The organism is Myxococcus sp. AS-1-15, from assembly GCF_020037055.1.
In the GTDB taxonomy this organism is placed as follows: Bacteria; Myxococcota; Myxococcia; order Myxococcales; family Myxococcaceae; genus Myxococcus; species Myxococcus fulvus.
Genome location: NZ_JAIQDF010000001.1, coordinates 230,686 through 286,482, shown reverse-complemented (window position 1 = coordinate 286,482; position 55,797 = coordinate 230,686). Strand labels below are relative to the sequence as shown.

Below are 55,797 nucleotides of genomic sequence, written 5' to 3'. Positions count from 1 at the left end.
ATCTGCACCCCACCGTGCGGCTGTCGGCTGGCCGGGACAGGCTCCGTCTCCCATGCTTCCACCTGGGTCGGGATGTGGGAGTCCTCCCGGCCTTCAGCGCCTTCACCGGCGGCTTCGACATGACCCGCCGCCCCGGCGAGCGCGTCTTCGCCCTCGCCGGCCCTTCCGTGGTCGAGGTGTAGGATGAGCACCGCCAAGCGCCGCAGGATCCTGGGCATCATCGCCACGGACCTCACCTTCGAGCGCACCGAACATCGAGGACGCGAGGCCTGGCTGGGCAAGTGCCTGCACTGCAACGCCCACCTGTTGGTGGGCCTGGATGGGGAGCCCATCAGCCGGGCCACCATCGAGCACATCGTCCCGCGGACCGCCGGCGGCACCGACACCCTGGAGAACCTGGCCCTGGCGTGCGCCCGCTGCAACCAGGGCAAGGGCACCCGCCACGACCCCCACTACCACCGCGATGCCCGCGCCCGGGAGCTGGTCGAGAAGCTGCTCGCCCGCCGCCGCGAACGCTGGCGCGCACCAGATGGGGGCGACGAGGACTCCGACCCGGAGTGAGTCAGCCCACGCACCCGCGCGACACGACCTGTCTGTGAGGGCCGACACGCGCATCCGGGGGCGGCTGAAACAGGGGCGTTGATCCGTCTCAGACGGAAACGACTCAACGTCGCTTCCGCCCGCCAGAAGAGAGATTCATCGCTTCCGGACCGCGATTTCCCGCCTCCGCGCGAGGAAATGGTATCCCACGGCCACAACATCAGAATGGTTGACACTGCGGTGTCGATGGTCAATGGTCCCGCGCCGCGCTGGGTTGGACAGGAGGAGGGACCCGCCCGCGGCAACATCCATAGAGGTTTCGTTGGACGTGACTGCTTCGTCTTCCGCGCGCCAGGAGCCGCCCCCCCGCCCCCACGGGGCCGGGATCGTTCCGCCGCTGTTCGCGTCGAGTCACGCGTTGGCCTCTTCCTCCTCCTCGTTCACCGTAGTCGTTGAAGCCCCCTTGCCCATGGTCCTGGTATGAGCGGCCCTCTGTTTCCACGCTGGACGAACACGGTGTCTCGGCTCTCCGCCGCGGCGCTTCTTGCCGTGCCCGCCATCGGCATCGGCGGCCTCATGGCGTACGTACGGTCTCCGTACGTCACGAACCAGCAGATGCCCGTCGAACAGCCGATCGAATTCGACCACCGCCACCACGCGGGTGACGAGAAGATCGACTGTCAGTACTGCCACTGGTCCGTGGACAAGGCGCCCTCCGCGGGCATCCCGTCCACCACCGTGTGCATGTCCTGCCACGCACAGGTCTGGAACAAGAGCCCGTACCTGACCGAGGTGCGCAAGGCCTTCTTCGCGGACATGCCCATCCAGTGGGTGCGCGTCCACAACCTGCCCGACTTCGTCTACTTCAACCACGCCATCCACGTGAACAAGGGCGTCGGTTGCGCCACGTGCCACGGCCGCGTGGACCAGATGGGCGCCATCGAGCAGGCCGCGCCGCTGACCATGGCCTGGTGCCTCGAGTGTCACCGCAACCCCGAGCCGAACCTGCGGCCCGCGGAGTTCATCACGTCGATGACGTGGACCCCGCCCAAGGACAAGGCCGAGGCCGCCGCGCTCGGCAAGAAGCTGAAGGAAGAGTACGACGTCCACTCGCGCGAGAGCTGCTCCACATGCCACCGATGAACACGAAGCGCGACGGCGCCCCGTCGCAGGAGTCCTCTTCCTTCGCGCTCCCGGTCGTCTCGGACCGGCCTGCCCCGGCGCCCGACGCCGTGGGTGAGGCGCTGGACCACGCCGCCCGGCACGCGAACGCCTCCGAGCACGGCTACGGCCAGACGTACTGGCGCAGCCTCGAGGAGAAGCTGGGCACCTCCGAGTACATGGAGGAGACCCGCCCCGAGTTCCCCGCGGGCGCGGACCTGCCCCCCTCCGGCTTCGTCCGCCGCGAGTTCATGCAGCTGCTCGGCGCGTCGCTCGCGCTGGCCGGCGCCACGGCCTGCAGCACCCGTCCCCAGGACGAGAAGCTGCTGCCGTACACGAAGACGCCGCCGGAGGTCACCCCCGGCAACCCGCTGCACTACGCGTCCGCGATGACGCTGTCGGGCCACACCTCCGGCCTGCTCATCACCGCCCGCGAGGGTCGCCCCGTGAAGATCGAGGGCAACCCGGACCACCCCATCAACCAGGGCGCCGCCTGCACCTTCGAGCAGGCATGGCTGTTGTCCCTGTACGACCCCAGCCGCGCCCGCGTGCTGCGCCAGGGCAAGAGCCCCCGCGCCCTGCGCGTGCTCAACGAGACCCTGGCCGGGCTCTCGACCAAGGCGGCCAACGGCGGCTCGCGCGTGCGCTTCCTCACGGAGGCCGTGGGCTCCCCGCTGACGGGTGACCTGCGCAACCGCATCCTGAAGAAGCTGCCCAACGCGCGCTTCTTCAGCGCGTCCTCCAACCAGGACAACAGCGCGGACGCCCTGCGCACGCTGTTCGGCGGCCAGCACGTCACCGCGATGTACGACTTCGCCAACGCGGACGTCGTGCTGTCGCTGGACGCGGACTTCCTGGAGAGCTGCCCGGGCAACCTGCGCCACATCCGCGAGTTCGCGGACCGCCGCGACCCGCGCAAGGGCAAGCTCAACCGCCTCTACATGGCGGAGGCCCGCTTCTCCATCACCGGCGGCATGGCCGACCACCGCAAGCGCCTGAAGTCCCGCGAGATCCTGGGACTGGCCGCCGCCGTGGCCCAGGCCGTGGGTGGCAGCGCCGCGTCGCTCGCCGGTCCCGCCGCCGCCAAGTCGGAGCTGCGCGGGGACATGGGCAACTGGGTGCAGGCGGTCGCCGCCGACCTGCGCGCCGCCGGTCCGGGCCGCTCGCTCGTCATCGCGGGTGAGCGTCAGCCGGCCGCCGTGCACGCGCTGGCCCACGCCATCAACGACGCGCTCGGCAACGCCAACAAGACCGTCCGCTACGTCCAGGCGTCCATCGCGGAGGCCACCGGCCTGTCGCAGGCGCGCGCCCTGGTCGAGGACATCGAGGCGGGCCGCGTCGACACGCTGGTCATCACCGCCTACAACCCCGTCTACACGCTCCCCGCGGACGTGGGCCTGGCCAAGGTGCTCAGCAAGGACCACCCCAACCGCGCCAAGCTGAACGTCATCTACACGGGCCTCTACGAGGACGAGACCAGCGCTCACGCCGACTGGTTCATCCCCGCGGCGCACCCGCTGGAGACGTGGAGCGACGGCCGCTCGGTGGACGGCACCGTCTCCATCGCGCAGCCGCTCATCCAGCCGCTCTTCGCGGGCGTGCCGGAGGCGGAGCTGCTCGCCATGTTCCTGGACGAGCCCTTCCGCCCCGCCTACCAGCTCTTGCGCGACTACTGGCGCGGCCAGTCCGCCAACGCGGCGGACTTCGAGGCGCGCTGGGAGACGTGGGTGTCCCAGGGCTTCATCGAGAACACCGCGTCCGCCGCCGTGGCCACCGCCCCGGACTTCGGCGCCGCGGCCTCGCTGGTCGCGGGCTACACGCCCCCGGCCACCGGTGACCTCGAGCTGAACTTCATCACGGACTACAAGGTCTACGATGGCCGCTTCGGCAACAACTCCTGGCTGCAGGAGCTGCCCGAGCCCATCACCAAGATGACCTGGGACAACGCCGCGCTCGTCGGCCCCGACACGGCCAAGAAGCTGAGCCTGTCCCCTGGCGACCTGGCGGAGCTGTCCTACGCCGGCCAGAAGCTGACGGTCCCGGTGTGGGTGGTCCCCGGTCACGAGGACGACACCGTCACGGTGGCGCTGGGCTACGGCCGCGACGGCCTGCACGAGCAGGTCGCCAAGGGCGTGGGCTTCAACGCCAACCTGATTCGCACCAGCAAGAACCCCTGGTTCGACGGCGGCGCCACGCTCACCAAGGTGCGAGGCACCCACAAGTTCAGCCTGACCCAGACGCACTGGCGCATGGAGAACCGCCCCATCGCGCTGGACATGCCGCTGTCCGAGCTGGAGAACCCCTCGGTCGCCACCCAGCACACCCTGCACCGCGTGAAGGGTGAGCTGAAGCTGGGCATCCAGGACAACCTCGAGCCCTTCGAGTACAACGGCTACAAGTGGGCGATGGCCATCGACCTGTCGCGCTGCACGGGCTGCAGCGCCTGTGTCATCGCCTGCCAGGCCGAGAACAACATCCCCGTGGTGGGCAAGGCCCAGGTGGCCGTCAGCCGCGAGATGAACTGGCTGCGCATCGACCGGTACTTCGAGGGTCCGGAGAACGACCCGAAGATGGTCATGCAGCCCGTCGCGTGCGTGCACTGCGAGAAGGCGCCTTGCGAGTACGTGTGCCCGGTGAACGCCACGGTGCACTCGGACGAGGGCCTGAACGACATGGTGTACAACCGCTGCGTCGGCACGCGGTACTGCTCCAACAACTGCCCCTACAAGGTCCGCCGCTTCAACTACCTGCACTACACCGCGGACAAGACGGCCACCGAGAAGATGCTGATGAACCCGGACGTCACGGTGCGCAACCGCGGCGTCATGGAGAAGTGCACGTACTGCGTCCAGCGCATCGAGCGCGTTCGCATCGACGCGCGCGTCAAGAAGGAGCTCATCAAGGAGGCCGACCTCAAGACGGCCTGCCAGCAGACGTGCGCCGCCCAGGCCATCGTCTTCGGCTCCCTCCACGACGAGAAGCAGCTCGTCTCGCAGCTCCATGAGGACGTGCGCGCCTACAAGCTCCTCCACGAGCTGGGCACCCGTCCGCGCACCGCGCACCTCATCCGCGTGCGCAACCCGAATACCGCCCTCGAGCCGGCCAAGGCCGCGCCGCAGGAAGGGAGCCACTAAGCCATGGCCGAGACCGCTGCCCACCACCCGCTCGACCCGCTCGAGCCACGGGACCTCGTCGCGCCGCACCACGACGACAAGTCACTCAACGAGACGCTGCTGGACCATGTCTGGCGCAAGCCGGGCAAGGGCTGGTTCATGCTCTTCGGCCTGTCGCTCAGCGCGCTGGGTCTGCTCGTCATCGGTGTCACCTACACGCTGGCCCGCGGTATCGGCGTGTGGGGCAACAACCAGCCGGTCGGCTGGGCGTTCGACATCATCAACTTCGTCTGGTGGGTCGGTATCGGCCACGCCGGTACGCTCATCTCCGCCATCCTCCTGCTCTTCCAGCAGAAGTGGCGCACGAGCATCAACCGCTTCGCCGAAGCCATGACGCTGTTCGCCGTCATGTGCGCGGGTCTGTTCCCGCTGCTCCACACGGGCCGTCCCTGGTTCGCCTTCTGGCTGTTCCCCTACCCCAGCACCCTGGGCGCGTGGCCGCAGTTCCGCTCGCCGCTGGTGTGGGACGTGTTCGCCATCTCCACGTACCTCACGGTGTCCGCGCTGTTCTGGTTCGTGGGCCTCATCCCGGACCTGGCCGCGCTGCGTGACTCGTCCAAGACGAAGCTGCAGCGGACCATCTACGGCCTGTTCGCGCTCGGCTGGCGCGGCTCCGGTCGTCACTGGCACAACTACAAGATTGCGTACCTGCTCTTGGCCGGCCTCTCCACGCCGCTGGTCGTGTCGGTGCACACCATCGTTTCGTTCGACTTCGCCGTCTCCCTGCTGCCCGGCTGGCACGCGACCATCTTCCCGCCCTACTTCGTGGCCGGCGCCGTGTTCAGCGGCTTCGCGATGGTCATCACGCTCATCGTCCCGGCGCGCAAGTACCTGGGCCTGCGGGACGTGATCACGGACCGGCACCTGGAGAACATGAACAAGGTCATCCTGGCGACGGGCCTGCTCGTCTCCTACGGGTACCTGATGGAGCACTTCATCGCGTGGTACTCGCAGAACCAGTACGAGTTCTGGACGTTCTACGTGAACCGCGCGACGGGCCCCTACGCCGGCGTGTACTGGCTGATGATCGCCTGCAACGTCATCACGCCGAACATCTTCTGGTTCAAGAAGTGCCGGACCAGCATCCCCATCATGTGGGTCGCCTCCATCGCCGTGAACATCGGCATGTGGTGCGAGCGCTTCATCATCATCGTCACGTCGCTGAGCCAGGACTTCCTGCCGTCGTCCTGGGGCATCTACTCGCCGACGTGGGTGGACTGGAGCATCTACGTGGGAACGCTGGGCCTGTTCGGCACCCTGTTCCTGCTGTTCCTGAAGTTCGTGCCCGCGGTGGCCATCAGCGAGGTGAAGGAGCTCCAGCTCGAGCTCAAGCACGCCGCCCACCACAACAGCCACGGAGCGCACTAGAGTCATGGAAGCCAAGGTCCTCGATTCCTGGGTGCTGGCCGAGTTCGCGACGCCAGACATCCTCGTGGATGCCACCCGCCAGATGCGGGAGAAGGGCTTCCAGGGGATGGATACGTACTCCCCCTATCCGTTGCACGGCGGCTCGGAGGCCCTGGGCCTCCCGCCGTCCCGCGTGCCCTTCATCGCCCTGTGCGGCGGCCTGACGGGCCTGGTGACGGCGCTCTCCATGCAGACGTGGATGAACACCATCGACTACAAGCTGAACATCGGCGGTCGCCCGCTGCTGTCGCTGCCGGCGTGGGTGCCCATCACCTTCGAGCTGTCGGTGCTGTTCGCGGCGTTCGGCATCTTCTTCGGCCTGTTGGGGCTGAGCCGGCTGCCGCAGCCGTACCACCCCGTCTTCGAGTCCGAGGAGTTCCGCACGGCGTCCACGCACGGCTACTGGCTGAGCGTGCCGCACGCGACGGGCCAGGACTCCACCGCCGTCATCGACCAGCTCAAGGCCCTGGGTGCCACCCAGGTGACCGTCGTCACGGGAGAGAAGGAATGAGGTGGCTCATCCCCGCCGCCGGACTCGTCGCGCTGTCGGGCTGCGACGTCCCCTCGGAGTTCCTGCAGCGCATGGAGCACCAGGCCAAGTACGAGTACTACGAGGCCTCGGACTTCTGGGCGGATGGCCGCGCCATGCGCCAGCCCCCGGCGAACACCATTCCGCGTGAGCGCTTCGCGAGCGTGTCCGAAATCAAGGACCCCATCGCCCGCCAGACGGCCGTCACCGGCCGCGCCAACGGCCAGCCCACGGCCACCATCCCCGTGACGGTGGACCAGGCGCTGCTGACGCTGGGCCAGCGCAAGTACAACATCGTCTGCTCGCAGTGCCACGGCGTGCTCGGCGACGGCAACAGCGTGGTGGCGGAGAACATGGCCCTGCGCCTGCCTCCGTCGCTGCTGGAGCTGGAGACCAAGCCGGCGGGTCACTTCTACACGGCCATCAACGAGGGCTACGGTGTGATGCCGTCCTTCTCCGGCGAGCTCGACGTGCGCGAGCGCTGGGCCGTGGTCGCCTACGTGCGAGCCCTCCAGGAAGCCCGAAACATCCGGACGGCCGGTCAGCAGCCCGTCCCGCAGGAGAACCGATGAGCCCCGCAGCCGAAGCCTCCGTTCCCCTCGAGCGTTACACCGGCACGCCGAAGTACATGGTGCCGGCGTTCGGCGTGGGCGTCCTGGGCATCCTGGCCACCCTGGCCATCTTCTTCGCCACCGACGCGAAGGGCATCGCCGCCCACAGCTACCTGCTCGCGTTCACCTACTGGGTGGGCATCAGCGTGGCGTTCATCATCATGATCGCCATCTTCCACACGGCCAAGGCCAAGTGGCTCATCCTGCTGCGCCGCACGATGGAGACGGGTGCGTCCACCATCCCCGTCTTCGTGGCGCTCATCATCCCGCTGGTCTTCATGGCGGGCTACCTGTACCCCTGGTGGCCGGGCTCGCCGCTGGCCGCGAGCATCACCGGCCTGGAAGCCGAGCACCTGTCGCACAAGATCCACTGGTACCTGCGCCCGGACTTCATGGGCATCCGTCACGTCATCTACTTCGCGGTGTGGATCTTCGCCGCGTGGAAGCTGCGCAAGCTGAGCGTGCAGCAGGACACCGAGGGCGGCCTGGACTTCACCCGGCGGCTGCGCCGCTTCTCCCCGGGCATGCTCCCTCCCCTGGCGCTGACCATCACCTTCGCGTCCTTCGACTGGCTGATGAGCCTGACGCCGCTGTGGCAGTCCACCATCTTCGGCGTGTACTACTTCGCGGGCAGCTTCCTGTCGGCGTTCTGCATCCTGACCATCGTCGCGACGTACGCCCGGGGCCAGGGCCTGTTCGGCAACCTGGTGACGACGGCCCACTTCCACAACCTGGGCAAGCTGATGCTGGCCTTCACGGCGTTCTGGGCCTACATCGCCTTCTCCCAGTTCATGCTGGTGTGGATCGCCAACATCCCGGAAGAGGCGCCCTGGTACGGCCTGCGCATCTTCGGAGCGTGGAAGCCGGCCTCCATCGCCCTGTTCTTCCTGCACTTCGTGCTGCCGTTCTTCACGCTGCTGTCGCGAAATCTGAAGCTGCAGCCCCGCAAGCTGTCGCTGGTGGCCTTCTACCTGCTGGCGGTCCACGCGTTCGACCTGTACTGGCTCATCTGGCCGGCGCTGACGGGCAATGCCGGGCCTCAGCTGCTGGCCAACCCGATCAGCATCATCACGCTCGTCACCTCGTTCGTGGGCGTGGGTGGCATCGCGGTGGGGTTCGCGCTGAAGAACGCGAGCAACAGCTACACGATGCCGGTGAAGGACCCCTACATCGCGGAGTCCCTGAGGTACGTGCAGCCATGAAGAAGACCCAGGTTGAGCTCGAGTCGCGTGTCATCGTCGGCGCCCACGGTGTGGCCGCCGAGGAAGACCACATCGTCATGAGCAAGGTGGTGGGCATCGGTGTCGGCTCGCTCGTCATCTTCGCGGTGGGCATCGTCTGGGCCTACGCCATCCAGGTGCGCACCATGAAGGAGGCCCAGCCGGACGGTCCTCCTCCGATTCCCGCGGCCATGGGGCAGTACGAGGTGGGCATCGTCAACCAGCGCCTGTTCGAGCAGGACTGGCACGCCGAGGAGAAGATCGGCGGCCAGCAGCAGGCGCTCAAGGCCGGCTGGGGTGACCAGCCGGGTGTCAAGGCCCATCCGTCCCTGGACGAGGCCATGAAGACGGTCATCACGAAGCAGAACGCCCCGCCTCCGCCCGCCCCGGCGCCGGCCCCCGAGCAGCCCCAGGAGCCGACCCCGGCTCCTCGGCAGTAGCTTCCGCCGCCAGCATCACGTAAGAGCCGCTCGCGATGATGTCCCTCTTCTCCCACATCCCCCAGTGCGCCCCCCGCCTGGGGATGCTCGTCGCGGTGGCCCTGGTGCTGGGCACGGCGACCCCGGCCCCGGCGATGCCCGGCGGTGGCAAGACGCCCCGCTCCATCGTCGAGGCCCAGCAGGACGCCCCGCCCCAGTTGAAGGGCGTGGACGTGGAGGAGCACCTGGGTGACCCGGTTCCTCCCCTCACCCGCTTCCTGGACTCCAATGGCCAGGAGGTGACGCTGGGGACGGTGCTGCCCAAGACGCTGCCCACGCTGCTGACGCTCGTCTATTACAACTGCCCCATGCTCTGTAACCTGGTGCTCAACGCCCAGGTGAAGACGATGCGGGAGCTGGGTCTGGAGCTGGGCCGCGACTACGAGGCGGTCACCATCAGCGTGGACCCCGAGGACACCCCGGCGATGAGCAGCGAGCGCCGGCGCAAGCACCTTCAGTCCATGGGCAAGCCCGAGAGCGCGCCCTGGCACTTCCTCACCGGGACGGACGCGGAGATCCGCCGCCTCGCGGACGCGGTGGGCTTCAAGTACACGTACGACGAGAGCACCAGGCAGTACGCCCACCCCGCGGTGGTGATGGTGCTCACGCCGGAAGGGACGCTGTCGCGGTACCTGTACGGGACGGACTTCCCTCCCAAGGACATGAAGCTGGCGTTGCTGGAGGCGGCCGGCGGCCGCGTGGGTACCAGCTTCGACCGCGTGGTGATGTCCTGCTTCAAGTATGACACCGCCACCCGGCGGTATGGCTTCTACATCTTCGGGTTCATCCGCCTGGGCGCACTGGCCGTCTTCTTCGCCCTGGCGACGATGCTGATCTATTTCTGGAGGCGCGAGCTGAAGAAAGGCGCGGCGGCATGAGCGAGCTTCTCAACAACCTTCTGTTCCTCCCGGAGAGCGCGTCCACGTTCGCGGAACGGGTCGACCTGCTGCACCACTTCGTCGTGGGAACGACGATGGTGATGTCCACGGGTGTCGGCCTCGCGGCGCTGTTCATGTTCTTCCGGTACCGCCGGCGGCTCCCCGCCCAGGCGACGGAGTACGTCGTCCCCACGCTGAAGACGGAGTTCCTCTTCGTCTCCGTGCCGCTGGTGTTCTTCCTGGCCTGGTTCGGTATCGGCTTCCGGGACTTCACCTGGGTCACCACGCCGCCCAAGGACGCGATGGACGTCTACGTCATGGGCAAGCAGTGGATGTGGAAGTTCTCCTACCCGGAGGGCCCCAACGGCGTGAACGTGATGCACGTCCCCGCCAACCGTCCCGTGCGCCTGCTCATCACGTCCCGTGACGTGCTGCACTCGTTCTACGTGCCGGCGTTCCGCATCAAGATGGACGCGCTGCCGGGTCGCTACACGCAGATCTGGTTCGAGGCGACCAAGCCCGGCACGTACCAGGTGCTCTGCACCGAGTACTGCGGCCTGTCGCACTCGAAGATGCTGGCCGAGGTCGTCGTGCTCCCCGAGGAGGAGTACGAGGACTGGATCAAGGAGCAGCGCCGCGGCCGGCTGCAGGACCGTCAGGACGCGCTCGCGGACACCTCGCTGGTGCCGCCGGTCGCCCGGATGGTCGAGCAGGGGCAGATCCTGGCCGGTACGCAGGGCTGCCTCAAGTGCCACTCGGTGGACGGCTCGGCGCACATCGGCCCCACCTTCCTCGGCATGTATGACCGCGTGGAGAAGCTCGACGACGGTCAGGACATCCGGGTGGACGAGGCCTACATCACCCAGTCGATGATGGACCCGGGAGCCCACCTGGTGGCGGGCTACCAGAACGTGATGCCGACGTACCAGGGCAAGCTGCAGGGCCCCGAGACGGCCGCCATCGTCGAATACATCAAGTCGCTTCGCACTCCGAACGTCCGCGAGGGCGCCTCCGAGGGACCCGCCTATGACCCCATCCAGTAGCATCGACACGGCGGGGGCCGCCCCGCACGACGAGCACCACGACCACCACCCGAGCTATCTGGTGGACGGCACCACCATCAAGAGCTGGCTCTTGACGGTGGACCACAAGCGCATCGGCCTGATGTTCCTGTTCTGGGTCCTGCTCTTCTTCCTCGTGGGCGGCATCTTCGCGCTGCTCATCCGGGTGGAGCTGCTCACCCCGGGCCCGACCATCATGGACGCGATGACGTACAACCGTACGTTCACGCTCCACGGCCTGGTCATGATCTTCCTGTTCATGATTCCGGCGATTCCGGCCGTCTTCGGCAACTTCATGCTGCCGCTGATGCTGGGCGCCAAGGACGTGGCCTTCCCGCGACTGAACCTGGCCTCGCTCTACATCTACCTGGCGGGCGCGGTGCTGGCGCTGTGGGGCATGCTCAACGGCGGCCTGGACACGGGCTGGACGTTCTACACGCCGTACAGCACGCACACGACGACGACGGTGGCGCCCGTGCTGTTCGGCGCGTTCATCATCGGCTTCAGCTCCATCGCCACGGGCATCAACTTCATCGTCACCTGCCACACCATGCGGGCGCCGGGCATCACCTGGTTCAAGATGCCGCTGTTCGTGTGGGCCATCTACGCGACGAGCTGCATCCAGGTGCTCGCGACGCCGGTCATCGGCCTGTTGCTGGTCCTGGTGACGGTGGAGAACCTGTTCAGCTTCGGCATGTTCGACCCGGCGCGCGGCGGCGACCCGGTGCTCTTCCAGCACCTGTTCTGGTTCTACAGCCACCCGGCCGTGTACATCATGGTGCTGCCGGCCTTCGGCGTGATGAGCGAGATCGTCAGCACGTACAGCCGCAAGAACATCTTCGGCTACCGCGCGGTGGCGTACTCGTCCCTGGGCATCGCCTTCGTGGGCTTCTTCGCCTGGGGCCACCACATGTTCGTGTCCGGCCAGTCCACCTTCGACGCCGGCGTGTTCGGCGTGCTGACCATGCTGGTGGGTGTGTTCACCGCCATCAAGGTCTTCAACTGGGTGGGCACCGTCTACAAGGGCGCGGTCGACTTCAAGACGCCCTTCGCCTACTTCTGCGGCTTCCTGTTCTTCACCGTGTTCGGTGGCATGACGGGCATCGCGCTGGGCACGGTGTCGCTGGACGTGGCGTGGCACGACACGTACTTCGTCGTGGCGCACTTCCACTTCATCATGGTGGGCGCGACCATCATGGCCTTCCTGGCCGCCCTGCACTACTGGTTCCCGAAGATGTTCGGGCGCACGTACCACGAGGGATGGGGCCTGGTGTCCGCGGCGCTCATCATCCTGGGGTTCAACGCCACGTTCATCCCCCAGTTCCTCTTGGGCAACAACGGCATGCCGCGCCGGTACTATGACTACCCGGAGCGCTTCCAGGCGCTGAACGTCGCCTCCACCGCGGGCGCGACGCTCTTGGCCTTCGGGTTCATCATCATCGCCATGTACCTGGCGTACGCGCTGGTCTACGGCAAGGCCGCTGGCAAGAACCCGTGGCGCAGCAAGGGCTACGAGTGGCTGAGCGAGTCTCCTCCGCCGACGCACAACTTCGTGGGGCCTCAGCCGACGTTCCCCGAGGAGCCCCACTTCTACGTCGACCCGAAGAAGGCCGAGGTTCCCGATGCAGTCTAGCGCTCACACCGCCGACGGCGCGGCCAACACGCCGCGCCTGGCGATGCACTTCGCGTCGCTCGAGGTGCAGAACCACGCCGCCCGTCTGGGGATGTGGCTGTTCCTGGCGACGGAAATCCTGCTCTTCGCCGGCCTCTTCGTCTGCTACGGCTGCTACCGCTTCCTCTTCCCGGAGGCGTGGGCGGCGGGCAGCCGCAGCCTGGACCTGACGATGGGCACGGTGAACACCGTGGTCCTCATCACGTCCTCGCTGACGGCGGCGCTCGCGGTGCACCACGCGAAGCACGGCGAGAACAAGAAGGTGGGCGTGATGCTGGCGCTCACCCTCCTGATGGCCGTCGCCTTCCTCGTCATCAAGTACTTCGAGTACAGCCACAAGTTCCACGTCGGGACGCTGCCGGGCCGCTACTACAGCTACCCGGACATCCAGCTGCCGGGCATCTCGCTGTACTTCACGGTCTACTTCTGCTCGACGGCGCTGCACGGCCTGCACGTCCTCATCGGGATGGGCGTGCTGACGGTGGCGATGATTCGCGCCTTCAAGGGCGACTTCGGTCCGAAGAACTACACGATGGTCGAGCTGGGCAGCATGTACTGGCACCTCGTCGACCTGGTGTGGATCTTCCTGTTCCCCATGCTGTACCTGGTCTGAGGGCGACACCACCATGGCCATCGCCAACGAATCCCATCAGGAAGAGAAGAACATGACGGAGCACCACGGAGCGGGCCGCTACTGGCTCATCTGGGGTGTCCTCCTGGTGCTGACGGTCGTCACCGTCGTCACCGGCCGGATGCACCTGCCGTCGTTCGGCCTGCTGCTCGCCATCGTCATCGCGACGGTGAAGGGCACGCTGGTGACGCTGTACTTCATGCACCTCGCGGAGCACCAGGGCGTCAACCGGCTCATCTTCGCCGTGTCCATCGTCTTCGTGATTCTCGCGCTCGTCATCCCCATGGCGGACCTGGGCACGCGCTTCCGCGGCGCCAACCCGCCGGGCTCGCAGTACAGCGACCTGCAGCCGCCGGACATCGGCACGGGTGCGCAGCGCGGCCGCTTCGGCGGCGGCGTGCAGCCCCCGGAGCTCAAGGACACGCCTCCCGCGCCGAGCCACTGACGTCCCTCGAGGGGCACTCACCCGCCCCTTCGAATCAAGCCGCGGCGCCGAGGACCTTCCTTCGGCGCCGCGTTGCTTTTGCGGGCTAGAGCGCGACCTGGAAGTTGAAGGCCAGCGCGGTGTCCGTGGGCACCTTGCCCTCGGGCGGCTTGCTGTCGTGCTTCACCAGGAAGCTGACGCCCAGGGAGAGCGCCTCCGTCAGGTTCACCGCCAGCTGCGTCTGGCTGTTCACCAGCACGCGCGAGTCGCCGATGACGCTCAGGAGCACCTCGGCGTCCTCCTTGAAGAGCACGTCCTTGGTGATGCCGTAGCGGAAGGCGACACCGAAGCGGGGGCCGCCGATGTCCACGTCCGGCAGGTCCAGGCGCGAGGGGTAGTACTGGAAGCGCGTCTCGCGCGCATAGCGGAAGGCCAGGTCCGTGCGCAGGTAGGACTCGCGCTCGTCCTTCTTCTTCTCGTCCCACCACAGCACGCCCAGACCGCCTTCGCCGATGGTCCGCGACTCCACGCTCTTGACGTGGTCCGTCTCGGCGCCCGTCAGCAGGTAGCCGCTGAGCATCTGCGTGAAGCGGCGGTCTCCGCGCAGCTCCAGGCCCGCGTTGAGGGCGACGAGCTGCGACTCCTGCTCCTCCCCGGCCACCTCGGGCGGGCGGCTGCGGCCGTAGTTGCCGTAGCCCCGGATGCCGACAATCCAGTGCTCCGTCGTGCGCTGCGCGCTGGCCAGGCCGCTGAAGGTGAGCGTGGAGGCGTTGCCCGTCAGCGAGATGAGGCCCAGGCCCAGGGTGATGTCCCACTCCTCCTTCTTCTTCTTCTCATCCGCGGGGGCGGCGGCGCCCGGGGCGGCCGGGGTGCCGGCGATGACCCCCGCGGCGCGCTCGGCGGCCTCGGCGGCGCGGACGCTGGCCTCCGCGGCGCGCTCGGCGGCGGCGGCGGCGCGCTCGGCGGCGACGGCGGCGCGCTCCTCGGGCGTGGTGGCCTGCGCGGCCGCGACGGGGGCGGCGGGCTCCTGCGCGGCGGGCGTGGGCGCAGGCGTCTGGGCCTGCAGGGAGGTGGCAATCAGAAGGGCGGCGGAAAGCATCGGTTCTCCAGTCGTCTCGGTGCCGCCGGACCTGGATTCGGGGCGACGCGAGACGTCCTCGGCTCCCCCCGGGCCGGCGCGCCTCCTTCCTGCTCCAAACACGCTCGGTGCGGCAATGGTTGATTCGCGGGTTGTGCTTAATTCCGGGGCGGGGCTGGCTTCACCCAGGAGGATTCCCACCATGCACCTCGCCCGCATCGCGTCGCTGTGCCTGCTCTTGTCCCCCGTGGTGGCCGCCGCGCGGAACGTCACGGTGCCCGTGGACGTGGGCGTGGGGCCCGCCGCGTTCCTGTTCTTCGGGCCCGTCTTCGACGACCAGCCCATCCACACCGGGCTGAAGCTCTCCGTCGAGGCGGTGCTGGACAAGGACTGGCTGAAGAAGAACCAGCGCGCCATCCCGTCCCGCTACCGCAAGTACGCCAAGAGCGTGGACGAGGTGCGCATCTCCCCGTCCATCTTCATCCCCGACGCCCTCATCATCTCCCCCAAGGTGCGCGACACCGGCATGTATGGCGTCACCTGGAAGCCCCTGGGGCTGGGGCTGCCGTTGACGTCCGGCCCGGTGCGGCTGGCGGTGGGTGGTGGGGTGCTCTTGACGTATGCGTACCTGCACTCGGACACGCTGGCGGACACGCACTTCGTGAGGCCGGGCGCGGAGCTGGGCGTGGACCTGGAGCTGCAGCTCTCCAAGAGCTTCCTCATCAGCCTGGGCTGGGAGTCCGCGCTCTACGTGCCGCAGGAGCTGGGCGGGCTGGGGCTGCCGGACCGGGTGCGCGACGGCATCTTCCACGTGGGCCAGGCCTACCTCCAGTTCCACGTGCGCTTCCCGTACAGCACGCGCCTGTGAGGCGGACGGACGGCTTCGCGGGAACCGGGTGATGCACGGGATGGCCGGGTGGCGATACCCTGGCGTGACATGCCCTTGGTCCTCGCCACCGACGCCCAGAAAGCCGAGCGCGACCGCGTCACCCATGCCGCCTGGGGCTCGCCCCTCACCGTGGAGCAGTTCCACCAGCGCGAGGTGCGGCTGCGCGCGCATCCCTGGTGCCGCGAGGGCATGCGCACCTGGCTGCTCGTCGACGACGGCGGACAGGTGCTGGCCTCGTGCGAGACGTTCCGCACCGACAGCCACCTGCGCGGCCCGGACGGCGTGGCCACGCCCGGCGTCAGCGAGGCCATCGCCAGCGTCTTCACGGTGCCCGAGCTGCGCGGCCACGGACACGCCACGCGGCTGATGGACCAGGTCGCCGAGCACGTCGCCCAGGAGGGCCAGGACCGGCACGCGGCCCTGCTCTTCTCGGACGTGGGCGCGCCGCTCTACCGGCGCTCGGGCTATCGCGAGGCGCCCGCGTGGGACTGGAACCTGCCCGCCATGGGTGGACTGTCCACGCACGCGGTGGACGCGCTCCTGTGCGACGGGGACGTGCCGGAGGTGATGGGGCGCCTGCAGCGTCCGGACGTGCCCTTCCTGCTGTGGCCGAGCCCGGCGCAGGTGGACTGGCACCTGGAGCGGGAGCGGGTCTACGCGGAGCTCTTGCGTCGCCCCCGGCCGGAGGCCTGCGGCGCGGTGGTGGGCCGCTCGTTCGCGCTGTGGGCGATGATGGCCCGCTACGGCGAGCTGGTGGTGCTGCTGTTCGACGCGGAGTCGCTCGAGGACTCCATGGCCCTGATGGAGGCCGCGCGGGGCGTGGCGCACCGGGCGGGCCTGTCCCGCGTGGTCGTCTGGGAGGAGCCGGGCACCCTGCCCTGGCTGGCGCGGATTCCGGGCGCCACGCGCGTGGCCCGGGAGGGCTCGCTGCCCATGCTGCGTCCGCTGAGGGACGGGCTGCCGCCCGCCGAGCGGGTGACCTTCTCGCGCGCCCTCTGGGTGTGACGCGCGGCTAGGATGTCCCGACATGGCCAAGCGCACGCGCATCATCGAAGGCACCTGGAACTGCACCTCGTGCGACGCCAAGGACATCCTCGCGCGGCACAAGCGCTGCCCCACCTGCAACAACCCGCGGGAGCTGTCGGGCGACGAGTCGGACTTCGACTTCGGCGACGTGGACGCGGCGAGCGGCAGGTCCCTGCGCGAGGGCGTGACGGACGAGAAGGCCGTGGAGATGGCGAACGCGGGCGAGGACTGGTTCTGCGCCTTCTGCGGCGCCGCCAACCGGGGTGACCATCCCCGCTGCAAGCACTGCAACGCCGAGCGCGAGTCGGACTCGAAGGTGGGGCCCCGGAAGGATTTGTCCGGTCCCGCGCCCGCTCCCGCCCCTCCCCCGAAGAAGAAGCCCCGGCTGGGGATGTGGCTGTTGCTGGGTGCGCTGCTGTCGTGCTGCTTCGGAACCTGTGTGTACTCGGGCTGGTCGAACCAGACGCACGACTACCCGGGTGAAGTGACGGGCACGTCGTGGAAGATGGCGGTGGTGCAGGAGCGCTTCACCCGCGTGGAGAAGGAGGGCTGGGCGGACGAGCTGCGCCAGGCGAGCGCGCGCATGCCCGTCAACGGCGCGGGAGAAATCGCCGGCGTGGAGAACGTGCGCGGCTGCGTGGAGCGCCAGCGCGGCACGCGCAAGGTGGCGGACGGCACCGAGCGCGTGTGCCGCTCCAAGACGCGCAGGGTGGCGTGTGGCACCGAGGAGAAGTGCCGCCGACGCGACAAGGGCAACGGCTTCGCGGAGGAGGTCTGCGAGGACGTGACGAAGTACTGCAACGAGTCCTATGAGGACTGTCAGAACCAGACGCGCTACCGCAACGAGCCCGTCTACGCGCGGCGGTGCACCTATGACACGCACGAGTGGCGCAAGGTGGACCGGCGCGAGGCCTCCGGCCAGGACGGCGCCCCGCGCTGGCCCACGCTCCAGGTGGGACCGCAGGACCGTCAGCGGCGCGAGGAGGCGTACGTGGTGAACGTGCGCTACGAGGACGACGGGGTGAAGGAGCAGGTGCTGGAGCCGAAGACGGAGGCCGAGTTCCTGTCGTGGAAGAAGGGCCAGGGCGTGGTCCTCACGGTGACGAACGGCGGGGAAGTGAAGAAGGCCGTCCCACGTTGAGCCCACGAGGCTGAGGCCCCCATGGAATGCACCCTCTGTGGCGCCTGCTGCGTGGCGCCGGACATCGCGGCGCTCGACAAGCCGCTCGGGCTCAGGTGCCCGCACCTGCTGCCCGACAACCTCTGCGCCATCTACGAGCAGCGGCCGAACATCTGCCGCGACTACCAGGCCGACGAGGTGTGCCGCCTCATCGAGGCGCCCACCCTGGACGAGCGCGTGCACAAGTACCTGGCCCTCTTCGATTTGACGGAGGAGGCCCGCGCCGTGAAGGAGCAGGGCTGCCCCTCCATGAAGCGCGCCCGGCAGGCCGCCGCCAGGCTTCAGGCCGGAGCGCCCGGTGGAGAACGCCCGGACGAGCCGGCCTGACACGGCCCCTTGTCCCCCGCGAGCCGGGGCGCTATCCCCCGGCCGTGAGCTTCCAGCCGACCGAGCCATTCGTCGCCGCGCCGGGCCTGACGAACGAACACGCGCAGACCATCTACGCGAACTTCGTGCGTCCCCGTCACGCCCCTCCGCTGAAGCGCCAGCGGCGCGAGCTGCCCGACGGCGACTTCGTCGATCTGGACACCTTCGACGGCCCCAGCGGCGCGCCGCACGTGGTGGCCCTGCATGGGCTGGAGAGCTCCTCCCAGGCGGGCTACATCACCGCCATCCTCCGGGGCGCGGCCCAGCGCGGCTGGGGCGCCACCGCGCTCAACTTCCGCTCCTGCAGCGGCGAGCCCAACCGGCTGGCGCGCACGTACCACTCGGGCCACATCGACGACGCGCTCGGGCTGCTCCGGGACTTGCGCGCCCGCGTCACCGGGCCACTCTTCGCCGTGGGCTTCTCCCTGGGCGCCAACGTGCTCTGCCGACTGCTCGAGGACCAGGGCGAGGAGGCCCCCGTCCGCGCCGCCGCGTCCATCAGCGCGCCGTACGACCTGGACGCGTGCTGCGCCAAGCTGGATGGTCCCGGCCCGTTCCACCGCATCTACCGCGAGCGCTTCCTGCGCACGCTCAAGAGCAAGGCGCGAGCGAAGCTCAAGCGCTTCCCCAACGCCTTCGACGGCCGGGCCATGGAGGCTGCGCGCACGGTGCGCCAGTTCGACCACGCCGTCACCGCGCCCCTGCACGGCTTCAACAGCGCGGAGCATTACTACGCCGAGTCCTCGTCGGGCCCCAGGCTGCACGCCATCCGCAAGCCCACGCTGCTCATCAGCGCCGAGGATGACCCGATGCTGCAGGCGCCCGTCATCCCGCCGGAAGCGAAGGACAACCCGCACCTGAGCGTGGTGTTGACCCCGCACGGCGGACACGTGGGCTTCGTCGCCGGCAAGCTGCACCGTCCCCGCTTCTGGGCGGAAGACCAGGCGCTGGCCTTCTTCGACACCTTCCGCTAGCCGAAGTTCAGGATGAAGCCGAGCTTCGCCGTGGGGCGCACGGTGCGCAGCATCCACGACCGGTCCTCCGCGGGCCCGACGGTGCCCCGGAGCGGCTCGTCCAGGTCCTTCAAGCTGGGGCCATACAGCTCCATGAAGCTCACCCCGCCGCGCACGAAGAAGGTGATGCTCCGGGGCATGCTGACCTCGAAGCCCACCAGTCCGCTCGCGTACGTGTAGCCCACGCGCTCGAGCGACGGCAGCGGCGGCAGTGACAGGTCCGCCAGCCTGCGCTCCAGGGCGCGCACGTCCGCGGGCTGCGCGTGGCCAATCTCCACGCTGAAGGCGGGCGACACCCGGCTTCGCAGCGGCAACAGCGTGAGCCCCGCCCGCGCGCCGGCGCGAACTCCGTTGTGCGTGGCGCCCAGATGCAGCCGCACCACCCGCGCGGGACGGAACGAGATGGACAACCCCGCGCCTTCCGTCACCCCCGCGTCCAGCATCAACCCGAAGGGCGCGACCCGCTCGGGGTCCTGTGTCGCCCGACGGCGAATATCCCCTGCCTCGAATGCGCTCGCCATCGGTGCCACGAGCAGCACCACCAACGCGAGCAGCGTGGACCGCGTCCCCATGCGTCGAATCCCCACCCCAAGCCGCCGCGACGCTCCGCGGCCCCTGACCTTGCCAACCGTCGTCATCGGGGCAACCCACCCCCGCCGACCAACGGTGCGCATGGCCTCGCCACCCTTCAACGAGGTGGACCAGGCTCCGGCGGATGCCTGCTTCGTTCCACCGGAGCCCGCCTCCTCGCCCCCCGCCCTTCCCCCTCCACCCGCCACGCCGCTCGCGTCGCCCGAAGCTCCGCCGCGCTTGACGTCCTGCTCCCCCCGACCGGCCCCCATCCCTCGTCCCACCGACAAGCCCTGCCTCCCCACTCCAGGCACCGACTCGTCCCCGCCCTTCCCCTCGCGACGACGCGCTCGCGTCCCCCCCAGCGCCCCCCACCGACCCGCCCCCATCGCCCCCACCGACCCGCGTCATCCCCCGCGGCGCGTGGCCATAGCATCCGCCGTGCCGTCCCTCGGACGCCGCTCGAAACCAATGACTTCGCGGGGTTGCGAAGGAGCCCCCGTCCCGCGGGATGGCCTGGGGGACCGAAACCGGAAAAATCTCCGGACCTCCGGGGAGGGCGTCCTAACGTGCGCGACTTCGCAGCCGAAGGGGAGGGAGCGCCTTGCGCCTGACAGCCATCGCCACCGCCGTGCTCGTGCTCGGTGGGTGCTCGCGAACGACGGAGGGACCCACGCCCGCCGTGGAGCGGGTGGTCAATCCGCGAGCCCGCGTGGGCGAGCTCACCCGACTCTGCAACGCCCAGGGAGGGGCCACGGGCTGGAGGCTGGAGCTCCAGGGCCGGCGCTTCTCCCCCGTGCCGGGCGAGGTGCTCACCGACGCGCCCACGGTGGAGCTGCCGGAGGTCACCCTGCGCGGCCCGTCCACGTACACGCTGACGCGCGAGCAGGTCTTCTATGTGCGGCCGGAGCTGCTGCTGCTCGACGTGCCCACGCGCGACAGCTCGCCGCCGGTGGAGCTCTCCCCGGGCAGCTACGCGGTGGAGGTGGCCAATCCCCTGGGCGGCACGGGCCGGCTGCCGGACGCGCTGCTGGTGGTGGAGCCTCCCTCGGTGGCGCGGGTGATGCCGCCCGCGGATGGCTACTCGGCCGCGGACTCCAACCCCATCGTCATCGAGGGCCAGGGCTTCCAGCCGGGCACCAGCCCGCTGCTCTCCCTGCGCCGCGAGGGCGTGGAGGATCAACCGCTCTTCTTCGTCACCGTCGTCTCGCCCACGCGCGTGGAGTCCGAGCTGCCGCCGGGCACGCCCGAGGGTGTCTACAGCCTGGTGGTCGCGCATGGAGACGGGTGTGAGGCCGTGGCGACGGGCGCCCTCGACGTGCGCTACCCTCGCCTGGGCACCCTCACCGTGTCACCGCGCTCCGGCGCGGAGCGTGGCGACACCACCGTCCTCATCCGCAACACACCCACCGGCGCCCAGCGCGCGTTCAGCGCCGTGCCCGAGGTCTACATCGTGGCCCCGGTGAAGTCGGCGCCGTCCCAGACGCAGCGAATCCCCCTGCGCTCGGTGGAGCTGGTGTCGCCGCAGGAGCTGCGCGCGGTGGTGCCTACGTGCTCGGGGTTCGACGAGCCCGGAGGTGACCCCACCTGCCCTGGCGGCATCGTCGTGGGCGGCCCCTATGCGCTGGAGGTCCTGGACCCCGCGGGCGCGCTGGGCGAGGTGCCCGCGACGGAGGGCTTCACGGTGGTGGGCGGACCTGGCTTCACCTCGGAGCAGGCCGCGCCCCTCGACGTCCCTGGAGCCGTGCAGCCATGAATGCCCTCGTGCTCGTCGCGCTCGCGGCGCTCACCTCCGGCGCGAAGCCCGCCCCCACGGAGGGAGGCAACGTGCTGCTCGCGCCCAAGGTGGGCTTCTTCAAGTCCACCACGTCGCTGGGCGGAGACCTCTACCTGGGGCTGGAGCTGGGCTACGTCACGCCCTGGCTCGAGCGACGGTTGGCCGTGACGCTGGAGGTGGGCTACCACCGCCCGCAGACGTCCGGCGTCCTCACGGACCCGCAGCTCGGAGGCTTCGGCGCGCCGCCGCCGGATGGCCGCTACACGCTCGCGGTGCGCGAGGTGGCCTTCCTGCTGTCGGCCGTCTATCGCTTCGAGCGGGCCTTCGGCTCGCTGACGCCGTACGTGGGCGGAGGCCCCGGGCTGTACCTGCACCGCGCCACGTCGGACCTGTTCGGCGCCACGGCGTCGGAGAGCGGCGGCGGACTGGGGCTCCAGGCCCTGCTCGGCGTGGAGCTGCCGCTGGGTCCAGGGGGCCTCTTCCTGGAGGCGCACTACCACCTGGCGCCGCTCGACTTCGTCACCACGGGCGACGTGAATGTCGGCGGCGTCCTCGCGGGCGGACTGGGCTACCGGCTGCGCCTGTGACGGGCGCTCAGGCCCGCCCCACCGGCGTGCGCAGGACGCGCAGCAAATCCTGCGCGACCAGCTCGCGCACCGCCGTGCGCAGCGACTCCAGGAGCTGGTGGAGGGACTCGGCGGACTCACCGGGCGCGTCCACGACGCGCTCGCGGACGCCATCGAAGATTCTCATCCGTCCGGGCACCAGGGCGATGACGGGCAGCGTGGGGTAGCGCTTGCGCAACAGCCCCAGGAAGAGCGGGTGGTCCTCGTCCTGCCGGCGCAGGTCCACCACCACGAGCGCGGGCTGCGAGGACGCGATGGCGGCGAGCGCGTCGTCCGTGTCGCCGGTGGCGGAGATGGACAGGCTCTCGTCGCCGACGGCGAGCACGCGGCGGAGCAGCTCCCGCGACGCGGCATGGGGACTGGCGATGAGGACGCGACGCATCTGCCTGGGAAGCTAACCCTTCCAGACCGCGATGGCCGCACCCGCGAAGGCGACCGCCGAGCCCAACACCCGGGCGGCCGTCGCCGGGCGCCCTTCCACCATCGCATCCCAGATGAGGCTGGTGACGAGTTGGGCGGCCATGAGCAGCAGCACGGACTGCACCGCGCCCAGCCGGCCGATGGCCCACGGCATGCCCACGACGATGACCACGCCGCACAGGCCGGGCAGCAGGTGCCAGGGGGTGAAGCCGGAGAAGCGCCCCTCGGCGGCGGCGGCCTCGGGCCAGAGCCCGGGCACGGTGCGCGCCACCGCGTACACGGCGAAGGTGGCCACCGTCGCCACCACCATGTTCATGAGGACCGCGCTCAGCAGGCCCCACTGGCCGGCGAAGCGCTTGTTGAGACCACCTTGGGCGACGACCGCCAGCCCACACAGCAGGGGAACGAGCGAGACAAAACGCATGGGCGCGGGTGGGTACCCCGAACGCCGGGCCGGCCGCAAGGTGGCACGCTCGGACTCGCGGGGGCTCTCGACTTCTCAAGAGGCTGGCGAAAGGGGAATCGACCGGCTACGTCCAACGCTCGCCCCATGGACGCCCCCCTCGAGCTCCACTTCGACTGCGGCACGCTGGTGGCACCCACGCTGCCGGACGACGTACGACTGGGCGCCCTCTTCCAGAAGGACGGGCGCACGGGGGTGTACCGCGCCGCCGCCCGGCACTACCGCGAGGTGGTGCTGCGGTTGCGCGAGCTGGGGGTGGCGTACGAGGACCGCGCGAAGCGCTTCGAACCGCTCGAGGCGGAGCTGACGGTGCCCATCCAGCCGTTCCCCCACCAGCGCGCGGCGCTCGATGCCTGGACGCGCGCGGGGGGCAAGGGGCTGGTGGAGCTGCCGACAGGCGCGGGCAAGACGCTGCTCGCGGTGCTGGCCATCGCGCACGTGAGGCGGCCCACGTTGGTGGTGGTGCCCACGCTGGACCTGATGACGCAGTGGCAGGGCGTGCTGGCGCGCCACTTCTCGCTCCCGGTGGGGATGCTGGGGGGCGGGGTGAACGACCGGCAGGCGTTGACGGTGACGACGTACGACTCGGCGGCGATGCAGACGGAGTTCCACGGCAACCGCTTCGGGCTGCTCGTGTGTGACGAGTGTCACCATCTGCCGGCGCCCAGCTATCGGTTCATCGCGGAGGGCTCGCTGGCGCCGTACCGGCTGGGGCTCACCGCGACCCTGGAGCGCACGGACGGCGGCGAGCGGGTCGTCGAGGAACTGCTGGGGCCGCTGGTGCACCGCACCGACATCCGCGAGCTCCAGGGGGAGTACCTGGCGCCCTATGAAGTGAAGCGCGTGGAGGTGCCGCTAACGGCGGAGGAGAAGGCGCGCTACGACGAGGCCCGGGCGTTGTATCTGGGCTTCGTGCGGAAGCTGGGCGTGCGGCTGTCGGCGCCCGAGGGCTGGGCGCGCTTCCTGGCGCAGAGTCAGCGCAGCGACGAGGGACGCGCGGCGTACCGGGCGTATCGCGAGCAGCGCCGCATCGCGCTCACCTCCAGCGGCAAGCAGGAGGTGCTGTGGCGAATCCTGCTGGAGCACCGCGAGGACCGGGTGCTCGTCTTCACGGACGACAACGAGACGGTGTACACGCTGGCGCGACGGCTGCTGCTGCCCGCGCTCACGCACCACACGCCGATACCGGAGAGAAAGGCGCTGCTCGCGGCGTTCGCCTCGGGGGAGCTGCCGGTGCTGCTCACCTCGCGCGTGTTGAACGAGGGCGTCGACGTCCCGGAGGCGCGTGTGGGCGTGGTGCTCAGTGGCAGCGGGAGCGTGCGCGAGCATGTGCAGCGGCTGGGGCGCATCCTGCGCAAGCGCCCCGGGAAGAGGGCGATGTTGTACGAGGTCTGCTCCGCGCAGACGGCGGAGAGCGGCATCAGCGAGCGGCGCAGGCAGCACGACGCCTACCAGGAGGAGGGCTAGATGCGACGTCAGCGCTCCGGCAGCAGGCACCCAGCCACCATGCCCGGACTCCCGGGTGGTGACGCGCGTCCCTGGGCCTTCACCTGTGGAGTCCCGCGACACGCGAGCCACCGCCGTCCCGTTCGTCGATGGGCCTCCATTTCCCCAGGCGCTCTTCGCAGGGCGCGCCGTGCCGCCCCGGGAGTTGCTCGCATACCGCGCGCAGAAGCGCATCCTCCGTCCTGCGTTCGTGAAGCGCGACGTCCCCGCGTCCCTCGCGCGCTCCAGGGGAGGCGCGCCGTGCAGACCTGGCTCGCATGCCGCACGCAGGAGGGCATCCGCCGTCTGGCCTTCGTGAGGCATGACGCCCCCCGCGCCCTCCACGGGAAGTGCGCCATGACGCCCCGGCTCGCGCACCACGCTCAGAAGCGCATCCTCCGTCTCGCGTTCGTGAAGCGTGACGCCCCCGCGCTCTCCCCGGGAGGCGCGCCATGCTGACGCGGGAGCTGCTCGCGTACCGCACGCAGAAGGGCATCCTCCGTCCCGCCTTCGTGAAGCGCGATGACCCGGCGCTCCTCGCACTCGCGGCCGAGCTGCTCGCCTCCGTCGAGGCCTCGCGAGGCGCCATCTGTGACGATGTGGAGGAAGGCCTCGGCCTGCTCGCGGGCGCCTGGTCTCGTCCGAAGATCGCGCGCGGTCTCGTGAAGCTGCTCGTGGACCGGCTCACGTTCGAGGAGCCCGCGCCCGATGTCTCCGAGACCCGCTGGGCCCGGCTGAAGACCGCCGCCCAGGTGCTCCGCGCCCTCACGCCCGACACCACGATGGAAGCCTACGAGGCCCGCCTCGAGCAGGCCCTCTCCACACCGCTCCAGGATGCGCGCGCGGCGCTCTACGCGGACCTGCCCGGAAACCGGAAACTGCTCGGCTGGGACGGCGAGGCACCCACGGCGCAGGCGCTGGTGGACCGCTACAACCTCGCCCTCGCCCAGGGGCCGCTGCTGTCCGCGCGGCGGCTGACGCTGCGGGCTCGCGCACCGGAGCTCTTGCGCGTGCGCAAGGTGCTGCGCTGGCTGAAGTTCTGCCGGCTCGTCGCCGAGGTCCGACGCGATGGCCCGGACTGGGAGCTGGAGGTCGAAGGCCCCGGCGCCATGCTCGCCCTGCAGAAGAAGTACGGCCTGCAGCTCGCCTCGTTCCTGTCCGTGGTGCCGGTGCTGGAGCGCTGGGAGCTCAAGGCCACGGTGGAGCCCTCGCGCCGCCAGGCCACGCTGATGTTGAGCGACAAGGACCCGCTCGTCTCTCCCCTACCCGCCGCGTTGGGTCATGTCCCCGAGGAGGTCGCCTCCCTGTCCTCCAGCTTCGAGGATGACGCGTGGGAGCTGGACCTCACGCCGCTGCCCCGCCATGTGGGCGCCGCCAGCCTCTGCGTGCCGGACCTCACCTTCCGCCACCGCGGCTCGCGTCAGGAGGTCGCCCTGGAGCTGTTCCACGCCTGGCACGCGAGCGCCCTCACCCGCCGCCTCGCGGAGCTGCGCACCCGACCCGACGCGGGCCTGCTCCTGGGCGTCGACCGGGCCCTGCTCGCGAAGGAACCCTCGGAGCGCGAGACGCTGGAGGGCCATCCCCAGGTCGTGCTCTTCCACGGCTTCCCCTCCGCGAAGAAGCTCAAGGACCGGCTGTCGAAGCTCTCCACGACGAGCCCCCGGAAGTAACGGGGCGGGCCGCGGCTCAGGTGCCCTTGGGCTTGAACTGCGCGGCCAGCACGCTCAACAGCCGGATGGCGCTGCGGTCCAGCTGCTTGGCCCGGCGCAACAGCCGGCGCAGCTCACCCGACTCGCCATACTCGCTAGGAGGCTCCGCGGCCCACTTCACCTCCTGCGAGGGCTTGAGCCCCAGCGCCTCGTCCGCGGAGATGGAGAGCACCACGCACAGCCGCCGGAAGGTCTGGATGCTCGGCAACATGTGGCCGCGCTCCAGCCGCCCGTAGACTTCGCTCGCGATACCGATGCGCTCCGCGACGTCGGCCTGCGTCAGGTTCAGCCGGGTGCGGGCCAGGCGCGCAGCTCCTCCGAGGCGGGATGCGAGGGTCTTTTCCATGTTCGTTAACCTAACGGGTTCGTCCATGTCGATATGACTTGAGAGGTTGGCATCCAAGAACTTCCCAGGTAGTCTTATGGGAAGCAGACCTGATGCGTCACCTCACCCGCGCCACGTCGAAGCCATGAGCACGCAGCCCTTCGTCACCTTCCTGTTCGTGGATGAAGACCCCCTCGCGCTGTCGGCGTGGCGTCGGCTCGTCCGGGACCTCCCCGGCGCCAAGCGCTTCGCGCGCGACATGGCGGAGGCCCTCGCGCTCGTGCACGAGCAGCCGCCGCGCGTGGTCGTCTGCGGAGACCTGCTGCCGGATGGAGACGGGCTGCACCTGCTCCAGGCGGTGCGCGCGCGTCACCCGCACACCGCCTGCGCGCTCCACGCGGTGCGCCCACCTCCCAGGTCGTGTCCGCGCGAAATCACCTGGGTGGACCGCGCCGCGCATCCCCGGGAGCTCCACTCGCGGCTCCGTGCCCTGGGACAGGCCACCGCCCACCCCTGGGCCTGAGCCGTGGCGGCGCATGCCCCCCGGGCACGTTAAGGTGACGCACGCCCCATGAAGCTCTACGCCATCAGCGACTTGCACCTGCGCCACGCCGACAACAAGCAGGCCCTGCAGACCCTGCCCGCCTTCCCGGACGACTGGCTCATCGTCGCCGGCGACGTGGGCGAGACGCTGTCCGAGATGGACTTCATGCTGCGCACGCTGACGGCGCGCTTCCGCCAGGTCATCTGGGTGCCGGGCAACCACGAGCTGTGGACCATGCCCTCCGAGCAACCCTCCCTGCGCGGCGACGCGCGCTACCAGCGACTGGTGGCGCTGTGCCGCGGCCACGGCGCGCTCACGCCGGAGGACCCCTACCCGCGCTGGCCCGGCGAGGGCCCCCACCGCGTCATCGTCCCCATGTTCCTGGGCTACGACTACTCGTTCCGCCCGGACCACGTGCCGGAGGACAAGGCGCTGGAGTGGGCGTTCGAGGACGACCTCTTGTGCACCGACGAGGTGCTCCTGCATCCGGACCCGTACCCCAGCCGCTCCGCGTGGTGCGCCGCGCGCGTGGAGTCCACCCGGGCCCGGCTGGACGCCCTGCCACCGGGCTGCAGCACCATCCTCGTCAACCACTACCCGCTCCGGCACGAGCACGTGCGGCTGCCGCGCATCCCCCGCTTCTCCATCTGGTGCGGCACCAGGCGCACCGAGGACTGGCACACGCGCTACCGCGCCGAGGTCGTGGTGACGGGCCACCTGCACATCCCGCTCACGCAGTGGCGCGACGGGGTGCGCTTCGAGGAGGTGTCGCTGGGCTACCCCATGCAGTGGAAGCACCGGGGCGGCATCGAGCGGTGCCTGCGCGAAATCCTCCCCGGCCCCGCCACCCGCCCGCTCTGAGGGCTTCGCGCCGCTGGAAATGAATCGGCCCCGGACGTCCGTGAGGAAACGGACGACCGGGGCCTTGGAGCGGCGCGGCCTCGGGGCCGCGCCGTCTACATCAGGTGATTACTTGTGCGACGCGATGAACGCGATGCCCTCGTAGCCACCCTTCGCGCCGTAGATCTCGATGTAGTACTTGCCGGCCGGCACGTTGATGAGGTTGCACACCTCGGACTGGTGCTCCTTCACGCTGCGGCAGTCGTAGTCGAACTTCGTCGGCGCCGAGCCGCGCTTCACGTAGATGTCCGGGTTGCCCTCACCCTCGCCCGTCTGGATGTACAGGCTGTTGATGCCGGTGCCGGGCTTACGCTCCGGAACCTCGATGGTGTACACGTTCGAGGAGCCCGCCGCGCCGGAGAGGTTCTTCAGCGCGATGCCGGACTGCACGGGGATGTAGCCACCCTTCCAGGTCACCGTCAGCGTCACGCCGGAGAAGGTGCTGTAGGCGTTGAGCATGACAACCCAGCGGCCCTGGCTCGGCGTCGCGAACGCGCAGGACTCGGCGTTGCCCGCGCGGTACGGACGGCAGTCGTACAGGCTGGTGGTGGGGACGTTGTTGTAGCGAACGTACAGGTCCGCGTCGCCCGTGCCGCCGGCGATGGAGACGTTCAGGTCGTACGCGCCCTCGGGCAGGTTGAACTCGTAGTACTTCTTCTGGCCGCTGGTGGAGCCGATGCCGGTGATGGGCACGTCCTTCTGGATGGGGGTCGTGTCCACGATGATGGGCACGCCCACGCCCACGGCCTTCCAGGCGTTGGTCACCGAGGCAATCTCATCCGCGGTGTAGCCCAGCAGCGCGGCGGCCTGCTCGGTGGCGACCTTCGCGTCCTCGAACGTGGCGTCCGACTCGAGGATGGTGTTGTTCGCGCGGTAGAAGATCTGCGCGGCCTTCTCGATGCCGATGCCGGTGACCGAGATGGTGGTCTTGCCCGTCGGGTGCGTGCCGCCCTGCGACAGCAGGTAGAACGCCAGGTTGGAGATACCCGAGCTGTAGTGCACGTCCACGCTGTCGTCGTAGTCGTGGAAGTAGTCGAGCGAGTCCCCGTCCTGCGTGGGGTTCGCCATGTAGCGCAGGGCGTCGTTCGGGATGTTCGGCGTCCACACGTCGTCGCCGACCAGCCACGTGCGCGCGCTGACGACGTTGCCGTCGCCGTACCACTCGCACACCGCGCCGAAGATGTCGGAGAAGGACTCGTTCAGACCACCCGACTGGTTGTCGTAGATGAGGTCGGAGGAGAACTCCGTCACGGCGTGCGTCAGCTCGTGCGCCGTCACGTCCAGGGAGTTGGCCAGGTTGCTGGCGTTCACGCCGTCGCCATCGCCGTACACCATCTGGGTGCCGTTCCAGAAGGCGTTCACGTACGCGACGCGGTGGTGGACCGTGCTGACCAGCGTGGCGCCGGCGTTGTCGTACGAGTCACGACCGAACAGCTCGCTGTAGCAGTCGTACACCGTGCCCAGGTGGTCGTAGTTCGTGTTGACGACCGGGTCGGCGACCTCGGGCTGCCCCTCGGTGCGAACCACCGCGCCAGGGAGCGTCGTGGTGTTGTTGCCGTTGTGCATCCGGCGGGCCAGGCCCTCCTTGATCTGCGGGTGGCGGGCAATCACGTCGCCGTTGGTCGCGTTGACCAGGACGACATCGCGCACGGGCGTCCCGTCGCGGCGCTCACCCGACTGGATGAGCTTGTAGACGAGCACCAGCTCGTCGCCGTCACGGAAATAGACCAGCTCGTGGCCGTCCTCGATCTTCAGGCCGTCGAACGTGGAGCGGTCCGCCTGCAGGGCGTCCTTCGCCACCGACACGTCCACGCTCGCCTTGGCCGTGGCCTTCAGGTCGCTGCGGGTGTTGGTGGACGCCGCGATGACCTTGCCACCGCGGGTCGTCAGACGCAGCTGGCCGTACAGCACGGGGATGTTGTTGACCTTCACGCCGTAGACGACGTGGCCGTCGCCCTGGCGGTCCGTGAACGTCTTCTTCAGGACCAGGTCCGCCGGGTTCAGGTTCAGCTGGGGCGCGATGAGCGCCGCCACCGGAGCCAGGTCCGCCTGGCCCAGGGCCGAGAAGCCCGCGGCCGCCTGCGGTGCGGGGCCGAGGTCGCCGGTGATGAACTTGGCGACACCGGAGGAATCCGTAGCAACAACCTTCTTCCCGGTCAGCTGCAGGGCCGCCGCGCTCTTCGTCGCGGTGTCCTGGGGCTTGGCCTCGGGAGCAGGGGTGGACTCGTTGCAACCAACGAGGAAGGACAGCGCCGCTACACCAAGAACACCGCGTACTCGCTGATTCACCATGTAATCCTCCTAAACGGAAAGATTAGAAAGCACAGTGTCACAGGATGGTTGTGTATTTCAAGGTTGCGCGATAATTTTACTAAGTAGCTTATTCTCACATTGCGAGTTTCAGCCAGAAGCCCCAGCTATTTCAGCAACTTATCGGAGCCCTACCCGCCGCTTCCGCCGAGTCGCCCGACGTAGTGGGTAACCCTGGTGTGAACAGAATTTCGCGAAAATGCGTGGCCGAAAGGGCCTTCACGGGGTCCGCGCGCGGACCGCATTTCTCGCAGCATTTCCGGGGAATTTCGGGAGGAAGGAAATCCGGCGTCCGAGTGGCGCGGCCATGGTTTCAGGCTCGTGCTCTACCGCTGAGCTATCTCCCGATTGAAGTCGGGAGAGCTGGAGTCGAACCAGCGCCCCCAAGCACCCAAGTGCGTGTCGGGCCACACCGGACGGACGCCGGAAATCCTCACGGTGGACGCGCCCTTCAGGGCGAAGCTGACAGCGGCGCGCGCGTGGAGTTGCTTTGCGGAAGCGGACGGGTGCGCGAGGCTTGCGTCCCGGGAGGAAGGCACATGCGCGCACTTCAGCTGCAGCGACTGGACGGACCCGACGGGCTGGCGTTGGTGGAGCTTGCCGAGCCCGAGGCGCAGGACGCGGTGCTCATCGACGTGGTGGCGGCGGGGGTGAGCTTCCCCGACTTGCTGCTGACGAAGGGGCAGTACCAGTTGAAGCCGCCCTTGCCCTTCGTGCCGGGCGTGGAGGTGGCGGGCGTGGTGCGCTCGGCGCCCGAGGGCGCGTCGGTGAAGGCGGGAGACCGGGTGATGGCCTTCAGCTTCGGGCTGGGAGGCTTCGCGGAGGTGGCGGCGATTCCCGCGGAGATGGTGTTCCGCATCCCCCGGCGCTGGAGCTTCGAGGCCGCCGCGGGCGTGGTGATGAACTACCACACGGCGCACTTCGCCCTGCACCGCCGGGGCCGGCTGAAGGCGGGAGAGACGGTGGTGGTGCACGGCGCCGCGGGCGGCGTGGGCACGGCGTCCATCCAGGTGGCGCGAGGCGCGGGCGCACGCGTGGTGGCGGTGGTGAGCGACGAGCGCAAGGCGGAGGTGGCCCGCAAGGCGGGTGCGCACGAGGTGCTGCTGTCCTCGGGCCCCTGGCTCACGCAGCTCAAGGAGCTGACGGACGGCCTGGGCGCCAACGTGGTGTTGGACCCGGTGGGTGGGGACATCTTCGACAAGAGCCTCAAGGCGCTGGCGCCGGAGGGACGGCTGCTGGTGGTGGGCTTCGCCGGAGGCCGCATCCCCGAGGTGGCGGTGAACAAGCTGCTGCTGCGCAACATCGACGTCGTGGGCGTGGCGTGGGGCGGCTTCCTCATCCACGAGCCGTCGCTGACGCCCACCATCGCCAAGGACCTGGAGGCGATGGCGGACCAGGGGGTGCTCGAGCCCGTCGTCGGGCCCGTCTTCCCCCTGGAGCAGGGCGCGCAGGCGCTGCGCGAGCTGGACGCCCGGCGCGCGACCGGCAAGGTCGTCCTGCGCGTGCGCGAAGGCTGACGTCTCGGAGGGTGACGGTGCACTCCGGCCGCCCTCCGAGCATGCGGCCCACCGGGCCCTGGCGCCGCTTCGCTGCGGCGCTCATCCCTCGTCCGCAGGTTTGGAGCCAGGAGGTGACGGCGCCATGGCGGATGACTCCATCCTCGAGCGACAGCATCAACGGGAGCGGGAGCAGGAGCGACAACGGCTCCGCGAGCAGGAGCAGCGGGACCTGGAGGTGGAGGCCCATCGCGGGCCGCGGCCCCTGGAGGGTTACGCCGGCGGGCACACCACCTGGGCCAGCGCCCAGGATGACGCGGAGGCCGCCATCGTCCATGCGAACGACGCGGAGGCGTCGTGGGAGGCCAGCCAGCGGCAGGCGCGCCTGGAGCCGGAGCCCGAGGACCCCGACGCGCGCGAGCGCGACTGACGCGGTCCCCGTGGCCCACCTCCGAGCCATGGGGTTACACGAGCAAGGAGGTTGCACGGTACAGTCGGGGCCATGTCCGCTCCGTCCTTCCGTGCCGACCTCCGGGTGTTCGTCGAGCAGCGGTGGGTGGGGCTCGCGGACCTCCAGGGCCTGGAGCGGGAGTACCTCGACGATGTGCTCCGTCGTCCCCGCGTGAGCTGCTGCAGCTTCGTCGGAGGCTTCTTCATCGACGTGGGCGGCGTGGCCTTCAGCGACGAGGACTCGGTCGACGAGCTCTGGATGACGTGGAGCTGGTTCTTCGCGCTGGACAAGCTCCTCGACGGTGCCGACGAGGCACGGGCCGCCCCTTGGGAGGAGTCCGCCATGAAGCTCTGGCGCCACGGGGACACGCTGGTCCTGGAGGACCGGAGCGCGAGCGGCACGCCCATCACCCCACGCGTCGAGGTGGAGCTCCGCCCGTTCTGCCGGAGCCTCGCGCGACAGGGGCTCGAGTTCCTCGCGCTGGGGGAGCGGCTGCTCGCGCAGCTCGACGCGCGCTCGCCTCCCGTGCCTGCTCCGGTGCGCCTGGAGTTCGAGCGGGCCCTCCGGCTGCCCAGGGACATCGTGGAGCGCGTCGCCGAGAAATCCGGCCCCTGAGCCCACATGGCCCCGGCAAGCGGCCGTGGCGACGTTAGAGTCCACACCGTGCCCTCGCATCCTCCCGCCACCGTGCTTCCGCCAGACGAGGCCCGACGCTTCCTCGTCGCGCACCTCGGGCTCGCGCGCCCCTTCCCGCTGCAGGGGGCCCGGGGTGCGCGCGCGCTCCTGAAGCGCCTGCGCTGCATCCAGTTGGACCCGCTGGATGTCATCGGCACCAACGCGGACCTGGTGGCGCTCGCGCGCGTGGACGGGCTGGCGCGCGGCGACGTGTACCGACACCTGCTGCCGGGGCACGCCTTCGAGCACTTCGCCAAGGAGCGCTGCCTGCTGCCCGCCAGCGCGTTCCCCTACTACCGCGAGCGCGCGGCCCAGGCGCCCTGGTGGCGACTGGAGGAGCGACTCAAGCGGGTGCCGGAGGCGGTGCTGCACGCGGTGCTCGAGGAGGTGACGGCGCGCGGTCGCTCCTCGTCGCGCGAGCTGAAGGACCATGGCGCGGTGGTGCCCATCGACTGGAGTGGTTGGAAGGGCACGGCCCGCGCCACGGCGATGGCGCTGGAAATCCTGTGGACGCGCTGTCAGGTGGTGGTGTGTGGCCGAGGCCCGGGCGGCAAGCTGTACGACGTCCCGCATCGCGCCCTGCCCCGGATGGCCGAGGCGCGGGTGACGCAGACGTTCGAGCGCTGGGGGCTGACCGAGCGTGTGGAGGCCGCGGGCCTGCTCAGCCGCGCGAGCGGTCCCCACTGGTCCACGCTGACCGAGGTGCGCACCTCCTCGCTCCCCGACACGCTGGTCGACGAGGGCGTGCTGGAGGCGGTCAGCATTCCCGGCTCGCCCCGGCGCTACCTGGCGCCCGTGGGCTTCCGGGAGCGGGAGCAGCCGGAGCCCGACGCGAGGATGCGCATCCTCGGGCCCCTGGACCCGGTGCTGTGGGACCGGGAGCTGGTGCGCGTGGCGTTCGGCTTCGACTACACGTGGGAGGTCTACAAGCCCGCCGCGCAGCGTGAGTGGGGGTGGTACGTCTGTCCGCTGCTCCATCGAGGGAAGCTGGTGGGACGGCTGGAGGCGCGCGTGCGCGAGGGCGTGCTCCAGGTGGACAACCTGTGGCGGCAGAGGGGCGTGAAGCTGGACGACGCCGCGCTCGACGAGGCGCTCGCGCGTCATGCGGCCGCGTGCGGCGCCGAGAGGGTGCGCAGGCCCCGGGCGCGCGTCACGGGTCGCGCCTCCTGAGTCGAATCAGGGCGCAGGCTTGGGCAGCTCGCGCGCCAGCGCGTCGGCGGCGCCAGCGTCCTTGTGGACCCCGAAGCGCTGGCGCGAGCACATGAGCAACTGCCCCGCGTAGACGGTGTCCGAGAGGGCGCCCACGAAGTCGCCGTGCTCGGCGAGCGTGCGTGCCCGCTCGTCCATCAGGTGGGCGAGGATGCGCGCCTGCTCGGCGTGCCCGAACAACCGCACGACGGAGCGCGCGTCGAACAGGATGAGCGTCTCCAGCTCCATGCCGAGCGTCGTCTGACAGGCCTCGCTCAGGCTGCGCAGGCTGTCCTCCAACGAGCGGTTGGCGCGGACGCGGGCGAGGTCTGGAGCCAGTCGACCGAGCTCGCGGAGGGCTTGGAGCGCGTGGGCCTGACGCAGGATGGGCATGCGAAAGCCAAGTACAGCCTGAGACAGGGGAATCATCCAGTCCCCCGGGTGATTCCCCGCGCCCGCCCGGAGGACCGGGTCACACTCCGTGAACTGTACGAGGACCCCGGGAGGCTGCGAGACTCGCCCCTGGTGGCCGAATCCCCTCCCCTCGCCTCGGACGCGCCCGCGATGCCCGACGCCCGTGTCGCGAGCCGACGCGAGCGGGGTGTCGTCTTCGCCGCGTCCTTCCTGTTCCTGCTCGTGCTGGAGGCGGGGCTGCGCCGCTTCACCCAAGACGGGCTGCGCTTCCAGGCGTGGAGCTCCGAGCGGATGATGCAGACGCTGTCACTGCGCGAGCTGCGCGACGAGCCGCTGCGCTCCCTCTGGTATCTGCACATCCAGCCGCCCCTGCTGGACGTGCTCCGCGCCGCGCTGGCCTTGTTCCAGGGCCCGCTCGAGGACCTGGCCCTGGTCGACGCCGTGGACCGCTGGACCTATGTCGTCTGGGCGCTCGTGTTCGCTGGCACGGTGACGCTCGTGCATGCCTGGGTCTTCCAGGTGGCGGGGCGGCGTTTCGCCCGCGTCGCCGCGGTGCTGATGGCGCTGCATCCGGGGACCCTCGCCTTCGCGACCCTCCTGGACAGCACCGCCGCCAGCGCCCTCGCCTTCCTGTGGTTCTGCTTCGAGCTGTGGCGCCCCCCACGTGAGGACGGCTCCATCGCCCGGCTCGCCGCCGCGTCGCTCGTCCTCTTCTTCCTGCGCTCCATCTTCCAGTGGCCGTTCTTCCCACTGGTGGCCCTGTGTCTCGCGCTCCGGGGGGCCTCGGCCCGGAGCGTGGGTCGCTATCTCGTCGTCGTCGCGCTCTTCGCGGGCCCCTACGTCGCCAAGCAGCTCGCCCTGTTCAACACGTCCATGACGTCCAGCTTCGACGGGCTCAACTTCTGTCGGGCCATCGGCCTGGGCGAGCCGGACCTCGGCGCGGTGCGGCTGCCCGACAACGTGCTGCCCAGGTCCCTGCCGCCACCGTCCAGCGCCGCGGTGCTGCGCACGGACGAAAAGCTCGGGGGCTACTACAACTACAACCACCTGGATGCCCTGCGGTACTCGGTGGGGCTGAAGTACGTGTGCCGTCGGGCCCTCTTCGAGCGGCCCCTCTCCGCGACGCTCGCTTCGTTCGCGGAGAACGCGGTGATGTATGGCGTGCCGTCCAGCCGCTACCAGCCCAACGTCCTGGTGGACCGGCTGCCGTGGCGAGCGCCGCTCGACTTCGTCTTCTCGTCGCCCGTGCTCTGGGTGCTGGTGCTCCTCGCGGGAGCGCGGGCCGCGCGGGAGCTGAAGCGTCGTGTGGACTGGCTCCAGGTAGCAGGGCTGGTGTTGCCGGTGATGTTCGTCGTCTCGGTGAGCGTGCTCTTCGAGAAGGGCGAGAACATGCGGTTCAAGTACTTCATCGAGCCGGTGTTGCTCGTGTTCCTCTGCGCCCAGGCCGCGCGACTCGCCGCGCGAGCCCCTGCCCGGTCTCCAACACACGCGGTCTCCACCGGGCCGGGTGACGGCTCGGTGGCGCGGTGACGTCAGCGGCCGTCTGCTAGGCTCGGGGCCAACATGAAGGACCTGGACGCCATCCTCCGCGCTCGCGCGCGCTCCCGTGGGCCCTGGGTACTGGCCACGGTGGTCGCCGTGTCGGGTTCGTCGTACCGCAAGCCGGGTGCCCGGATGTTGATGGGCGAGGACGGCTGGCTCGCCGGAGGCGTGAGCGGCGGGTGCCTGGAGGCCGACATCGTCCGCAAAGCGTTCTTCTGGACGAGCACCGGGCCTCGCGTGCTCCGCTACGACTCCACGGGAGAGGGCATCGAGGACGAGGGGAGCCTGTCCTTCGCGCTCGGCTGCAATGGTGTCGTGGACGTGCTGCTGGAGCGCTGCGAGCCCGGCCCGGCCGATGCCCTGGTCTTCGCGGACGAGGCCCGGAACCTGGGACGTCGCGCCGTCATCGCCACCGCGTACCAGGGGCCCGCGCAGGCCGTGGGGACGCGGTGGATGGTGCGTGACGATGGCGTGGAGGCGGGACACATCGCGGGCGCACTGGGTGATGCCGTCCGCGTCGCGGCCCGCGAGGCGATGGAGCAGGGCCGCACGTGGAGCGGACCGTGTGGCGGCGCGGACGTGCTGGTGGAGGTGGTGGAGCCGCCCCATGAGTTGGTGTTGTTCGGCAGCGGCTTCGACGTCGCGCCCGTGGTGACGCAGGCCGCGAGCCTGGGCTGGCGTGTCACGGTGGTCGCGGACCGCCCCGCGCAGACGCTGCGACGGAGGTTCCCCCTCGCGCACGCGGTGGTCTCGGCGAAGACGGGTGAGGCGGCGACGTCGGTTCCGGTGTCACCTCGCGCGCTGGTGGTGTTGATGACGCACAGCCTGCCGCAGGACCAGGAGCTGCTCGCGGGATTGCTCCCGCGTCCGCTGCGGTATCTGGGCGTGTTGGGTCCACGCTCCCGCACGGAGCGGCTGCTCGCGGGGCTCGCCACCGCGCCGAGCGCGACGATGCTGGAGAAGCTGCATGCCCCGGTGGGGCTGGACCTTGGCGCGGAGGGCGCGGAGGAGATTGCCCTGTCCATCGTCGCCGAGCTGCAGGCCGTGGTGTCGGAGCGGGAGGGAGGCAAGCTGCGCGAGCGCCGCGCGCCCATCCACACGGTGGCGCCGCCCCCCGTACGAAAGCTCGCGTGAGGGCGGGCCGTGCGCGAGCAGGCGTGGTGTTGCTCGCGGCGGGAGGCTCGTCTCGGCTCGGACATCCCAAGCAGCTCGTCGTCCACGAGGGGAAGACGCTCATCCGACGCGCCGCCGAAGCGGCCCTGTCCCTCGGCGAAGGTCCCGTGCTCGTGGTCCTCGGCGCCCATCGGGACATCATCGCCCCCGAGCTCGTCGACCTCCCCCTGCGAATCATCGAGCATCCCGACTGGGCGCGCGGTCCCGGCGGCTCCCTGACGATGGGGCTCTCGGCGATGTCCTCGGGTACCCCCGACGTGGACGCGGTGCTCTTCATGCTCTGTGACCAGGTCCGCGTCACGGCATCACATCTCCGAGCCCTCGTGGACACCTGGCGGACCACCGGTGCGCCCATCGTGGCCTCTGGATACGACGGCACGCACGGCGTCCCCGCGCTGTTCTCCCGCGCCGTGTTCCCGGAGCTGGAGGCCCTGTCTCCCGCCCAGGGCGCACGTGGGGTGATTGCCCACGAGCCGACCCGCGTCGCCATCGTGCCGCTCCCCGGAGGCGGCGAGGACGTGGACACACCCGTGGACCTGGACCGGCTCGCCCCTCGGCGGCCCGTGTAACCCCATTGCGTCTCGATGCTCGTCCCATGAGCGGACAGCGCATCGGATTGCCCGCGTCACCGGGATGGGCTCGCCCAGGCCCTGTAACCGGTATGAATCCCTGGCGACGCCTGTAACCGGTATGAGCCCGGGACACCGCCGCTCGCGCTTGTCCGTACTGTCCGTCGAACGGCATCCCTCCTATGCTGAGTCACACGCGGTCGCGTCAGTCAGGCCCAGGTCGGGGGATTCTCATGGAGTCTCAGCAGCCCACCCTCATCCAGAAGGAGCAGGCGTCCCCTGACACGACAGGCTCGGACGAGCGCGAGTCCTCGTGGAGCACCGCCGAGGTCCTCGTCATCGGCGGCCTCGGCCTGCTCGTCGCCATCGCCGTGGTCGGCCTCTTCATCGGCGTGGCGAAGTGGCTGCTCAAGTACAGCCTGCTGGCGCTCGGCATCTACGTCCTCTTCTCGCTGACACGGCGCTGGCTGCGCGGCTCGAAGCAGCAGGCCTCCTCGGAGCTCACGCCGTACACATCGCCCCAGAAGACCCGGGCCGAGCAGCTCCAGGAGATCGACCCCGCGCAGGCCCTGGCCCGATTCAAGGCCGAACACATGTCGGAGGCCCCGCCTCCCGCGCGGCCCCACCGCAAGCCGTGAGCGCGCCCCTCCTCCACCCGGCCGGAGCCCGCCCACGTCCGGTCCCCGCTTCATGATGCGCCGTTCGCGCTGGCACCTCGGCTGGGTGCTGCTGCTCGTCGCGGCCGCGCTGCTCGTGCTCTTCCCGCGCGCCATCGACGCGCTCAAGTCCCTGGAGCAACTGCCCGCGGCGCCGCTCCGTGCGGGCTCGCTGCTCGTCGCGCGCCCCGGCCGCGTCTCCGAGAACTTCGACGAGACCGTGGTGCTGCTCCTCGACGCGGGCGCCCAGCGCAGGACGTGGGGCGTGGTGCTCAATCGCGTGCGCACCCGTCAGGGCGAGCGCCTCCCCGAGGGCGTGGACCGCTGGGGCGGGCCGGTGAACCCCGCGCTCCACATCACCCTCACGCTGCGCCGCCCGGCCCCCGAGGGAGCACAGCCCCTCCTCGAGGGCATCGCCTGGTACGAAGGACGCCGCGAGGCGCACCTGCCCGTCGGTGAATCCCTCACCTTCGAGGGCATCTCCGCATGGTCCCCCGGACAGCTCGAGGAGGAGGTGGCCCGAGGCGCCTGGTGGGTCCTCGAAGGCCAGCCCGCCGACGTGTTCACCGCGCCGGGCTCGCTGTGGGAGGAGCACGCCGTCCGCCACCTCTGAGCGCGCCGCGCCAGCAGCACGCCTCATGGAGCACATGGGCTCCCAAGCCCCTCCATCCGTCGGATACCCGACAGCGCCGCAATAGCGCGGGGCCGCCACGCCTTTGGAAGAGCCTGGGCAGTGACTACCTCCCCAGGACCCCACGTCTTTCCGGCGGACTCCCCATGCGACGACTCCCTGCACTCCGTTCCTCTCACGCCCTTCGAGGGCTCGCGCTCGCCGTGGCCTTCCTTGGCGCCTCCGCGAGCGCCCAGCCCACGGCGACTCCGCTGGAGGACAACCAGCGCATCACCGAGGGCTACATCGCCATCGCCTACGAGCTGGGCGCGGTGCTGGACCCAGCCCTGCAACCCGGTGGCGTCAGCGCCGTGCGCCCCACCTGGTTCACCTTCGCGCCCAATGCCTCGCGCACCGGTGGCGAGGGCATGCTCGGCACCGCCATCGCCAGGCGCATCATCGCCGCCGCGCGGGGACAGCCCTCGCTGTCGGTGCTCCATGCGCTCCAGCGCGTGGGGCTCGACCTCCAGTTGCTCGCCACGCCGGAGAAGCTGGGCCTGGAGCTGGTGCTGCGCGGAGTGCCCACGGACGCGGCGGCCTCGCTCGGCGCGCTCATCACCTCGCTCAACACCGCGGCGCTCCTGGACGCGCGCACGCTGAGCATCACCGCCGCGCGCTTCGCCGCGCTCTACCAGTCCTCGCCGGGCTTCTGGCCGCTCGACAAGGTCGAGAACCTGGTGCTGACGCTGGAGCGCACCCTGCACGAGGGCAACCTCGCCATCTTCTCGGACATCGGCGGCTCGGGGCAGCTCTACCTGGCGTGGCGCCGGAGCGCCGTCGGCGCGGTGACGCCCGAGCGCGTGCTCACGGAGTTCACGCTGGTGGACGCGGTGCCCGCCCAGGCCGTGCAGGCCTACGACTACGCGCTGGCGCACGCGTTCGACACGCCGCGCCCCTATCAGTTCGACCAGCTCTTCCCGGGCATGCACTACAAGAGCCTGCTGGTCGCGGCCTTCGCGCTCTACGAGCAGGCCCGCCTGTCCACGAGCCCCGCCACCCGCGACGCGCTCATCGCCGTCGCCAACAACTACATCGCCTGGCGCGAGCAGCACGACATGGCGCAGCCCGTCTTCTCGCCCGCATCACCCCGCTCGGACGAGGTGTCCCGCGTCGCGCTGCTGCGGGCCCTCACCCCGCTGCTGCGCACCGAGTTCGGCACGGTCATCTGGAACTACGCCGACTATGCGAACAGCCAGCCGGACCGCGACGGCAACCCGTTGACGTCGCCGCCCACCGAGTACAATTGGGCCGACTTCTGGGACCGCTGGAACGGCATCCTCTACGCCTTCGACCAGGCGTACCTGGACCCCACCGGGACGTGGGTCATGCCGGAACCCATCGTGGACCCGACCGCGCCGACGGGCGGGTCCTGAGTCGCATGTCCCGCCCTCGACGCGGGGCCGGCCTGTGGAGGGGCCGAGGTCGGGGCTGGTGGATGTCCCGTCGTGCGGACGCCGCGCCGCAGCGTGATTCCCCAGGCGGAGCGGATGACTTGACGCATTTGGAGGGCCAGGGGACGGTTCAGGTCTACATGAGCCCCTCGCCGTCCACCGTGTCCTTCCCTCCCACGGACACCCCTGTCATCCCCACGGGAGCCATGCCCGCCGCGCCCGCCGACGAAGCTGCGCTCTCCGCCGAGGCCCGCCTGTGTGTGTTGCGGGAGATGATGAGCGAGGCGTTCCTCTGCCTGGATGCCCAGGGGCGCATCCGCGAGGTGAATGGCCGCGCCGCCGCGCTGCTCGGCGTGCCCGCCCAGGAGCTGCAGGGGCAGGAGCCCTGGACAGCCGAGCCCGCGCTCGCGGGCACCGTACTGCACGAGCGCTTGATGGCCGCGCTCTCCACTCGCGAGGGCGGACGCTTCCTGGCGGAGCTGCCCTCGCGTGTCTGGCTGGACGTCAATGTCCGCGTGGTGGGCGAGGAGACGTGGGTGCTCGCCGCGGACATCACCCGGAGGCAGCGCGCGGAGAGCGAGGTGGCCAGGACCGAGGAGCGCTTCCGTCAGCTCGGCGAGCGCTTCCAGGTGGCGCTGGACTCCGCGCAGATGGCCGTCTGGGAGACCAACGTCGCCACCGGTCAGGTGTTCCGCTCGGAGGGACATGACCGCCTCTACGGCTATCCCCATCCGCTGGCGGAGTGGACGCACGAGCGGTTCATCGAGTCGCTCCACCCCGACGACCGCCCGGCCGTGCAGACGCAGCTGAATGACATCGCCGCGGGCAAGACGGACTCATACGTCTCCACCTTCAGGACCCACTGGCCGGATGGCTCCTGGCACTGGCTCACCAGCCGCGCGCGGGTGCTGCGCGACGCGACGGGCAAGGTGATGGTGGTGCGAGGCGCGCTGCTGGACATCACCGCGCTGAAGGAGACGGAGTTCGCGCTGCAGGAGGCGGTGCGCACGCGCGACGACTTCCTCTCGCTGGCGAGCCACGAGCTGCGCACGCCGCTGACGTCCCTGCGCCTGCAGGCCCAGCTGCTGCGGAGGCTCGCCGAGGGCCAACCGCAGGAGACGCTCGGCTCACCCAAGGTCCAGGGGAAGCTGGACACCACCGAGCGCCAGCTGCGCAGGCTGGGCGCGCTCGTGGACAACCTGCTCGACGTCAGCCGCATCCGCACGGGCAAGCTGGACTTCCACTTCGCCGATGGAGACCTGGCCGCCGTCGTGGCGGACCTGGTGGCGCGCTTCGGCGACGAGGCCCGGCACACCGGCGTGCCGCTGAGCGCGAAGGTGGACGGGCCGATGGAAGGCCGCTTCGACCGGCTGCGCCTGGAGCAGGTGGTGAGCAACCTGCTGTCCAATGCCCTGCGCTACGGCGCGGGCAACCCCGTGTCACTGTCGCTCACGCGGCACGGCGACAAGGCGAAGCTGACGGTGTGCGACAGCGGCCCGGGCGTGCCCGTGAAGGACCGCGAGCGCATCTTCGAGCGCTTCACCCAGGGCGACAACGCGCGGCGACAGGGCGGGATGGGCCTGGGCCTCTACATCGTCCGGCAGATTGTCGAGGCGCACGGCGGCCACATCCACGTGGAGGACACGCCCGGCGGCGGCGCCACCTTCGCGGTGGAGCTGCCGCTCTAGGACGCGCCGGGCTCATCGCGGACGAAGGCGAAGCCCGGTGGCACGTCGAGGCGATAGCCCGGGTCCTCGAACACCAGCCGCGCGCCGGTGCCCTCCAGCATCTCCCGCAGGTGACGCACGTGCACGCGCAGCGCGTTGTCGTGCAGCCTCGGGTCATAGGCCGCCTCCCACATGGCCCGCACACAGTCCTCCTTCGGCAGCGTGCGGCCCGGACGTCGGGCCAGCGCGTAGAGCAGCCTTCGCGGGAGCACGCGTTTGGCGAGTGAGACGGAGCGAGCCCCCGCGCGCAGCGCGTGGTGGCGCGCGTCGAGCACCACCGCGTCCGACGCGGCGACGGGCGCCTCGACGGCCAGGCGCGCGCCGGTGGAGGTCACCACCCGCAGCGAGGCGAGCGTGCGCGCCAGCTCGGGAATCAGCTCCGGGTCCGCCTCGCCCTCCGCCGCGGAGCGCGCCGCGGCCTCCAGCGAGGCACGCGACTCCGCCGCGCGCTCGGCCAGCCGGTGCAGCAGCGCCCGCGCCAGGTGCGCCAGCGCGCGCTCCAGGGCGAAGTCCTCGCCGCGCGCCAGCGGCTCCAGCGAGGCCAGGAGTCCCTCGGCGCGCACGCTGTCCCCCGCCGTCGCCGAGGCCAGCGCCGCCAGCGCCCGCTGCCGCGCCGCCATGCCCGGACGCACCTCGCGAGGCTCCACCACCGACGGGCGCTCCACCTGTCTCAGCACGTCGGCGGAACGGGCGGACTCGGCGGCGCGGGCCAGTCCCTCGGCGCCTCGGGCCCTCGCGTCCGCCGCGGCCTCGTCGAGCAGCGCGAGCCCCTCCGCCCGCCGCCCCAGCTCCAGCAGCATGCGCCCGGCGCTGACGCGCGAGAGGTGGTGGATGAAGAGATAGCCGCCCTGCTGCGCGCGGGCCGACGTCTCCCGCAGGCCCGCGAGCGAGGCCCCGCGCTCTCCGCGCTCGCCCCGGACGAGGGCGGCGATGCAGTCGAGCTCCAGCGCCAGCCTGGGCGCGCCCAGCTGGCCCAGCTTCTCCCGCGCGCCCGCGAGCGCGGCCTCTGCTTGAGCGAAGCGGCCGAGCCTGCTGAGGATGCCCGCGGACATGGCGGCCACCAGCGGCCCGCGCGAGTTGAGCGGCGCGTCCTCCAGCAAGGACAGACACTGGTTGAGCGGCTCCTCCAGCCCGTCGTCCCGGCCTTCAATCCAACACATCAGCGCGCGGGCATAGGCCCCCCAGCCGAGCACGCGCCGGTCCTCGGACGCGGAGCACGCCGCGTCCAGCATCTCCAGGGACTCATCCAGTCGCCCCTGGAAGAAGCGCAGCGCGGCCCACGCCAGGAGCTGCTGGAGGAACACCTCCGCGTCGCGCGGCATGGGCATCGACTGCAGCGTCCGCTCGCACGCGTCCAGCTCCAGCGAGAAGAGCGCCACGCGCACCAGCACCGTGCCCACCTGCTCGCGCAGGTCCGCATCCCCGTCCTCACCGAGCGACGCGCGCAGCGCCGAGAGCTCCTCGTAGGCACGGCGCAGGTCCAACAGGCGCACCTGGGCACGGGCCCGCGCCAGCCCCACGTCGGGCGTGCACAGCGCGGGCGGCAGCGAGCCCAGGAGCGTGAGCAGCTCCCCGGCCGCGCCCTGGCGCACGAGCGCCTCCGCCTCCCCGACGATGAAGGCCCGACGCTCCTCGTGCCGCCCCAGGGCCTGCAGGTGTCGGGACATCGCACGCACCCGCACCACCTCCGGCAGCGGCTCGCGTGACAGCAGCGCGAGCAGCGCCTCGTGCGCGGCCCGCGACTCCTCGGCGCCGAGCAGCGACTGGAACGCCTCGCGCACCAGGTCGTGCACGCCATGGCGGCCGCGCGCGTCCGTCTCCACGAGGAGCCGGGCCGACAGCCTTCGCAGCGCCTCGCCGGCGCCACCGTCCGGCAGCACGTCGGCGAGCGCGGAGGCGGGCAGCGGCAGCTCCGACAGCGCGAGCACCGCGGCCACGCGCCGCTCGTCCGGCGGCAGCGACGAGAGCGCCGCGCGCACCGGCTCCTCCACGTCCGCGTCGTTCGCGTGCGCGCGGCGAAGGAGGAACGGCACACCCCGGGAGCGGGCCCAGGCCGCGGCGAAGCCCTCGCGCGCGCCATACAGCGCGTCCAGCTGACGCCACAGCAGCTTCGCGGCGGACTCCGGCAGCCCGTCCAGTCGCAGCTCGATGCGGTCCGGGCTCGTCGCCAGGCGCGGGAGCTCCTCGCGCGAGGTGGCCAGGAGCGCGCCCCTTCGCAGCCGCCCGCCGAGCCCCTCCACCAACGCCACGCGCTCCTCGCGCGCGAGCACGTGCAGGTCATCCACCACGAACAGCGCCCCGCGAGCATCCAGCTCCCGGGCCAGGTCCTCCAGGCGCGCGTCGTCCGACAACGCCTGCGCCACGGGCGCCTCGCGCAAGAGCCGGCGCGCGTCGTCCACCACCGAGTCCAGCGCGTCCCCCGGAGCGATGCGCCGGTGGACCACCGGCCCCCGATGGCGCGCCGCCACCGCGGCCACCAGCGCGGACTTGCCCACCCCGGGCAGGCCGTACACCACGCCGGTGCGCACGCGGCGCAGCAGGCCGCTCAGCCGCTGGAGCTCCTGCTTGCGTCCGACGAAGACGGCGGGCGGCCCCAACCCTCGCGGCGTGGATGTCCGCGCCACCGGCTCCCGCTTGCCACGCGGGGCCGTGCCCTGGGCACGTCGACGACCACGGGGAGGAGGCGTCGTGCCGGCGCGCATGCTCACCTCGTCACGACCTGACGCGAGTCACCGGCCCGGGACGCTCGCCTCCCCTCACCCTGTGTGAGGGACGGCGGGAACAACGTCTCGAACTCCAGCGCGCGGCCAGGTCTCATGTGCCCCAGCCTGACACACCCTCCTGTCCCATTCGTATGTCCCCCCTTGGACACCTGGGGTGTGCGCCCCACGCGAGCCGCACCTACCCGGTGAGTCCCCACCCGACATCGTGGGTTCCAATATCACTCCGATTTTTCACATTTTGTCGCCCGTCGAGAAGGAATTGGCGCCCGGACGAAAACAACCGGAAGTGAAATCGCGCATCATTCCCCGGTTACCTGAGGGCCAGGGAGCAAGCAGCCGTACCCGGTCAGCGAGCCCCCAGGTCTTACGTCCGGAGGGCGCTCCGATGTGGATCGAGACCATCATCATGCCCCGGGAGGAGCGCGAGCCACGTCCGGCTCCGCCTCCCCGAGACAGGCGCGCCGCCCTCGTCGCAGCAGGCGAGGAGAGCCGTGCCTTGCGGGATGACGTGATGCGGTTCCTGAGCGCGAACCACCTGCTGGGCGCGGTGAAGTGGATGAGCGAGCCGGGCTTCCTGCCGCTCATCACCCTGCACTGCACGGAGCGCGCGCTGGAGAAGCTGCGAAGCGCCGCGGAGTTCGTCGTGGGACGCGCGTCACCGGTGGATGCCTACCCGCCGCTGACCTCTACGGAGCCGGAGCTCTCCTCGGAGCCGGTGCCCATGGCCGCGTCCGCCTTCGCGCGCTACTCCTGACGCCACGCGGGCAATTCCACCCCGGCCCCGTCCCGGGCATTCGCCGCCTCGGACTCCAGCAGAAAGGCCCCCAGCTCCAAGAGATGCTCGGCGATGCGGGCCGCGTCGTCGGTGGAGGTGATGAGCCCCCGGAGGGCCTCCTCCGCGGACTCCGCTTCCGCCACCCGCGACACCCACTCCGGGCCCCCCTCGTCCCCGGTGGCCGCGCACCAGTCCCGCGCGCCCTGGCGAAGCTGCTCCGCGTCCTCCGCCGTGAAGACGAGCACCGCCGTGTCGCCGTGCGCCGCGCACCGCGCATGCACCCGCCGCAGCGCACGCACGAGCAGCTGAGCCACGCCCCGGAGCGTGACGTCGTAGACGTGGCGCTCGGGCGCGTCCACCTCGCCCCGGATGCCCAGCACGACGTCGCCGAGCAGCAGCGTGTAGTGGAAGTCCTCCCGGCCCGTGCGAGCATCCTCGGTGAAGACGCTCAGCTCCCGGCCCCGCCCCGCCAGGCCCGTGGCCACGCGCATGGGCTGGAGGCCGCCCCGGCCCATGAGCTGCGCGTACGACGCGCGCCCCAGGACCTCGGTGGCGTCGACATCCAGCCGCCAGCCTCGCCAGCTCGCGCAGACGCCGGGCTCGAGCACCTCCGCCGCGGCGCCCCCCTCGCCGCGCGCGAAGTCCTCCAGCACCGTCAACATCTCCCGGGGGCCGCCGAGGACGCGAACGGTGCGAGCATCCAGCCGCCGGAACACGAGTGACGTCTCTTCCCGCGAGCCCCCAACACTGCGCCAGTCCCCATGCATCGGCTTCCCCCTCGAGCGGCTGCTCCAGGGAGTTGTCGTCCAAATCGGGACGGGCGTGGGATTAAACGGAGTTAAATCCGCGCCCCTCCGTCGCCGAAGTGCTCCTGGAAGGCGCGCAGGTTCGGCCCGTCCCCGCCCCGCTCGTACACGGCGAAGACCACGCGCGAGAAGGCGCCGTACAGCTGCGTCAGCGCGCTCGAGAAGGCCTGGGCCACCTCCGCCGGCTCGTTGCGGAAGACGCCGCAGCCCCACGCCCCCAGCACCAGGACCTCATGCCCCTGATGCGCGGCGACCTGGAGCACCTTCAAGGCGCGCGCCCGCAGCACCGCGTGGAGCTGACGTCGCTGACGCGGGTCCTCTCGCAGCACCACCCCCGCGTTGGGCCCGGGCGCGGTGAGCATCGAGAGGAGGAAGGGCCGCTCCAACAGCTCCAGCGAGTCGTCGCGGAAGAACGGCACGTCCGGCGAATAGATGAGGTGGTCCGTGTAGAGCGCCGAGCGCTCCTCGCGGTTGGCGTCGTAGTACTCGCGCTGCGTGAGCAGGCAGGGATAGAGCGCCGAGCAGCGCGCCAGGTCCTCCTCCTGCGCCTTGGCGCCGCCCAGGAAGCCGCCGCCCGGGTTCCTCGCGGAGGCGAAGTTGAGCGCCGCGACACGCGTCAGCCCCTCCTCCTCCACCAGCCTGCGCGCCGCCTGCCCCGTCTTCTCGCCCGTCACCTCGATGCGCGGCGCCGTGCCGGCCGCCAGCCCCCGAGGCGTCAGTCCCGAGAAGTCCTCGGGGCGGTAGAGCACCGTCCCCCGCACCGCTCGCTCCACCAGGTCGCCCACCTGGACCACCCGGCCCGAGGGCGCCTCGTACTGTCCTTGCTCCGTGATGCGCACCGTCTGGCGCGCAAGCTCCTTCAACGACATGACCCGCTGCCTTTCGATGCCAGCCCCGTGGTGAGCACGAAGCTTCGTGTCACACAAACACGAAGCTTCATCCTTCAACCTGACAAGGCGACGCGCGAAGGCCCCGGGCCCCGGAGCGGGAGGGGGCCCAAAGGCGCGGGGGCGCTACTCGCAGCCGATGCGCTGGGTGCTGCTCACCGCGACGTTGTCGATCCACGTCTCGGAGGCGGACGGCCCCTGCGGATGGACGAAGCCGTAGCCCACCATGAAGGTGTTGAACGAGCGCATGCCAATCTCGGTGAACTCGTGCGCCTTCGCGCCATCCACGTACACCGTGGTGGTGCCGTGCGTGCTGGACGCGGTGGGGCGGCGGACCTCCCACTCCAGACACACCCAGCGGCCGGTGGACATGCCCAGGTTGACCGGCGGCCCCTGGCGGTTCCAGCCCTGTCCGTTGCGCGCGGACCAGTCATCCAGCGCGAAGCCCGTGTCCTGGATGACCTGCAGCTCGAAGCCGCCGAAGTCATTGCCCGCGTCCGAGAAGAGGACGAAGAAGGTCCCCATCTGCCCGAAGTCTCCCGGCAGCGAGGTCATGAACACGTGTGCGCGCACGAACAACTGCGTGCTGAACGTGGGGCTCAACGAGCGGATCCACCGGGCGATGGCCTCGCCCTCGCCCTGCTTCTCGTCGATGCCGTCCTCCGTCACCACGTGCAGCGAGCGCGAGCCGGTATGTGGCTTCGTGCCATCCGCGGTGATGGTGGCGTGCGTCTTCTGCTCATCCCAGCTGCCCTGGCCGCTCTCGAACGTCTCACAGAACAGCGCATGGGACGGACACGACGCGGTGCCCGTGCCGCCATCACCGCCACCCGGCGTGCCGGAGTCGGGCGTACCGGAGTCGGGGGTGCCGGAGTCGGGAGTGCCGGAGTCTGGTGAACCGCCAGCGTCGGGCTTCTTGTCGTCGTCGGAGTCGCCGGAGCACGCCGGCATCGCACCCAACGCCAGGAGGGCGAGGGGCAGCAACAGAGTGGCTTTGAAGCGCATAGGGTCCTTCCAGGCCGGGGTGGACGCCGGCCATGTCTGCCTGATGGAGCGCACGCGAGGCCGCGGCTTGCTCGGGGGTCAGGGAGGCAGAGAACTACCACCGCGCGCGCCCCCCGGGCAGCGGGGCCCGGTGGACCCAGGAGCCCACGTCGTCACCCGAGCGACACCCGTCCGACCGACGAGGCAGGCCGTGGGAGCACCACGGAAACGGTGGCATCCCACCTCGGGAAGGTGCACAACTGCGCGCCGCGAATCCCACACGCGAGGTCTTGCACCATGAAGCTCTACTACACGAATGGCGCCTGTTCCCTGTCCCCGCACATCGTCCTGCGTGAGGCGGGCCTGAAGTTCGACGTCGAGAAGGTCGACCTGCGCTCCAAGAAGACGGAGACGGGCGCGGACTTCCTCGCGGTCAACCCCAAGGGCTATGTCCCCGCGCTCGTGCTCGACGACGGCAACGTGCTGACCGAGGGCCCCGCCATCGTCCAGTACATCGCGGACCAGGCGCCCCAGTCCAAGCTGGCCCCGGCCAACGGCACGCTGCCGCGCTACCAGCTCCAGGAGACGCTCAACTTCATCTCCACCGAGCTGCACAAGGCCTTCAGCCCCCTGTTCAACCCGGCGTTCCCCGAGGACGGCAAGGCCATCTACAAGGAGCGCATCGCGCAGCGCCTGAAGACGCTGGACGGCGTGCTGGCGAAGCAGTCGTTCCTGATGGGTGAGCAGTTCACCGTCGCGGATGCGTACCTGTTCACCGTGCTGAACTGGGCGGCGCCCATGAAGGTGGACCTGGAGCCGTTCCCGGCCGTGCGCGCCTTCCAGGCCCGCGTCGCCGAGCGTCCCCATGTGCAGGCGGCCCTGGTGGCCGAAGGCCTCAAGAAGTGAGCACGGCGTTCGTCAAGCTGCTCGTCACGGACCTGCCGCGCTCGCTCGCGTTCTACGAGGCGCTCGGCTTCGAGCGCACCCAGTCCGAGCCGCCCTTCGTCCGCCTCCAGTGGGCGGGCGCGGTGGACGTCTACCTCGTCGCCCCTCCGGCGCAGCTCCAGCTGGAAGGACGGCGGGGGCTGGGCGTGCTCGTGGGCATCCGTGTCGAGGGCCCCAGCGGACTGGACGAGCTGCTCCTGCGCGCCCAGGCCCAGGGGGCCCCGGTGGAAGGTCCCGCCGTGCAGCCCTGGCACACCCGGGAGGTCGTCGTCACCGACCCGGATGGCTACCGGCTCAACTTCATCGAGCCCGCTTGAGCCCCGCCGGGCTGGAGGGCTTCTTCGCGAGGCCCTCCAGCAGCAGCTCCACCATCAGCTCCGCCGCGCGCGGCAGCGGGCGCAGGTCCACCCACGGGTCCTCCTGGGTCTTGACCAGATGCAGGGCCACCAGCCCATGCACCCCGCCCCACACCACCTGGCTCACCAGCTCCACGTCCTGGTGCTCGGGCTTGAAGCAGCCCGCGTCCTTCGCCTCCTGCACCGTCTTGCGCAGGAAGGCATAGGCGTCCTGCTCCGGGTTGTCCTGCTCGAGGGACTCCTCCGACTTGGACCCCACCTCGGCGGGGAGGCGGTCCATGAAGAGCAGCCGGTAGGTGGTGGGGTGCTCGCGGGCGAAGTCGACGTACGCGCGCCCCATCTTCCTGAGCCGCTCCAGCGGGTCCTTCACCCGGGCGACCTTGTTGAGCACTTCCGCGAAGCGCAGGAAGTCGTGCGTGCACAGCTCCCGCACGAGCGCGGCCTTGTCCTTGAAGTGGACGTAGATGGCGGTGGGGCTGTACTCGATGCGCTCGGCGACCCGGCGCATGGTCATCGCCTCGTAGCCCTCCTGGCCATAGAGCTCGCGCGCCGCGTCCAGGATGCGCTGCCGCGTCGCCTGCTTCTCCCGCTCTCGCCGCTCCTTGATGCCCATGATGCCTCGCTCGTGCCGCTACACCGCGCCTCCGGGGGACAGGACGCTACCGCCGGACACGGCCGGCTCGCGAGCCTCGGCTTCGGGCTCCACCTCCGGGGCCAGCAGCTTGTACACCACGGGTGTCACCACGCGGGTGAGCACGGTGGAGGAAATCAACCCGCCGATGATGACCCACGCCAGGGGTGAGTAGAGGCTGCTGTTCTCCAGCGCCAGGGGCAACAGGCCGCCGAGCGCCGTGAGGGTGGTGAGCAGGATGGGCAAGAAGCGCGTCTCGCCCGCCTGCTCGATGGCCGCGTCCACCGACAGACCCCGGGCCCTCAGCTGGTTCGTGAAGTCCACCAGCAGGATGCTGTTCTTCACCTCGATGCCCACCAGCGCGATGAAGCCGATGGACGCGGTGAAGGACAGCGTGTTGCCGGTGAGCCACAGCGCGGCGATGCCGCCCACCAGGCCCAGCGGAATCACCGACGCCACGATGAGCGCGCCCCGGAACGTGCGGAACTCCAGCACCAGCACCGCCAGCACGCCGAACGCCGCGATGATGCCGGCGGCGGACACGCCGTCGAAGCTCTCCTGACGACTCTTCAGCTCTCCCGCCATCTCCAGGCGATAGCCCGCGGGCGGCTTCACCTCCGCGTCCAACCGGCGCACCGCCTCCTGGATGACGTTGTCGTTGATGAAGCCGGTGGCCACGCTCGCGGAGACGGTGACGGAGCGCTCGCCCTCGTGATGGGTGATGCGATTGGGGCCCGCCTCCAGTCGCACCCGCGTCACCTGTCCGAGCGGCACCTGGACGCCGGTGACGCTCGCCACGTGCAGCCGCTCCAGCGCGCCGAGCGCGGGCCACGCGCCCGACTCCAGGGGCAGCCGCACCAGGATGGGGTGGTCGTCGCCCTCCTCGTCCCGGAAGGAGCCCGCGGGCAGCCCCGCCAGCCCGAAGCGCACCGCGCGCGCCACCTCCGCCGCGGGCACGCCCAGCCGGCCCGCCTTCTCCCGGTCCACCTCCACCTGCAGGTCCGTGCGGCGCGTCTGCACCGGGTTCTTCACGTAGAGGGTGCCCGGGGTGCTCTCCAATACGCGCTGCGTCCGGTCCGCCAGCTCGCGCAGCGGCTCCAGCTCCGGCCCCACCAGCCGCACCGCCACCGGCGCCTCGATGGGCGGCCCCTGCTCGAACTCGCGCACCTCGATGCGCGCGCCCGGGTACGTGGACAGCTCCGCGCGCAGCAGGTCGAGCAGCGCGGGCGTCCGGCGCGCGTCATACGACTCCAGCTGCGCGAAGACCTCGCCCACGTTGGGGCGCTCGGGGCTGGGCTGCACGTTGTAGTAGACGGAGGGCTGCCCCCGGCCCGCGTTGGCGGACACGGAGCGGACCTCCGGACGGCGGCGCAGCACGTCCTCCACGAAGCGCACCGCGCGGTCGGTCTCCGTGAGGCTGGTGCCCTCGGGCGTCTCCACCTGGACGTAGAACATGGGCGCGCCGGCCTTGGGGAAGAGGCTGAAGCCCACCACAGGCACCAGCGCGAGGCTGCCCGCGAAGAGCCCCGCCGCCACCCCCAGCGTCAGCACGGGACGCGCCAGCGCGCGGTGCAGCACGGGCCGGTACACCCGCTCGATGCCGTGGTGGAGCCAGCGCAGCACCCGGTTGCCCTCCGGGTGCTCGTCCTTCGAGAGGACCAGGCTCGACAGCAGCGGAATCACGGTGAGCGACACCAGCAGCGACGCGAGGATGGTGAACACCACCGCCATGGGCAGGCCCCGGATGAACTGGCCGGAGGTGCCGGGCAGGAACACCAGCGGCACGAAGGCCAGCACCAGCGTGGCGGTGCAGCCGAGCACGGCCAGGCCAATCTGGGACGTCCCCTCGATGGCGGCCTGGACCCGGGTGCGCCCCATGCGCAGGAAGCGCGCGATGTTCTCCACCACCACGATGCTGTCATCCACCAGCAGGCCCAGCGCGATGACGAAGCCGACGATGGAGAGCTGGTTGAGCGTGAAGCCCGCGTGGTGCAGCGCGGCCAGCCCCAGGGCCAGGGACAATGGAATCGAGACCATCACGACGAGGCTCGCCCGGAAGCCCAGCGGCAGGAGCGTCACCAGCACCAGCGCCAACGCCAGCGCGAAGTCCACCGCGAAGCCGCCCAGCCGCCTCTTCACCTGGAGCGACTGGTCGAAGCCCGTCTCCAGGCGCATCCCCGACGGCAGCTCCTCCGCCCAGGCCCGGGCCACCTCCAGCACCGCGTCGCGCACCGCGAAGACGTTGCCTCCGTCCTTCTGCGTGACGCCCACGAAGGCCGCGCGCTCCCCGTTGTAGCGGCCCAGGTGCACGGCGTCCTGGTCGCGGAAGGACACCTCGGCCACGTCCGACACCCGGACCACGCCGGACGCGCCGCCGGCCACCACCGTGGCGCGCACCTGTTCGAGCGAGGTGAACTCGCTGCCTGTCTTCACGTTGAAGCGGCGCGTGCCCACGTCCACGCTGCCCGCGGGGATGTTGAGGTTGGCGCCCGTGAGCGCCTGGAGCACCTGGTCCAGGGACACGCCCACGCGCGCCAGGCGCTCGGGGTCCAGGGACACGCGCACCTCCTGCTTCGCCGCCGCGAAGACCTCCGCCTTCTTCACGCCCGCCACGCGCCCCAGCCGGTCCGAGAGGTCATCCGCGCGCCGCTCCAGCTCGCGCGCCGGGACGTGCGGCCCCACCAACGCCAGCTGCACCACGCTCACGTTCGACGCGCTGTGGCGGATGGCCTCCAGGCGCACCAGCCCCGACGGGAGCCTGGGCCGGGTGGCGGTGACCTGTCGCAGCACCTCCGCGTGCTTGTCGTCCACGTCGGAGGACGACTCGAATTCAATCTCCACCTGCGCCAGCCCGTCCTCCATCTGGCTGGACACCTCCTTCACGTCGTCGAGCTCCTCGAACGCGTCCTCCAGCGGGTCCACCACCAGCTGCTCGAGGTCCGAGGGGCTCGCGCCGGGGTAGACGGCGACGACTGTGAAGCTCGCCATCGGGAAGACGGGGTCTTCCGCGCGAGGAATGGAGAGCGCGCTGGAGACGCCCAGCGCCACCAACATGGCGAACACCACCAGGGTGAGCTGGGGATTCTTCACCGCCGCCGTGGACAGCCTCATCGCGCCTCCACCACCGCCACCGGCTGGCCCTCGCGCAGGAAGGACACTCCATCGGTGACGACCTGGGCGCCCGCCTCGACGCCCTCGGACAACGCCGCGCGGCCGGTTTCGGAGGAGAGGAACGCCACGCGCACCCGCCGCCGCGTCGCGCGCTGGCCGTCCTGGGCCAGGACGAAGACGCTGGCCGTGTCGCCGTCCCCCTCCAGCAGCGCCTCCACGGGGACGAAGCGCAGCGCCCGCCGCTCCGAGGGGAAGACGCGCGCCTTGGCGGAGAGCCCGGACAACAACCTCGGCGCGGCGTCCGACGGGGACATGAGCAGCTCCAGCTCCACCTCGGCCGTGCCGAGTCCCTGCGTGGCGGCGCTGGCGATCTCCCGCACCCGCGCCTGGAAGGTCCGCCCCGGATAGGCATCCAGGAACACCTCCGCGGAGTCCCCTTCCCTCACGCGCACCACGTCACGGTCCGCGAGCTCCACGCGGACGACCCAGCCGTCCTCCTCGCTGGCGAACAGGAAGAGCGCCTGTCCGGGCGCCACCACCTCGCCGGGCTCCACCATCCGCCGGAGGATGCGGCCGGCGGCGGGCGCGACGAGGCTCGTCTGACGCTGCTGGAAGGTGGCGACCTTCAGGCCCGCCTCCGCGACCTCGAACGCGGTGGTGGCGTCCTGGAGCTGCACGCGGGTGGCGACCTGGGCCTCGAACAGACTCCGGGCCCGCTCCAAGTCCCGCGCGGCCTTGTCCCGAGCCTCGCGCGCCTGCGCCACCTGCGGGCCCACCTCCGAGGGGTCCAGCGCCGCCAGCACCTGCCCGCGCGTCACCGCGCGGCCCTCCTCGACGGAGACCTGCCGGACGATGCCGCCCAGCTTGAAGGACAGCCGCGACTCCTGCTTCGCGGCCAGCGCGCCGCTGGCCCGCACGGGCTGGGCGACCTCCTCCTCCATCACCACCGCCGAGCGGACCCGCACCGGAGCCTCTTCACGGGAGGCGCGCTCCGACGCCGCGGTGGCGGGAGGAGAGCACCCCGCCACCGACTGCAGACCCAACAGGAGGACGGCGAAACCGCTCACCCACGCGGCGCACAGGCTCAACGACGGGGCACGCATCATGACGCGACTCCCGCCCGCACCGGCTCGGGCGGGCCAAGGCCCGGCCCTCTCGTGGGCGCGGGTTTACATCGGCCACTCACTTAACGTCGTTAACCCATCGAGACAAGTCGCCTGACAAAACTTCACAAACCCAGGGACACACGTTCCGAAACGGAGCCTGGTTGCACGGCGCCGCTCGCCCACTCGCCAGGGTGGTGCCGGGCGGCTCGCCCCACACCCAGGCATGACGCGGCCGGCGCGGCCATTCCCCCACCGCCTCCAGCGAGGTGTACGGTGTCCCGTCCGGCGCCCGTGGCGCCGTGCGCCTCCGCACCATGTCTTCCCGCATCGCCACGCTCCTCGACCACGTCCGCGCGCACGCCGAGAACCGGCCCGGCGTCTACCGGATGCTGGGCCCGTCGAGCGAGGTGCTGTACGTGGGCAAGTCGGTGCGCGTGCGCTCGCGGCTGCTCTCCTACTTCCGCGCGGAGCCGGGCGAGAAGGCCGCGGACATCATCGGCCACGCTCACCACGTCGAGTGGGAGCACACGCCCAGCGAGTTCGCCGCGCTCTTGCGCGAGCTGCGCCTCATCAAGCAGCACCGCCCCCTCTACAACGTGGAGCACAAGCGGGACCGGGGACACTGCTTCCTGCACCTCACGAAGGAGGCCGTCCCGCGCCTGCACGTGGTGGGGCGCGTCAACGGCGCCAGCGGCGACTACTACGGCCCCTTCCACGGCCCGGGCGCGGTGTCCGAGGTGGTCCGCGCGGTGAACGACCTGCTCGAGCTGCGCGACTGCGCGGCGGACACGCCGATGCGGCTGGCGGACCAGGGGCAGCTCTTCCCGGTGAAGCTGGAGCCCTTGTGCATGCGCGGTCAGCTCTCGCGGTGCCTGTCTCCCTGCGCCGCGGGCTGCACGCATGCGGAGTACCACGCGCGCGTCACCCAGGCCCGGGCCTTCCTGGAGGGGACGTCCGACGCGCCGCTCGTGCTGCTGCGCGAGCGCATGGCGCTGGCCGCGCGCCGCCTCCAGTTCGAGTACGCCGCGGAGCTGAGGGACCGCGCGGAGCGGCT

54 protein-coding genes (2 of these 54 cut by a window edge) are annotated in these 55,797 nt (G+C 70.5%); 40 read left to right on the top strand and 14 right to left on the bottom strand.

Annotated elements, in window-relative coordinates:
* The 14 genes from pdeM to K8625_RS01085 all read left to right on the top strand — a co-directional run.
* Window positions 1-182 carry the final stretch of a ligase-associated DNA damage response endonuclease PdeM gene (pdeM, locus tag K8625_RS01150; RefSeq protein WP_223781602.1) on the top strand. Its footprint begins 472 nt before the window's first position, so 182 of the gene's 654 nt are visible here — the last part of the coding sequence; its start codon lies off the left edge, out of view; the stop codon is at window positions 180-182.
* Window position 183: 1 nt separating this feature from the next.
* The gene (locus K8625_RS01145; protein WP_223781601.1) at window positions 184-561 is read left to right on the top strand and encodes an HNH endonuclease; all 378 of its coding nucleotides are present in this window, start codon (window positions 184-186) and stop codon (window positions 559-561) included.
* A 459-nt stretch (window positions 562-1,020) separates the two neighbouring features.
* Window positions 1,021-1,683 (top strand): cytochrome c3 family protein, encoded by a 663-nt coding sequence (locus K8625_RS01140; protein ID WP_141329433.1) that lies wholly within the window; start codon window positions 1,021-1,023, stop codon window positions 1,681-1,683.
* Entirely contained in the window at window positions 1,680-4,835 is a 3,156-nt protein-coding gene (locus K8625_RS01135) for a TAT-variant-translocated molybdopterin oxidoreductase (RefSeq protein ID WP_223782043.1), read from the top strand. Before K8625_RS01140 ends, K8625_RS01135 begins: the two co-directional genes overlap by 4 nt.
* A 3-nt stretch (window positions 4,836-4,838) precedes the next feature.
* Window positions 4,839-6,242, top strand: coding sequence for an NrfD/PsrC family molybdoenzyme membrane anchor subunit (nrfD, locus tag K8625_RS01130; RefSeq protein ID WP_223748381.1), 1,404 nt, complete (start codon window positions 4,839-4,841; stop codon window positions 6,240-6,242).
* Between the two features lie 4 nt (window positions 6,243-6,246).
* Complete coding sequence (locus K8625_RS01125) at window positions 6,247-6,792, top strand: DUF3341 domain-containing protein (protein WP_223748380.1); 546 nt, start codon at window positions 6,247-6,249, stop codon at window positions 6,790-6,792.
* Window positions 6,789-7,382 carry a cytochrome c gene (locus K8625_RS01120; protein WP_223748379.1) on the top strand — a complete coding sequence of 198 codons (594 nt, stop codon included), beginning with the start codon at window positions 6,789-6,791 and terminating at the stop codon, window positions 7,380-7,382. The genes K8625_RS01125 and K8625_RS01120 overlap by 4 nt, the downstream gene beginning before the upstream one ends.
* Entirely contained in the window at window positions 7,379-8,623 is a 1,245-nt protein-coding gene (locus K8625_RS01115; RefSeq protein WP_223781600.1) for a hypothetical protein, read from the top strand. Before K8625_RS01120 ends, K8625_RS01115 begins: the two co-directional genes overlap by 4 nt.
* On the top strand, window positions 8,620-9,081 hold the full coding sequence (locus K8625_RS01110; RefSeq protein WP_074951071.1) for a hypothetical protein: 462 nt from the start codon (window positions 8,620-8,622) through the stop codon (window positions 9,079-9,081). Before K8625_RS01115 ends, K8625_RS01110 begins: the two co-directional genes overlap by 4 nt.
* A gap of 35 nt (window positions 9,082-9,116) precedes the next feature.
* Window positions 9,117-9,998, top strand: a complete 882-nt coding sequence (locus tag K8625_RS01105; RefSeq protein ID WP_141332230.1) for an SCO family protein — start codon at window positions 9,117-9,119, stop codon at window positions 9,996-9,998.
* A complete protein-coding gene (coxB, locus tag K8625_RS01100; RefSeq protein WP_223748377.1) occupies window positions 9,995-11,041 on the top strand; it encodes a cytochrome c oxidase subunit II in 1,047 nt (348 codons plus the stop codon). Before K8625_RS01105 ends, coxB begins: the two co-directional genes overlap by 4 nt.
* Window positions 11,025-12,692: a cytochrome c oxidase subunit I gene (gene ctaD, locus K8625_RS01095; protein WP_046715924.1), complete on the top strand. Its 1,668-nt coding sequence runs from the start codon at window positions 11,025-11,027 to the stop codon at window positions 12,690-12,692. Before coxB ends, ctaD begins: the two co-directional genes overlap by 17 nt.
* Complete coding sequence (locus K8625_RS01090; RefSeq protein ID WP_223781599.1) at window positions 12,682-13,344, top strand: cytochrome c oxidase subunit 3 family protein; 663 nt, start codon at window positions 12,682-12,684, stop codon at window positions 13,342-13,344. The genes ctaD and K8625_RS01090 overlap by 11 nt, the downstream gene beginning before the upstream one ends.
* Before the next feature lie 13 nt (window positions 13,345-13,357).
* Window positions 13,358-13,807, top strand: a complete 450-nt coding sequence (locus K8625_RS01085) for a cytochrome C oxidase subunit IV family protein (RefSeq protein WP_141332233.1) — start codon at window positions 13,358-13,360, stop codon at window positions 13,805-13,807.
* Between the two features lie 85 nt (window positions 13,808-13,892).
* On the opposite strand, the gene K8625_RS01080 is transcribed toward K8625_RS01085, so the two are convergent.
* On the bottom strand, window positions 13,893-14,885 hold the full coding sequence (locus tag K8625_RS01080; protein ID WP_223781598.1) for a DUF481 domain-containing protein: 993 nt from the start codon (window positions 14,883-14,885) through the stop codon (window positions 13,893-13,895).
* Between the two features lie 181 nt (window positions 14,886-15,066).
* Between K8625_RS01080 and K8625_RS01075 the strand changes: the two genes are divergently transcribed.
* From K8625_RS01075 to K8625_RS01055, 5 genes are all read left to right on the top strand, one after another.
* Window positions 15,067-15,732 carry a hypothetical protein gene (locus tag K8625_RS01075; protein WP_223781597.1) on the top strand — a complete coding sequence of 222 codons (666 nt, stop codon included), beginning with the start codon at window positions 15,067-15,069 and terminating at the stop codon, window positions 15,730-15,732.
* 69 nt (window positions 15,733-15,801) lie between these two features.
* Window positions 15,802-16,758: a GNAT family N-acetyltransferase gene (locus K8625_RS01070; protein WP_223748373.1), complete on the top strand. Its 957-nt coding sequence runs from the start codon at window positions 15,802-15,804 to the stop codon at window positions 16,756-16,758.
* 22 nt (window positions 16,759-16,780) lie between these two features.
* Entirely contained in the window at window positions 16,781-17,920 is a 1,140-nt protein-coding gene (locus K8625_RS01065; protein ID WP_223781596.1) for a hypothetical protein, read from the top strand.
* Between the two features lie 21 nt (window positions 17,921-17,941).
* Window positions 17,942-18,286, top strand: a complete 345-nt coding sequence (locus tag K8625_RS01060; protein ID WP_223748371.1) for a YkgJ family cysteine cluster protein — start codon at window positions 17,942-17,944, stop codon at window positions 18,284-18,286.
* A gap of 44 nt (window positions 18,287-18,330) precedes the next feature.
* Window positions 18,331-19,299 (top strand): hydrolase, encoded by a 969-nt coding sequence (locus K8625_RS01055; RefSeq protein ID WP_223748370.1) that lies wholly within the window; start codon window positions 18,331-18,333, stop codon window positions 19,297-19,299.
* Here the strand turns inward: K8625_RS01055 and K8625_RS01050 are convergent.
* The gene (locus K8625_RS01050) at window positions 19,296-19,910 is read right to left on the bottom strand and encodes a hypothetical protein (RefSeq protein WP_223748369.1); all 615 of its coding nucleotides are present in this window, start codon (window positions 19,908-19,910) and stop codon (window positions 19,296-19,298) included. The two genes, K8625_RS01055 and K8625_RS01050, sit on opposite strands and share 4 nt — an antisense overlap.
* A 602-nt stretch (window positions 19,911-20,512) precedes the next feature.
* On the opposite strand from K8625_RS01050, the gene K8625_RS01045 reads away from it, so the two are divergent.
* Both K8625_RS01045 and K8625_RS01040 read left to right on the top strand, forming a co-directional pair.
* Complete coding sequence (locus tag K8625_RS01045) at window positions 20,513-21,664, top strand: hypothetical protein (protein WP_223781595.1); 1,152 nt, start codon at window positions 20,513-20,515, stop codon at window positions 21,662-21,664.
* Window positions 21,661-22,272, top strand: coding sequence for an outer membrane beta-barrel protein (locus tag K8625_RS01040; RefSeq protein WP_223781594.1), 612 nt, complete (start codon window positions 21,661-21,663; stop codon window positions 22,270-22,272). The genes K8625_RS01045 and K8625_RS01040 overlap by 4 nt, the downstream gene beginning before the upstream one ends.
* A 7-nt stretch (window positions 22,273-22,279) precedes the next feature.
* Here the strand turns inward: K8625_RS01040 and K8625_RS01035 are convergent, their stop codons facing one another.
* Both K8625_RS01035 and K8625_RS01030 read right to left on the bottom strand, forming a co-directional pair.
* A complete protein-coding gene (locus K8625_RS01035) occupies window positions 22,280-22,693 on the bottom strand; it encodes a DNA-binding response regulator (RefSeq protein WP_223781593.1) in 414 nt (137 codons plus the stop codon).
* Window positions 22,694-22,705: 12 nt separating this feature from the next.
* Window positions 22,706-23,155 carry a DMT family transporter gene (locus K8625_RS01030; RefSeq protein WP_141325312.1) on the bottom strand — a complete coding sequence of 150 codons (450 nt, stop codon included), beginning with the start codon at window positions 23,153-23,155 and terminating at the stop codon, window positions 22,706-22,708.
* Between the two features lie 126 nt (window positions 23,156-23,281).
* Here K8625_RS01030 and K8625_RS01025 point away from each other — a divergent pair, with 126 nt between their 5' ends.
* Window positions 23,282-24,661, top strand: coding sequence for a DEAD/DEAH box helicase (locus K8625_RS01025; protein WP_223781592.1), 1,380 nt, complete (start codon window positions 23,282-23,284; stop codon window positions 24,659-24,661).
* Between the two features lie 470 nt (window positions 24,662-25,131).
* The gene (locus K8625_RS01020; protein ID WP_223781591.1) at window positions 25,132-26,349 is read left to right on the top strand and encodes a DUF790 family protein; all 1,218 of its coding nucleotides are present in this window, start codon (window positions 25,132-25,134) and stop codon (window positions 26,347-26,349) included.
* Between the two features lie 16 nt (window positions 26,350-26,365).
* On the opposite strand, the gene K8625_RS01015 is transcribed toward K8625_RS01020, so the two are convergent.
* Window positions 26,366-26,734 carry a helix-turn-helix transcriptional regulator gene (locus K8625_RS01015; protein ID WP_046715939.1) on the bottom strand — a complete coding sequence of 123 codons (369 nt, stop codon included), beginning with the start codon at window positions 26,732-26,734 and terminating at the stop codon, window positions 26,366-26,368.
* Between the two features lie 124 nt (window positions 26,735-26,858).
* Here K8625_RS01015 and K8625_RS01010 point away from each other — a divergent pair, with 124 nt between their 5' ends.
* Both K8625_RS01010 and K8625_RS01005 read left to right on the top strand, forming a co-directional pair.
* Window positions 26,859-27,236: a response regulator gene (locus tag K8625_RS01010; RefSeq protein WP_223748364.1), complete on the top strand. Its 378-nt coding sequence runs from the start codon at window positions 26,859-26,861 to the stop codon at window positions 27,234-27,236.
* Between the two features lie 48 nt (window positions 27,237-27,284).
* On the top strand, window positions 27,285-28,118 hold the full coding sequence (locus K8625_RS01005) for a metallophosphoesterase (protein ID WP_223781590.1): 834 nt from the start codon (window positions 27,285-27,287) through the stop codon (window positions 28,116-28,118).
* A gap of 108 nt (window positions 28,119-28,226) precedes the next feature.
* Here K8625_RS01005 and K8625_RS01000 read toward each other — a convergent pair whose 3' ends face one another.
* Window positions 28,227-30,449, bottom strand: a complete 2,223-nt coding sequence (locus K8625_RS01000; protein ID WP_223748362.1) for a M4 family metallopeptidase — start codon at window positions 30,447-30,449, stop codon at window positions 28,227-28,229.
* Between the two features lie 557 nt (window positions 30,450-31,006).
* Here K8625_RS01000 and K8625_RS00995 point away from each other — a divergent pair.
* The 4 genes from K8625_RS00995 to K8625_RS00980 all read left to right on the top strand — a co-directional run bounded on the left by K8625_RS00995 (window position 31,007) and on the right by K8625_RS00980 (window position 34,259).
* A complete protein-coding gene (locus K8625_RS00995) occupies window positions 31,007-31,984 on the top strand; it encodes an NADPH:quinone oxidoreductase family protein (protein ID WP_223748361.1) in 978 nt (325 codons plus the stop codon).
* Window positions 31,985-32,108: 124 nt separating this feature from the next.
* Window positions 32,109-32,393: a hypothetical protein gene (locus K8625_RS00990; protein ID WP_223781589.1), complete on the top strand. Its 285-nt coding sequence runs from the start codon at window positions 32,109-32,111 to the stop codon at window positions 32,391-32,393.
* Window positions 32,394-32,465: 72 nt separating this feature from the next.
* Window positions 32,466-33,029, top strand: a complete 564-nt coding sequence (locus K8625_RS00985; protein WP_223781588.1) for a hypothetical protein — start codon at window positions 32,466-32,468, stop codon at window positions 33,027-33,029.
* Between the two features lie 48 nt (window positions 33,030-33,077).
* Window positions 33,078-34,259 carry a winged helix DNA-binding domain-containing protein gene (locus tag K8625_RS00980; RefSeq protein ID WP_223748358.1) on the top strand — a complete coding sequence of 394 codons (1,182 nt, stop codon included), beginning with the start codon at window positions 33,078-33,080 and terminating at the stop codon, window positions 34,257-34,259.
* Between the two features lie 6 nt (window positions 34,260-34,265).
* Here the strand turns inward: K8625_RS00980 and K8625_RS00975 are convergent, their stop codons facing one another.
* Window positions 34,266-34,670, bottom strand: a complete 405-nt coding sequence (locus tag K8625_RS00975; protein WP_223781587.1) for a hypothetical protein — start codon at window positions 34,668-34,670, stop codon at window positions 34,266-34,268.
* Window positions 34,671-34,841: 171 nt separating this feature from the next.
* Between K8625_RS00975 and K8625_RS00970 the strand changes: the two genes are divergently transcribed.
* The 7 genes from K8625_RS00970 (at window position 34,842) to K8625_RS00940 (ending at window position 42,380) form a co-directional block, all read left to right on the top strand.
* Window positions 34,842-36,221, top strand: a complete 1,380-nt coding sequence (locus K8625_RS00970; protein WP_223781586.1) for a hypothetical protein — start codon at window positions 34,842-34,844, stop codon at window positions 36,219-36,221.
* Between the two features lie 33 nt (window positions 36,222-36,254).
* Window positions 36,255-37,367 carry an XdhC family protein gene (locus K8625_RS00965; RefSeq protein ID WP_223748355.1) on the top strand — a complete coding sequence of 371 codons (1,113 nt, stop codon included), beginning with the start codon at window positions 36,255-36,257 and terminating at the stop codon, window positions 37,365-37,367.
* On the top strand, window positions 37,364-37,975 hold the full coding sequence (locus K8625_RS00960) for a nucleotidyltransferase family protein (protein ID WP_223748354.1): 612 nt from the start codon (window positions 37,364-37,366) through the stop codon (window positions 37,973-37,975). Before K8625_RS00965 ends, K8625_RS00960 begins: the two co-directional genes overlap by 4 nt.
* 233 nt (window positions 37,976-38,208) lie before the next feature.
* Window positions 38,209-38,613: a hypothetical protein gene (locus tag K8625_RS00955; protein WP_223748353.1), complete on the top strand. Its 405-nt coding sequence runs from the start codon at window positions 38,209-38,211 to the stop codon at window positions 38,611-38,613.
* Window positions 38,614-38,665: 52 nt separating this feature from the next.
* A complete protein-coding gene (locus tag K8625_RS00950) occupies window positions 38,666-39,244 on the top strand; it encodes a YqgE/AlgH family protein (RefSeq protein WP_223781585.1) in 579 nt (192 codons plus the stop codon).
* Between the two features lie 164 nt (window positions 39,245-39,408).
* Entirely contained in the window at window positions 39,409-40,674 is a 1,266-nt protein-coding gene (locus K8625_RS00945) for a hypothetical protein (protein ID WP_255665400.1), read from the top strand.
* A 62-nt stretch (window positions 40,675-40,736) separates the two neighbouring features.
* Entirely contained in the window at window positions 40,737-42,380 is a 1,644-nt protein-coding gene (locus tag K8625_RS00940; RefSeq protein ID WP_370640362.1) for an ATP-binding protein, read from the top strand.
* On the opposite strand, the gene K8625_RS44085 is transcribed toward K8625_RS00940, so the two are convergent.
* Window positions 42,377-45,121, bottom strand: a complete 2,745-nt coding sequence (locus tag K8625_RS44085) for a winged helix-turn-helix domain-containing protein (RefSeq protein WP_305070848.1) — start codon at window positions 45,119-45,121, stop codon at window positions 42,377-42,379. The two genes, K8625_RS00940 and K8625_RS44085, sit on opposite strands and share 4 nt — an antisense overlap.
* Window positions 45,122-45,527: 406 nt before the next feature.
* On the opposite strand from K8625_RS44085, the gene K8625_RS00930 reads away from it, so the two are divergent.
* On the top strand, window positions 45,528-45,896 hold the full coding sequence (locus K8625_RS00930; RefSeq protein ID WP_223748348.1) for a hypothetical protein: 369 nt from the start codon (window positions 45,528-45,530) through the stop codon (window positions 45,894-45,896).
* Here K8625_RS00930 and K8625_RS00925 read toward each other — a convergent pair.
* The 3 genes from K8625_RS00925 to K8625_RS00915 form a co-directional block, all read right to left on the bottom strand.
* The gene (locus K8625_RS00925; RefSeq protein ID WP_223781583.1) at window positions 45,887-46,633 is read right to left on the bottom strand and encodes a hypothetical protein; all 747 of its coding nucleotides are present in this window, start codon (window positions 46,631-46,633) and stop codon (window positions 45,887-45,889) included. The two genes, K8625_RS00930 and K8625_RS00925, sit on opposite strands and share 10 nt — an antisense overlap.
* Before the next feature lie 122 nt (window positions 46,634-46,755).
* Complete coding sequence (locus tag K8625_RS00920; protein WP_223781582.1) at window positions 46,756-47,592, bottom strand: TIGR02452 family protein; 837 nt, start codon at window positions 47,590-47,592, stop codon at window positions 46,756-46,758.
* A 144-nt stretch (window positions 47,593-47,736) separates the two neighbouring features.
* Window positions 47,737-48,615, bottom strand: coding sequence for a hypothetical protein (locus K8625_RS00915; protein ID WP_223748345.1), 879 nt, complete (start codon window positions 48,613-48,615; stop codon window positions 47,737-47,739).
* A 276-nt stretch (window positions 48,616-48,891) separates the two neighbouring features.
* Here K8625_RS00915 and gstA point away from each other — a divergent pair, with 276 nt between their 5' ends.
* Window positions 48,892-49,500: a glutathione transferase GstA gene (gene gstA, locus K8625_RS00910; protein ID WP_223781581.1), complete on the top strand. Its 609-nt coding sequence runs from the start codon at window positions 48,892-48,894 to the stop codon at window positions 49,498-49,500.
* Window positions 49,497-49,856, top strand: a complete 360-nt coding sequence (locus K8625_RS00905; protein WP_046715961.1) for a VOC family protein — start codon at window positions 49,497-49,499, stop codon at window positions 49,854-49,856. The genes gstA and K8625_RS00905 overlap by 4 nt, the downstream gene beginning before the upstream one ends.
* Here the strand turns inward: K8625_RS00905 and K8625_RS00900 are convergent.
* The 3 genes from K8625_RS00900 to K8625_RS00890 are packed head-to-tail and all read right to left on the bottom strand — an operon-like array spanning window position 49,840 to window position 54,743.
* Window positions 49,840-50,508 carry a TetR/AcrR family transcriptional regulator gene (locus K8625_RS00900; protein WP_223748343.1) on the bottom strand — a complete coding sequence of 223 codons (669 nt, stop codon included), beginning with the start codon at window positions 50,506-50,508 and terminating at the stop codon, window positions 49,840-49,842. The two genes, K8625_RS00905 and K8625_RS00900, sit on opposite strands and share 17 nt — an antisense overlap.
* Before the next feature lie 18 nt (window positions 50,509-50,526).
* A complete protein-coding gene (locus tag K8625_RS00895) occupies window positions 50,527-53,637 on the bottom strand; it encodes an efflux RND transporter permease subunit (protein WP_223781580.1) in 3,111 nt (1,036 codons plus the stop codon).
* A complete protein-coding gene (locus K8625_RS00890) occupies window positions 53,634-54,743 on the bottom strand; it encodes an efflux RND transporter periplasmic adaptor subunit (protein ID WP_223781579.1) in 1,110 nt (369 codons plus the stop codon). Before K8625_RS00890 ends, K8625_RS00895 begins: the two co-directional genes overlap by 4 nt.
* Before the next feature lie 314 nt (window positions 54,744-55,057).
* On the opposite strand from K8625_RS00890, the gene K8625_RS00885 reads away from it, so the two are divergent.
* On the top strand, window positions 55,058-55,797 hold the 5' portion of the coding sequence (locus K8625_RS00885) for a GIY-YIG nuclease family protein (RefSeq protein WP_223748340.1). It continues 316 nt past the right edge of the window; 740 of the gene's 1,056 nt are visible here — the first part of the coding sequence; it begins with the start codon at window positions 55,058-55,060; its stop codon lies beyond the right edge, outside the window.

Bases quoted from the DNA above. Each gene is read 5' to 3' on its own strand.
- K8625_RS01060 (WP_223748371.1), top strand. From the start codon at position 17,942: ATGGAATGCACCCTCTGTGGCGCCTGCTGCGTGGCGCCGGACATCGCG.
- K8625_RS01080 (WP_223781598.1), bottom strand. From the start codon at position 14,885: ATGCTTTCCGCCGCCCTTCTGATTGCCACCTCCCTGCAGGCCCAGACG.
- ctaD (WP_046715924.1), top strand. From the start codon at position 11,025: ATGACCCCATCCAGTAGCATCGACACGGCGGGGGCCGCCCCGCACGAC.
- K8625_RS00930 (WP_223748348.1), top strand. From the start codon at position 45,528: ATGTGGATCGAGACCATCATCATGCCCCGGGAGGAGCGCGAGCCACGT.
- K8625_RS01015 (WP_046715939.1), bottom strand. From the start codon at position 26,734: ATGGAAAAGACCCTCGCATCCCGCCTCGGAGGAGCTGCGCGCCTGGCC.
- K8625_RS01125 (WP_223748380.1), top strand. From the start codon at position 6,247: ATGGAAGCCAAGGTCCTCGATTCCTGGGTGCTGGCCGAGTTCGCGACG.
- K8625_RS01075 (WP_223781597.1), top strand. From the start codon at position 15,067: ATGCACCTCGCCCGCATCGCGTCGCTGTGCCTGCTCTTGTCCCCCGTG.
- K8625_RS01070 (WP_223748373.1), top strand. From the start codon at position 15,802: ATGCCCTTGGTCCTCGCCACCGACGCCCAGAAAGCCGAGCGCGACCGC.
- K8625_RS01010 (WP_223748364.1), top strand. From the start codon at position 26,859: ATGAGCACGCAGCCCTTCGTCACCTTCCTGTTCGTGGATGAAGACCCC.
- K8625_RS01115 (WP_223781600.1), top strand. From the start codon at position 7,379: ATGAGCCCCGCAGCCGAAGCCTCCGTTCCCCTCGAGCGTTACACCGGC.
- K8625_RS01020 (WP_223781591.1), top strand. From the start codon at position 25,132: ATGCTGACGCGGGAGCTGCTCGCGTACCGCACGCAGAAGGGCATCCTC.
- K8625_RS01085 (WP_141332233.1), top strand. From the start codon at position 13,358: ATGGCCATCGCCAACGAATCCCATCAGGAAGAGAAGAACATGACGGAG.
- K8625_RS00895 (WP_223781580.1), bottom strand. From the start codon at position 53,637: ATGAGGCTGTCCACGGCGGCGGTGAAGAATCCCCAGCTCACCCTGGTG.
- K8625_RS00990 (WP_223781589.1), top strand. From the start codon at position 32,109: ATGGCGGATGACTCCATCCTCGAGCGACAGCATCAACGGGAGCGGGAG.
- K8625_RS01050 (WP_223748369.1), bottom strand. From the start codon at position 19,910: ATGGGGACGCGGTCCACGCTGCTCGCGTTGGTGGTGCTGCTCGTGGCA.
- K8625_RS01145 (WP_223781601.1), top strand. From the start codon at position 184: ATGAGCACCGCCAAGCGCCGCAGGATCCTGGGCATCATCGCCACGGAC.
- K8625_RS01035 (WP_223781593.1), bottom strand. From the start codon at position 22,693: ATGCGTCGCGTCCTCATCGCCAGTCCCCATGCCGCGTCGCGGGAGCTG.
- K8625_RS01120 (WP_223748379.1), top strand. From the start codon at position 6,789: ATGAGGTGGCTCATCCCCGCCGCCGGACTCGTCGCGCTGTCGGGCTGC.
- K8625_RS01105 (WP_141332230.1), top strand. From the start codon at position 9,117: ATGATGTCCCTCTTCTCCCACATCCCCCAGTGCGCCCCCCGCCTGGGG.
- K8625_RS00900 (WP_223748343.1), bottom strand. From the start codon at position 50,508: ATGGGCATCAAGGAGCGGCGAGAGCGGGAGAAGCAGGCGACGCGGCAG.
- K8625_RS00940 (WP_370640362.1), top strand. From the start codon at position 40,737: ATGTCCCGTCGTGCGGACGCCGCGCCGCAGCGTGATTCCCCAGGCGGA.
- nrfD (WP_223748381.1), top strand. From the start codon at position 4,839: ATGGCCGAGACCGCTGCCCACCACCCGCTCGACCCGCTCGAGCCACGG.
- K8625_RS01000 (WP_223748362.1), bottom strand. From the start codon at position 30,449: ATGGTGAATCAGCGAGTACGCGGTGTTCTTGGTGTAGCGGCGCTGTCC.
- K8625_RS00955 (WP_223748353.1), top strand. From the start codon at position 38,209: ATGGAGTCTCAGCAGCCCACCCTCATCCAGAAGGAGCAGGCGTCCCCT.
- K8625_RS01005 (WP_223781590.1), top strand. From the start codon at position 27,285: ATGAAGCTCTACGCCATCAGCGACTTGCACCTGCGCCACGCCGACAAC.
- gstA (WP_223781581.1), top strand. From the start codon at position 48,892: ATGAAGCTCTACTACACGAATGGCGCCTGTTCCCTGTCCCCGCACATC.
- K8625_RS00985 (WP_223781588.1), top strand. From the start codon at position 32,466: ATGTCCGCTCCGTCCTTCCGTGCCGACCTCCGGGTGTTCGTCGAGCAG.
- K8625_RS00995 (WP_223748361.1), top strand. From the start codon at position 31,007: ATGCGCGCACTTCAGCTGCAGCGACTGGACGGACCCGACGGGCTGGCG.
- K8625_RS01065 (WP_223781596.1), top strand. From the start codon at position 16,781: ATGGCCAAGCGCACGCGCATCATCGAAGGCACCTGGAACTGCACCTCG.
- K8625_RS00915 (WP_223748345.1), bottom strand. From the start codon at position 48,615: ATGCGCTTCAAAGCCACTCTGTTGCTGCCCCTCGCCCTCCTGGCGTTG.
- K8625_RS00920 (WP_223781582.1), bottom strand. From the start codon at position 47,592: ATGTCGTTGAAGGAGCTTGCGCGCCAGACGGTGCGCATCACGGAGCAA.
- K8625_RS00975 (WP_223781587.1), bottom strand. From the start codon at position 34,670: ATGCCCATCCTGCGTCAGGCCCACGCGCTCCAAGCCCTCCGCGAGCTC.
- coxB (WP_223748377.1), top strand. From the start codon at position 9,995: ATGAGCGAGCTTCTCAACAACCTTCTGTTCCTCCCGGAGAGCGCGTCC.
- K8625_RS01135 (WP_223782043.1), top strand. From the start codon at position 1,680: ATGAACACGAAGCGCGACGGCGCCCCGTCGCAGGAGTCCTCTTCCTTC.
- K8625_RS01025 (WP_223781592.1), top strand. From the start codon at position 23,282: ATGGACGCCCCCCTCGAGCTCCACTTCGACTGCGGCACGCTGGTGGCA.
- K8625_RS00945 (WP_255665400.1), top strand. From the start codon at position 39,409: ATGCGACGACTCCCTGCACTCCGTTCCTCTCACGCCCTTCGAGGGCTC.
- K8625_RS01140 (WP_141329433.1), top strand. From the start codon at position 1,021: ATGAGCGGCCCTCTGTTTCCACGCTGGACGAACACGGTGTCTCGGCTC.
- K8625_RS00950 (WP_223781585.1), top strand. From the start codon at position 38,666: ATGATGCGCCGTTCGCGCTGGCACCTCGGCTGGGTGCTGCTGCTCGTC.
- K8625_RS44085 (WP_305070848.1), bottom strand. From the start codon at position 45,121: ATGCGCGCCGGCACGACGCCTCCTCCCCGTGGTCGTCGACGTGCCCAG.
- K8625_RS00965 (WP_223748355.1), top strand. From the start codon at position 36,255: ATGAAGGACCTGGACGCCATCCTCCGCGCTCGCGCGCGCTCCCGTGGG.
- K8625_RS00970 (WP_223781586.1), top strand. From the start codon at position 34,842: ATGCCCGACGCCCGTGTCGCGAGCCGACGCGAGCGGGGTGTCGTCTTC.
- K8625_RS01110 (WP_074951071.1), top strand. From the start codon at position 8,620: ATGAAGAAGACCCAGGTTGAGCTCGAGTCGCGTGTCATCGTCGGCGCC.
- K8625_RS01030 (WP_141325312.1), bottom strand. From the start codon at position 23,155: ATGCGTTTTGTCTCGCTCGTTCCCCTGCTGTGTGGGCTGGCGGTCGTC.
- K8625_RS01040 (WP_223781594.1), top strand. From the start codon at position 21,661: ATGAATGCCCTCGTGCTCGTCGCGCTCGCGGCGCTCACCTCCGGCGCG.
- K8625_RS01090 (WP_223781599.1), top strand. From the start codon at position 12,682: ATGCAGTCTAGCGCTCACACCGCCGACGGCGCGGCCAACACGCCGCGC.
- K8625_RS00890 (WP_223781579.1), bottom strand. From the start codon at position 54,743: ATGATGCGTGCCCCGTCGTTGAGCCTGTGCGCCGCGTGGGTGAGCGGT.